Below are 57,671 nucleotides of genomic sequence, written 5' to 3'. Positions count from 1 at the left end.
GTTAATTAATTAATACCAATGTAGATACTCACCTCATCCACGCCATCATACAATTCAAAATCACTTATGAAATTACGTTTATTCTGGTGATTCGTTTCAAAATAATTCCAAATATGTTTCCACGTTTCAATAACAGCAAGCGGCATGGGGCCTTTGCCGTGGAAAACGAGATAGTTTCCTGTATGAATTTTTATCGAGCTGGGGTATGAGTGGAGATTACTTTCTTGGGTGCCGACAGTAATGGTATAGAGGCCATTAGCATCGGACTGATAATCTGAATACACTCCAAATAAGCTTGTATTTGCAGCCAGGTTACTGGAATAAAGCTGTTGCCAAAGGGCGGGAATTTTAGCAGTTTTTTCCATGAATTCATCACTGTTTTTTGTCCTGGCACTAAATCCGGTAACGGTAAAACTTTCCACATATTTGAAGCTAGGCGGCGCAAGTGACATTTTTATTACTCCTCAAGTTACCAAAGCAATTGGTTTAATAATAGTAGTGGGCAGGGTCATTCTTTATTTTCAAGAGAAATCACCCGCAAGCGGTTACCGTCTGGATCAAGTGCGACAAAAGTATAGCCATACGGCACTCTATCTGGTGAGAAAATAATATGGATTCTTTTCTCTTGCCATTTGGCAAACAATTCATCAACTTCTTTATCACTATGGCGGATAAAAGCTAATTCACCATTACCGCTGGTGTTATGGGGAGAGGGTTCAACGGCATGTTTTGCTTTTAGACCAAGGCTCATTCCATTTGATAATCTAAAAGCATTAAATGTAGGCGAAGCCTCTTCTGGATTGGTACTCAATAGATCACGATAGAAATGGCTGCTTATGGCAAGATTCTCAACATAAAGAATAATGGCATTGGGTTCAAGGGACATATTTTTCTCCTTTAATAAAAGTTATTGGAGAGAGTTTACTCAAGAGGGATGTCAATTTTTGTCAGCAGTAAATGCTAATTTATTGTTCAGGAATATTGTGGATTTTACGCCATTTTTTAAGTAAAGCTTGACGGCGTATAGGATAACGTATTTGTAGTTGTGTTAGATTGGCAATTCTATCTGTACGAAAATGACGATAGTCTTCTCGTAATTCACACCAAGCAACTATTACATGTACTTCCTCAAAAAAACCCAGTGCCATGGGCCAGATAATTCGTTGTGACTCCTCATTTTTCACATCCATGTAAGTCATGTGCAACTTATTTTCTTTGCGAATGGCATGACGAATTACTATTTCTTTTTTGTCATCTTTCGCCACTACGGTATGCGCCGGACCAATAAATAGACCAGAAAATTCAAGCTGGCGGCGTAAATCTTCAGGCAAAACTGCGGATATTTTAGCTAATACATTGGCCGCAGCATGCCTTAGTTGCTGATCTGCTCTTCGCGCTACCCAGCGGGATCCAAGTACTAATGCTTCAATCTCTTCTTCAGAAAACATCAAAGGGGGTAACAGAAATCCAGGCTGCAAGACATACCCTATGCCAGGCTCTCCCTCTATTGAGGCGCCTTGTGCTTGTAAAGTGGCAACATCCCGATATAGAGTCCGCAGGCTTATTCCGAGTTCATCCGCTAATTTTTTTCCATTTACGGGGTTGCGGTGTCGACGAAGAATTTGTATGAGGTCAAAAAGACGTTGCGTTCTAGACAAAATGTTTCCCACAATTAATGATGCCATATTTTGGCAGTATTAAGTTAAAAAACCCAGGGGTCATTTAGCGTAAATACTTTAATTTATCTATACTAGTAAAATATAAGATCAATTTGGGCAATAAATGATTTCATTTATTCTGGAGCTGTTACAAAAATCACCTTCCTACGAGACGATAACCGAAGTTGATAGTTTTGTAAGATATTCAAGTAATCTTGCGCAAGAAACTATTCCTTCCGCAGTCGAGCCTCCTACAGATACCTCTTTCCAGAAATTGAATACGTCTAAAACAGGTGAAAGTCTATTAGAGGATCTGAAAGACATCCAGTCAAAAACATATGTTCTCACCAATGATGCTTTATATCTCTATGACCCTAAAGCAGACAAAAATAAGCTGCAGTTGATGACCACAGAAGCTCAAGCATTACAAAATTTGCGTATGAAACAGGATAAAGAAAATCTTTCTCAAATGGAATTAAATGAGATACAAAGTCAAATTACTGCTGCTAAGAACAGACAGGCCGCTGCCCCTTCCTTTTTGCAGCCTATGCCCTCACATACCCCTCCCTCTACCTCTCAATCCATTACTCATAGAGTGCAGGCTCAAGCAGCAATTGAGCAAAAAGAGCAAGGAAAGATTAATCAAATTTTTAGTAATTACGATAGAAAATTTAAAACAGATGCCGATAACTATCCCCCGGGGTTTGGTAAATGTACTATAGATGAAAAAAGCGGGGGAATTAATATGAAGTTTCCCTCACAGGATAAGGCAGTAGACTTTTTCATGGAGCAGGCAAAAGAGTCCGATTTTACACTAAAGGTAGGAGATCAGGTTGTTGCTGTTGCAAAAGATGGCCAGCTTTACCATCCTCCTGGGCCAGATGGGTCTCTTGTCCAGTTTAAATCGAATGATTCCTTCCTTTCTTCCAATACGGCACCAAAGGACTCACCTCAAAGTGCCCAACAAGAAGGGCAAAGGAATTCTGAAACAGAGCATGAGGAAGCCCAATCAACCAGGCCTGGGATGTAACACTCCTGTGTTAAAAAAAATTATTTGAATAGGGTAGGGCAAATATTAGGTAGTTTGTTTTAGGAATTGATTATTCTGTTCTTTCAAAATTAGTTTTAATATGTTGGCTAATATATGTACTTAAACCCAGGCCTTGTTGGGCTAGACCTTTCATCAAATTGACTTCGCGTACACCGGGTATTTTATATGTATAAACATAAATGAGGGAGGAAGTTTTAAATTTTACTTTAATATAGTCAAGGCCTATATCATAAGCTTCTACTCCAGAGTTCCCACTTTTATTAAGGTATTTTTCCATTTCAAGTTGATACTGTTGAATTAAGAGTAATTCTTGTTATTAAATAATTAAACATTATTTATATTTATAGTACAGTATGTGGTTGTTTTTGCAATTATTGCTGCAATCGAGTGATAAACGTTTACCCATATACTTCTCTTTTCGCTTTAAGAAAAAACAAAAATAAATTAGAATTTTAGGTTCACAGGTATACATAAATGGATTTTATATGCTTAAGAACACGTATTGGTTTCTATTTTCTTTTTTCAGTTTTTCTGTTGTCTTTGCGGATCCTCCTTCCAGTTACCTTCCTGTAGTCATTAAGGAAGACTTCAAAACAACGGTTGAGCGAATGAGTAAGGACAAACCTGCGATTAATCAACGTCAGCAGGAGCTCCTAAGTAAGCGTTACGATTTAAGTAATAAGCCTTCGAAGGATGCCACCATGACCAATGGTAAACCTCTCCAGGAGGGCGTGCGAGTCAAATTACCAGAAGGGATGACGTGGGAAAAGCTAAATGCCATGACTCCCGAGGAAATTAAAGAAAAAGGGTTGTTTCCCCAAGGATTTCTACCGCTTCCACACCCAAACCAGGCGGAGGGTGGTATGGTATTTCCTCAATTTGAAATTGATGAACTAAATAAACAAGAACAACGTGATCTGACGCGTTTTGATCTGGATTTTGATCTTCCCGAGCATTTTTTACCCGAGTTTCCTGCCCCCATTTTTTTAACTACACGTCCTGACTTAGGCGATGTATCCAAGGGGCAATTAATTACGCTAGCCAACTATTTTGAAATTTTCAATGGAATTTTAAATCCAAAACAATTGGAAGGGCTGCGTTTATTGCTTACTCCCTTTCCACAACAACAATTTAACCAAACTGATGATCGTCGTACTAAAGCTGCCAGCAGAGGGGTTGCTTGTTTTGATTGCCACACCAATGGTCATACCAATGCAGCTACCCATTTGGTTGGGGATATCAGGCCACAAGAGTTTCGTCACCGTTTAGATACTCCCAGTTTACGCGGGGTTAATATTCAACGTTTATTTGGTTCCCAGCGCGCATTAAAAACAGTAGAAGATTTCACCGAGTTTGAGCAAAGAGCTGCTTATTTTGATGGTGACCCAGTTATTGCTACTAAAAAAGGCGTTAATATTCTGGAAAGAGGAAGTCAAGTCCATTTTATGGCTGAATTCCAGGAATTGCTCGATTTCCCGCCAGCCCCAAAGCTTGGTTTAGACGGCAAATTAATTCCGGCAAAAGCAACGGAGTCGGAGTTGCGCGGACAGGAAATCTTCTTTGGTAAAGGTCAATGTGCAACCTGCCATGCTCCTCCCTATTATACGGACAACACAATGCATAATTTGCAAACAGAGCGCTTTTTTAATCCCCAAACTATTAATGGAATTAGAGCTGTAGGGGATGGTCCAATCAAAACGTTTCCATTACGCGGAATAAAAGATTCTCCTCCTTATTTGCATGATGAGCGGCTTCTAACTCTGGAAGATACCGTAGAATTTTTTAACCTGATCTTACAAACCAATTTAACTACTCAGGAAAAACAAGATTTAACAGCATTTATGAAAACACTCTAGGAGTTGTAAGGGTCTAACTTGTTAGACCCTTACGTTTTTATCTACTTGTTTGCATATTTTTAATAAAAGGTTAAACGGGGTTACAGAAGATTTAAATAAATTAAGAAATATATGAAAAAGCATCATCACTACTATTCTCACTTTCCTGCGACCCTTCAAAATAATCTCTCAAATTCATTTCAAACAGCATTCTTTCCATACCATCTAAACTATCAGTAATCTCTTCCCAATCAATATCCTCCCCAGTGTCTTCAATAAATCGAAATAATTTTTCTGGAATATGTGGAGCGAGTTGAATAATCAGATCATATAAATCATCACATGTGGCATAAGAATAAATTTCTTCATCTTTATTAAATAGTGCACGAAGTTCTTCTAAACGATACCCTCTGTCATCTATGGCTAACGTGACATTTCCACCAGCCATCCCTTCTAATTCTTCTGAGGAAAATAACAATAGAGTTGGCCAAAGCGTTTCGTCCATTTCTAATAAATCGACCCATGTCTCATGGGCTAATAATGCCAGCTTTTGCAAAGAGATAGTTTTGAAATCATCTATGGTAATAGTGTCGCCATCAAAAAAAGGAACAAAGTGCATAGCTAGCAGTTTAAGAAACTCATAAGAGCGTTTGCGAACCCATGTTATATCTTGATCGGGACAAGCTTCTTCGATTTTTTGTAAGTATTCCTCAGTTTTTTCTGCAAAAACTTGAAGTTTTTCCTCCAAATCACGTTTTCTTTGCCGATATATTGCAAGCGTTTTGATGTCTTCTTCTTTGTTGGTTCTTCCTACTTGCTTTTGGAGAACGGCAATTTGATTTTCCGTTTCCAGTAGTTTCTCAGAAAAAAATGCTTGTTTGGCATTCTCTGTATTCACAGATAAATCGATATTTTGCCGGCCATCACCTTCTGGATTTTCAATCATTAAATGGCAATCCTCTTTACGGCGATGGGGATCACTTCCGGCTACTGGCCTAAAAAAGGCTCTTTGCGATGTTGCACTGTATTCAAAAGGCAATCCCAAGGGATACTTACCTTCGATACGGTAAAAATCTTTAACTACTTTACCGAGTAGCATAATTTTATCCATATCGGAAGCTTTGCTGAAATCGTTAAGAAGTTTTTGGCGAAATCCACAAGCATTTAATTTCCGTAGCCTATGAATGAGGGAGAGTGCGATACCGGGGAGAATGTCTGGGCCGTAGAATATTTCTTCAGTAAATTTAATTGTCTCTTCACTGGTTGCTATGGTAGTGCCAAACGCTTTTTGCGTATCCTTTGTTCCTGCCTGATAAGTTGTAATGGGCGCTACACGATAGGTATACCGAATACCATCTGCGCTTTTATGCTTATGCGCTTTATTATGTACATCAGCGGGGGTTGCTTTAAAGAGTAGCCGCTTGCCTTCATATAAAGTTTGTTGCCGATTATGACTAGAAAAAGGAACTAATTGATCATGCAAAGAAACCCAGCCAATTTCTCTTAATAACGATAAGTCCGTGATTATTCGCGTATTGCCATAGCGCGTTTGATCGCTATTGACCCCATCCACGAAGCAGCGAAAAAATATAAAGCCGCCGTTACCCAGTTCTTGTAAATTGCCCGGAGTAGAAAAAGGAGAGCTATACTCTGGGCGATGGCGTTGGATTTCGGTAAGAGAATCAAGTCTGCCAGTTCTTGCAATATCTGAAAAATGGTTAGTACCATGTTGCAGTTTATAAGGAAGATTTAATAGTGCTCCAAATAAATCAATTTCGTCTGGTAATAACCCAAAGCTATTTCTTGCAGTTGCAGGAAGTTTCCCTGTAGTTATCAGCCTTTCTAAATCCACAGATAAGGCCTTTTTTATCGCGCGAAGATTTCTTTGGGACAATTTTTTAATCGGATTTAATGAAGGAATTTTAATTTGTTGCAAGTCTTTTTCAATTTGGGCGGGTTTTCTCCCGGATTTTTTAATTCTTTGAATATCCCTTCGCATTGAACGGACTTCATTATGCATTTTTGCGGCTAAATCGGCGTGGATATCTTCGGTACTTTTATGTAAGTACTCTGGAAATTCAGCTTTTTTATATTTAAGGCCTAAGTTGATAGCTGAATAAGCGCTTTTTACTTTGTAAGCTTGCTGGAACAGTGTCAATTTACTAATGACAGAAGCAGCCTGCTTTTGTTCGCTTAAGGGGGAGGACTGCTTGGCGGATGTTTTTGATTTACAGATATCATCAGCCCTGTGAAATAACGATACCAGTTGCGGGAAGTATTTTTCTCTCAGGCTAAGCAATCCACCAGCCTCGAGTAAATCGGAAATGTTATTATGTGACTGGAGTGTCTCTTGTAATGTCGTAATTTTTAAAATTAGTGCTTGCGCATCTTCAATACGCTCTTCAACTTCCGTAAAGTTCGAAGTTTCAATAGCTGCGATTTGACGGTCTAGAGATCTGATTTTCCGTTCCAGGCTTTCTACACTCATTGCGTGTTTTCGTAGCGAATCATTCAATGCCAGCTGTGTATTGAACTCCTGGATTATATTATCTAATTCGGTGTCTTGATTTTCATTATTTGATTTTGGCATGGCAAAGAGGTGTCTGAAAATAAGATATTATACAACATCCCTTTACTATTATGGTGAATCCTTGCTTATATTAGTATTACTTCTTTAGTTGATGGTAATAAGACAAGGCTTTAGCGCGTGCTTCCTCGTGGTTAATAATAGGGGGAGAATAATTTATTCTGCAGGTTGATTTGGTATGAGGGTTTCTCCAAGGTGCATGAATTTCTTCATTATCTAAAGAAGCAAGTTCAGGCACCCAGCGGCGAATGTATGTTCCTTCGGGATCAAATTTTTGACTTTGAAGGAGAGGGTTAAAAATACGAAAATAAGGTGCAGCATCAACCCCACACCCTGCGACCCATTGCCAATTCACGCTATTATTTGCTAAATCGGCATCAACCAATGTATCTAAAAACCAATCCGCCCCCACTCGCCAGTCAATAAATAAACCTTTAGTCAGAAAAGAGGCTGTAATCATTCGCACGCGATTATGCATATAGCCAGTAGCCCATAGCTCTCTTAAACCAGCATCCACAATGGGATATCCGGTCCTACCTTTTTGCCAGAGTTTTAGTAAGGATTCATCATTGTGCCAAGGAAAAGCATCGAATTCATTTTTATAGCTTTTGTAAGATAAAGAGGGGACGTGATAAAGTAAGTAGTAAGAAAACTCTCGCCAGCCTAGCTCGGATAAAAAAAGCTCAACTCCTGTAGAGTAAAGAGGCTCATTTATGTAACGTTCAAGGGCGCGTAAAATAGTCCAAGGGCTTATTTCTCCAAAGTGTAAATGAGGAGAGAGACGCGAGGTGGCTTGTTTTTCGGGAATATCGCGATGAATCTTATAGTTAATTAGTTGATGGTTAATAAACTCATTTAAGCGTTGTTGCGCTCCTTCCTCGCCCGGAGTCCAAAAATTAGAAAATTGAGAAGCCCAACTTAGCGTAGGCAATAATTTCCAACTAGCAAGCTCTTCACTATCCGTCTCAATTCTCGCGGGTCTTTGCGTTAGTTCTTGTAACGATGGAAAGGACAGGGTTTTACGACAGGCTTTCCAAAAGGGAGTGAATATTTTAAAAAAACCTCCTTCTTTATTAGTTATTGTCCAAGGTTCATTGAATAAACTTGCATTAAAGCTTTGCACATTAATACCATTTTCTTGAAGTGTGACTTTGATTTTTTTATCGCGCTGGCTAGCTAATGGCTCATAACATTGATTCCAATACACGGTGTCTACAGGAAACAAGTTAATTAATTCCACAATAATCTCCAGGGGATTACCTTTCCGTAATATTAGATTTAACCCAAATTTTTTAATGAGAGATTCTTTTAAAGCGGAAAGGCTGTGGTGGAGCCACCAGGATTGAGCGCTTCCAAGCGTGCTATTTTTTCCATCCAAGATATATAACGGGAGTACTATTTTGTGTTTCGTGCAGGCTTCAAAAAATGCGGGGTTCTCGGTTAGTCGCAAATCTTTTCGAAACCAAACTAATGCAATACTCATAAATCCCTTTTAATTGAGTATGGATAAAAGAAAGTTGCTTCGTGTTTATTGTAATACAAATTCATAAGCCCGGAGTTAGGAATAGCCTGAAATTTTTGAATGATAGATAAATCTGTTTTGCCTTGCAGCTTTACTGTAAATATTATTTGTTTAGCTTTGCCAGAATTAATCCACTTTTGGACGAGCTGATAGGCTCTTTCTGGATAGCAAATCACATCAGACAAAACCCAATCATAAGCTTCTTCAATGCGCTCAGGTTCAATTGCAAAAGCACTTTGTTGTAAGAAATTAACATGAGGCAATTTTTGAATGCTCTCACTTAATGCGGCTTTATCAACGGCAGTTACATCAGCGCCTAAGGAGTGGGCAACATAAGTCCAGCCCCCAGGGGAGGCTCCCAAGTCTAAAACTTTCTCTCCCTTTTGTGGATGCTTATTAAGCATGGTAAATGCTTCCCATAGTTTTAAGTAAGCCCGATTAGGCGGGTTTACTTTATCTTCAATAAAAAAGCATTTTCCATCAGGCCATTTCTTTTTTCGATGCTGACTATATATAAGTGTGTTTTGATCCAGAAGCGAGAAGGCGCCAATCTGCGGAATTTCATCCACCATCGGAAAATGACGTATTAAATTAGGAAGTTTACGCAGTTGTTCGGCAATTAATTTTGAGCGACGAATATTTTCTATAGGGTGCAGATACCAAAACTTGCCTGCTTGGCGTAAGATTTTTACCGCTTCAGAAATGGATTGAAATGTTACAATCTTTGGATCTAGCCAAACATCCAGAGCAAAACAAGCATTTACGTTTTTTACGGGAGAAAAAATTAAATCTCTGATAACTTCAACGCGACCTAACTCTTCACTTAGGTTGACTAAGAGTTCAGGTTTGACGACATAAACTGCGGCAATATCTTTTTCCACTACATAACCTTAAAAATACAAAAATTAACCTCTGGGCGTATTATGCTTCTTTTATCATTTTTAAACAGCACAGCGGAGTCTGTAATCAAGGCAAATATTAGTTAAAGAAAACCGGATTGACCAGCAACCAGAATACAATTTCATATAGCAAGCGAATTTTGTTACTAGCCAACCAGTTTTTCCACAGTTTTCCTACATACGGGGTACTCTATCATCACAAAAAGAGCCACCTATATCACTATTATCTTGTATAAAAAAAGCATAGGAGGGTGGTATTTTTTGTTTTTTTGCAGGGGGTTCCTGCGCCTCATTGTCTGAGTCTAACTTAGCTGGCCTTGTATGGTTATACTTATCAACCAAATGTAATAAATTACGAAAGTTGGGTATGGGCCTCAGGTTATTTTCTCTCGCTTTATTTGATTGTACCAAAAAAGCTTCGACCATAATATTTGCGTGTGATGCGGGTATGTTTTTATCTTGAAGAATAGCGAGCATTTCTTCCTTTGTATAAGATGGAACTTGAATAGTTAACATGCGTCTTGCTAAAGCAGGGCTTGCAGCCCTGCGACCTGCCATGGTAATCGGATTTTGTGTGCCAATAAGCATAAACCCCGGGGTATTGGGGCGTTCACCTTGGGGAGTCTTTCCCATGAGTAGGGAATTGAGTAATCGCTCCATCATGGGTGCGCTATTGATTTCATCAACAACTACTACTGCTCCTTCATGAAAAGCCTTATAAAGTAAAGTTTCTTTCTCGGAGAAGGACATACTGACTGGCATATGATAAAAGTGTTTATTCCCCACCGTTGGATTGGTGAAACCATGCGCTTCAGTATATCCATTAGCTATTAGCGTTTGAAAAACCATTTCACTTTTACCAATACCTGGCTCACCTTCAAGAATTAAGCCCCCTAAACCTCCGTATAGTTGGTTCTCATTGGCCGAACCGCTGCATTCCATTCGCCACTCGCGAAGTGTTAACCAATCTTCTAATTGTTGTATGAGAGGTTGTCTTGAGGGAGTAATCAGAAAATCCATGGTGATATGGTGTGAAATCCTGGGTGGAGCAATAACTTCCGGCTTATATTTTTGATCAAAGGTAGAATGTAGGTGGGGAGGCACTAGCTGTTTCATGAATTCCCAGGAAAGTTGGCCTGCTACAGCATTCCCATTTGTGATTTTATTTTTATGGCAATAAGAGACGATAAGCAAACACAACATCCCCAACTCTCGAGGTGAAATAAGTATTTCTTCCTCAGACAAGGAACAAATAAATGAATACATTGCAAGCAGCCGTTCACTGATTAAATGGGCACTAAATTTGTCAATTTTCCCGGCAAACAGGGGTTGCAAAATATACTGATCTATTACTTCATTCGGTAAAGGATCAAACCAAACAGAAGGTATTGTGTTAAGGAGCGGAATTATTTTTCGCTCATCTCCATAGGAGTGTGGGTTGCCCGCGAATACAACTTTATGCTTTTCAGTTAATGGATATACTTTACCTTCGATGAGTATCGTCGGAGGAATATTAAAGAGATCATTGAATCGAGTAAATAAACTATTGCTTAAGTTGGCTTCATCAATAAAGAGAATTTTTAATTGATGAGGGTCTTCTAAATCGGTAGCCCAATTTAGGATAGATGATTCTCCCATGTAAAGTTTATTCGTACTTTCTTTTGCACATAAGATATCTTCTACGAAAGTCGTTTTTCCACCACCCGTATGTCCAGAGATGAATACACACGGAGAAACAGCCAGTTTAGAAAGTACTTCATCTAATTTGCTTTGAAGGATAGGATGGAGATTTTGTTGTCTGGTTGCGCTAGATGAACTAAATTCAGATAGCATACGAGCAGCATTATGCTCAAACCATTCTTCCTCAGTGACCATATGGGCATAACAACCCGGTAGACCTGTAAAAGGAGAATCGGCATCGCTTATTAAAATCAATTTATTTGACTCAGAAGCAGTGTTGTATTGTCTTTGAAAAAGAAGAGGCATTAATGCGTCAGCAAGTTCATTAGAAAAATGACCTTTTAAAATGACATTATTTCCGTTTTGTAATGCAAGTAAAAGCGCACATTTTTTTTGGGTAAATTCAAAAGAAAGTGTGCTCTCATTAAATTTACCATCGACACGTATTAATACATCTTCTGGTTTACATTCCGAAACATCGATAATAACCCAATTGTCCAATTTGCGGGCGCATTGTGCTGCGGTAATGCTTGGATCGGCGCTTACAATAATCGCAGTATCTGGTAGTGTGCTCACTATTGTCCAAGGGAGATAGGGTAAAGGGGGGCGCACAGTAAGTTTATTTTCTATTAACTCTGGAAGAGTAACCCCTGGTGAGCAGTAAACATGAAGAAAGATTTGGTGTTTTTGGCATTCCTCCAACAGCCTTGCCCAAACATCTTCGTTGAGATTACGTGTTAAATAAACCGAAATATATGCTTTCTCTTGGTGTCTCGCTTCTTCTATCCATCCTGGTATGTTTCTTATTGATTCTTCTTTAAATTCATAGTGACTTAGAAAATTGGCAAAATTTTCCGGGTTTAATATTTTTGCCTGGGCTGTGAGTTCCCCGCTATCCACCGCATAAGAAGAAAGCTTGTCCCAGTCATATCCTTCATAACGGAACACTTGAATGGCAGGAGGAATTTTTAGCAAGGTTCCTTCATGAAAAAAACCACCTTGAAATAACTGTTGCCAGAAATGAATAAATTCTTCATCACTCCAAGGACCATTTTGGATCACAATAGAATCGCCTGATGCCTGCGCTTTTCTTATGGAATTTTGGTATAGCCCCTCTTTAAATTTCAAAATATTTCCATCTAACTCCCAATATCCTAACAGCTGTTCTTTCCAATCGGGTCTACCATACAGATTTATAATAATACCTTTTTTCTTCTCTAAAGTTGGTGGAATTTCTCTGGGGCTAGATTCTAGTTGCTCACTTATGGGGCAAAGTTCATTACGGTCAAAACGCGAATAAAAATCATCTCCCTGATAACATTCAGGATTATCCAGATTAATAAGACCAATAACGAGTGTGCCCCCAGGTAATGGTATCCCGTCCGCATGGCGGATTTTATCGAGCAAACCATTAAATCTTATGAGGTCCTCGGCGTTAAAGTGGTCGTAATTAACGATAAGCACAGGAGCTTGCCCCACATCGCGGTGGTTTTCTAAAAATTGGTAAAGTGGTCCTCCTGGCCCTTTGCGAAGCTCCCCTTGATTATTATTATTGAGAAAAATATAAGAAGTTCTACAATTGAGATCATCTGGAGTATCCACATAAAAGAAAGGCCGTTTAAATTTTACGCAATAGTTAAATAGGGCAGCTTTCATATTTAATAAATGGGTAGTGGAATTAAATTCGATTAAGCGTTTTTTAGTTTCAGTGAAAGGATGAACACAAAGCGCACAATACTCTTCAACAGTAACGCCCTTTAAAGAGTGATTTTTTTCCCATGTTTGCAAGCTTTTAAGATAGTATTGACCTAACTCAGAATCTAAAGGGCTAAGGCTTGTTGTTGGCTTTTGCTGTCTTTCCCTACCAGCTAACTGTGTGGGATGGTACGATTCATTGAGTTCTACATTAACTCTATAACCGCCGAGATTACATTGAACCCATTCATTTTCTATCCAAACTTCAACGAAAGCATGGATTTGGTTAAAAACCATTCGGCTAACTAGGCGACGATGATCTAATTGTGCTTTAAAAGCAAATGCGCGATGACGACAGGCTCCTTTTCTCTGTAGGGTAATATATCGTAAATAATCATTACCGTTAGGTTCTTGCTTATCTATTTCTAATGTACCTTCACTAAATGATTGGAAATAGCTAATTTCTTTGCGCAAAGAGGTACAATCCGACCGGTTTTTAGGTACCTCCAGTAAAAAATCGATGGTGACTGAAGACCCAGTATCCTCGGATTCATCTTCTCTAACCTGACGTGCATAATAAAGGTTATCGCGTTGAGAATATTGAATTTCAATATTTGTATTTTGAGGGTGCACATGAAAATGCGTCATGGTTTCGCGCGGATCAAGAGAAGCGAGTGCTTTCCATTGTCCTTGTAAATGAAGTGTCTGTTTGCCGTACATGTAATCGAAACCTTCTCGTTTTTTCGCGCTCCCTATGGCGAAAACATCGCGGTCCATGCGCACAATGTTGCGGTGGCAGAGTTGCAAGGCAGAATCATTTCTCAAAGAAAAAGCATTCGAAATAGAACAAGGGTTTCTCTTAACCGTAATTGTATTAAAGGTGCGTAACCGGTAATCACTTATATTAGGAATAAGAGTATCAGTAGCTGTGGGATAAAATATGCGGGTGGCAGTGTATTTCTCTGGTTTGCTAATTGTGTCAGCATCTAAAACAGTGCATTGTTCTTCTTCTTGCGGAGATGCAACCGCTTGGTCTTCCCTCGTCTCTTTTTTTAGTTTAACAACGGTAGGTACCCGCTCCAATAAACTATTCAACTCTTCATCAATGGTTTCTTTTTCAGATAAAGTAAAATGAAGTGTTTGTAAGTTAGGGGATGCGCGAAGAAAAGTTTTAAGGTCGCTATATAGCAGCTTGCTTCCACTTAAGTTTAAAAAATCGAGTTGCGAAAGAGTAGGTAATTCTAAATCTGTTTCATCGGATGGTAATATATAACTTCTTGGTAAACTTAATCCTTTTAAATTAGGCGCTGCCTGAAATAAACTCTTTAATTGATTTCTTGAAATAAAACAAATTTTAGGAGGTCGAACGGTTAACTCAAAATTTTTTAAATTTAAAAGACTGTTGGGTTGCAACTCAAACTTTTCCGGTATATCGCAATCAAATAACATAAGTGCATCAAGATGGGGTGCAGCCCGCAGAAAACTTAGTAAATTTTCTTCCAATAAAGGAAGATCATGTAGCACTAGAGAATGAAGATAAGGAAGAGCATTGGCAGATAAATTAATATTCGATAAGTTGCAATTTTTTATTTTTAAAACTTCGAGGTTACTTGCTATTTCTAAAAAAGCCTGGAAGTTATTTTCAAAAGCGATTGAATTGCTAATTTTGAAGCTTTTTATTTTTTTCCAGGCAGCATGATTTAATTGAATGACCTCGGATAATTGATGAAAACCTCTTAAGTTTATTTTGCTTAAATTAGGGGCGGCACTCAATAAAGCAGTAAGAAATTCCAAAGACCCGGGGGTCCCCTTTATACTCACTACTTCTAATGCTTTTAAGCTATTAGGCTCAAGGTGGACATTCCCTTTAATTGCAACAAAATCGGTACTTAACTCTTGAATATTGGGGGTTGCTTTTAAAATTATTGCTAAATTTTTGGCAGAAATGCAGGAATCTATATCGAGGGATCTTAGCTTGGGGCAACTGTCTGGCAAAATTGTTAAATCAGATAGTAAATCAAACGTTTCACCCAAAAAGATTGATTGTAGGTTGGGCGCCTGACTTAAGAGCGTTTGCAAAAAAGAGGCAGCAACTTTAATACGAACCCATTTTATTTCTTGAAGGCTCCTAAGGTTTGCTGGGGCTAATTGAATAGGTTGTCCAATTTGTTCATTGTATTCAATACTTAGCTCTTCAATATTGCTAAGCGAGTCCATAAGCGACTGCAGCTTCTCCCAAGGGATATTCATATTTTCCAGGAGAAGACTTCGAATTTGACTGCCCATTGCAATAAGAGTGTTTACGAATAATCTAGGTTCCTCATCGAATTCATTGGAGTAAACCGTAATTTCCCTTAGGGTCGATAGCCTTTGCAAAACATTAGCAACTACATCCAAATTAGAACAATTTTCCAGGGAAATTTTTTCAAGACGCTGGCAACTCCCTAGGTAAGAGATTATTTTTTGTCCACCAGGGGTAGCAAAATCAATAAAATATAACCTCAGCGTTGTCAGTTGTATCAAGCTCATTGCGTATTGACTGGGAGACCATCCGTAAAATTCATCATATCCGGGAGTATTACTATCCAAGGCTAGCTCGCGATAAGCCTCTTCTGTGTTAAAATGCCGCATTATTGGATGCGTATCGTTTCGGCTGGATGTCCAATAATCTTTTAAAAAAGAGCCACTTTTTGCTCGGCCCTTAATATTATTGACTATTATTGACTCCCACGATTCCAAATAAAGATAGTCCGCATAGCTTATTCTTTTTTCATCTAGTTCGTATATTGTGCATACCCCCTTATTATAAAGCGCTAACCTTTTAATCATGTCATCATCTAATAGCAACACTTGATCATTAGCTATTTTTAGACTGTCACACGCTATTTGCGTTATTTTTTCTGGGTATGCGGCGGTAATCTGGGAAAGAATAAAACGTATTCCTAAAATTTCGAGATTATTTTGTTCCAGAGGAATGACAGTGTCCTTTTGCCAAATGTATATTCGAAAACCATGCTCTAACAAAAATTTAAGTAGGGCTTCTACCCGCATACGTTCTTCACGTGTCCAATTTCTTGCAGACCAATCTGCAAGTATGAGTGTTTTAGGGCGGTATTCTCGAGTTGCATGCATATCTTCCCAATAGGGGAGATTTTTAATTAATCGAGCAACATTTAGTTTACCATTGGGTCTTTTACTAAATCGTTTACTGCTATTGGATTGAAGATAATAGAAAAATAAAGGAAACTGGATGCGCATTAATTGTTTTATATAGGTAATAAATGAACAATTGTATCATGTATTAAATACTCACGTCATGCGGCTTCTTAATACAGTGTAATGAGAGCTAAATTAATTTTTATTCGGCTGGTTAAAAAGAAAAGGCTTGAATTTTTTCGGTAGCCTGGTTGCTAGTCAACCAGGTTTTCTATCCTCCCAAAATATAATGTTTATTCTTCCACTCTTTTATATGAACCGTGGCCAATAAATCGAGTGCCGGGGTATTTTAGTGAGATCCATATTGATTTTTAAAAATGAACATATTACTCACATGGGTATGGGATCTCAATTAAGCTATTGATTTTAAGTAGTAATCTCAGAAAATAGCAATACTTTCACAAGTCTGCTCTCTTTATTTAAGTATTTAATTCAAAAAAAACCATGGATTCATTATTTGGAACATATTGTGCTATAATTGAACCTCATGGGTATTAGCTAAATATGTCTATATACAGCTAGTTAATGAGGGGTGTACGGTGAAATTAAAAGTAGGTGAGCAATCTTACGAGGTAAATTCTCTACAAGATGTTGAGAATTTGATATGGAGAGAGCCTGAGCAAAAAACTAGTATTAAAAATGCTATCAGATCGCTTTCTACTTATGAAATGCGCGGCATTATAAATGATAGGGATGATGCAGAGCTTCTGTATAAGCTATTTCCAGATGATTCTTATATTGAAGATTGTTTAGTCTCCGGTGAGCTTTATGCCAAAATCACTGGCCCTTTCTATGATTTTCCTACAGATTTAGTAGCTATGTTTCCTCATCGCATCGATGATATTGCAAGGAATGTGGTTCGAGACGACGCGGCCAGAAAAAAATTTATATTTAACTTACAATGTCTAACAGTAAAATTTTCTCTTATGTTTGGAGATATTTACACACTACTTAAGCTATCAACAGTTTTTCCACCATCCGCTTTTTTTGAAGAGAATTATTTAGAACCAATTTCAATTGAAACAAAAAAAAACTACCCAGCCCTAGTAGCAATAGTTAAAAAGCTTGGGGATGGTAAAACTATAGCTATATCAGAATGGCAGAATGCCATTACTGAAGGGGTAAGAAACGGCAATGAAGCCAGACTGAAACTATTTAATATTCAATCTCAAGCCATTGATAAAATTTTGGATGAATTTGGGGATAAAATTAAAGGGTTTGGAAGCCATTCCTCCCAGGCAAAAAAAGACGCTGAAGAGTTATTAACGCTTTTAAAAAATTATAAAAATGAAGCATTTAAGGAGCCTACTAGAGAATCTCTGCAGCTTTTTGCTATGAACTCCCAAAAGGCAATTAAGCAAGCTATTCCTCACTTGCAACAAGACTTAGGCTGGGAAGATTATTTAACAAATCTAGCAAAACGATTAGTTAATGCTATCACTACGGCCGGTGCGTGCCTTGGAACATTAGGGGTTTCTAGACACCATGGCTTTTTTACTTTGAAATCACCGGGTGCGGTTACCGAAGCGCAGGAACTCGATAAACAAATAAACAAAAACTTAGACTGCGGTCCATCATAAGATAATCGCGGGACGGCGTTAGAAATGCGTTAGCCTTGTATTTAAACTGCTTACAACGGAATTGTTGTGAAATTACAGCCTAAAATTTTAGGCTCATGAACACTAAAATTTATATCATTTTTAGATTATAGCGATTTGTTTTTAGAGTAGGGGTTATCTTTTCCCAGGGAGTATCTTTTATTTGGGTTAATTGATCTAAAAGGAATGATGCAAAGGAATGGCAATGATTAGGTGTTTTAGGATTTTTTAAAAAATCATTAATAAATTTTATCGCGGTATCTAATTTCTCATGCGCCTCTAAATTTGTGAGAAATATTGTTGCTCTTGCTTGTCCTTGTTTGCCGTGTCTAAGCCTGGTAAATAGACCATTAGCCCCACGAACTTTTAAGTTACCTTTAAACCAATCTGTATATTGAAAAACTGCCATCTGAGCCGCAGATTTAATTGCTACTAATTGTTGCGAATTTGCATTCCGGGGTTTGTTTTTTCTTATATCCACCATCTCAACGTCTTGAATAGCTGAAGAGGTCGGCCGAGTCCTTGCTCTCGAGGAGGTAAAAATTGTTGAAGATAAACCCGAAAATCTTGCCTCCGAGCATTCAGACTTTACTTCCATTTGATTACATCTTGGGTGATATTTAGGTAATACTATACTTGAAAGCATAGACTCACCATTCCCACTCAGGTAATAACGTCTTTTATCTCCAGGAAGACTTTGGAGCAGATCATTACGTACTGTCGTTACTTTACCTGAGAATAAATTATTCGCTTCAAGATTAATTTTTCCGATATGAGCAGGAATGACAGACAAAACTTTAACTAGTTTATCCTTCGATAATTCACCTAAGTTGTTGTGGCTTAAGTCGATTGCCCTTACATTTTTGGGAATAGCGGTAAATATACTTGTAAGCTCACTTTTAGATAATTCCCCGAGCCTATCTAATTGGTTATTGCTTAAATCAAGTGCGGTTACAGTTGGAGGAATAGATTGAAGCCATCCTATCATTTCTGTAACTGTGACTTGTTGCAAGCGATTTTGATAGTCAATAACCGTTCCATCTTCATGGAGGAAAGGGGTAATTAAATGTTGTGTATTTTTCATTACAAGTATGAGACTAATATTGTTGACCATTATTCTACCAGAGTAGACATATTTATTTCAATTGAAAAAAGCAAAGGTTGATGCTGCATTTATGTTTTACCGCTATGCCTAAATGTTGAACTACAATACCTGTAAGGTTTTTACAATAAGGGGTAGTCAGTAAAGTTCGCTATAGGCCGGGGTGATTAGTTATGCCGTTCACTATAAAAATTCATGCCTGATTTTCGGCTGCAGATTTTTCTGTGATTGTTATATTATGAATTTTATACGGTTCTTAAACCATGATAACTAAAGAACAAACGAAAATTTATTATCAAGCTTTACTTGAGAGAGATACCAATTACGAGGGAATTTTTTTCGTCGGTGTAAAAACAACTGGTATATTTTGCCGCCCAACCTGTCCGGCAAGAAAACCGAAAGAGAAACATTGTGAGTTTTTTCATACAGCTCAAGAGGCTCTTTTGGCTTCTTTTAGGCCGTGCAAACGGTGTCGACCCCTGTCTCATCCTAATCAAGTTTCAGAATTAGTTCGTATCTTAGTGGAAGCTATAGAAGAAAATCCTTTTAAAAGATGGAAAACCAGTGACTTTAAGGCTTTATCTGTAGATGAATCAACCGCACGGCGACAATTTAAAAAACGTTTTGGTATGACGTTTGTTGCGTATGCAAGAGCAAGAAGGATAGGGATAGCAATGAATCAAATCCGAAGAGGGGAAGCAGTAATTGATGCACAGTTGAATACAGGTTATGAATCAGGTAGTGGTTTTCGTGATGCTTTTGCAAAAATTTTAGGAGCCGCTCCGGCTCATCGCCATAAACAATTAACTATTCTTAAAGCTGCCTGGATAGATTCACCATTGGGGCCAATGATTGCTATTGGTGATGAGAAAGGACTCTACCTTCTCGAGTTTGTTGATCGTCGGGGACTAGAACGTGAAGTGGAACGGTTACGAAAAAAAGTGCATGCTGCAATTATTCCAGGCACCACAGAACCAATCCTTAGCATTGAATCGGAATTACAAGCATATTTTGCAGGAACATTAACGCAATTTAAAACGCCGTACTACTTGTTAGGGAGTCCTTTTCAAAAGAAAGTTTGGGAAGCTCTCTGTCAAATCCCCTATGGGGAAACACGAAGTTATGCAGAGCAGGCAAAATCCATGGGAAGGCCATCCGCCTATCGAGCCGTTGCTACTGCCAATGGGGCAAATCAATTGGCAATTATCATTCCTTGCCATCGAATTATTACCAGTAGTGGCGAACTCGGCGGTTATGGTGGCGGAATAGCACGCAAGCAATGGCTTTTGAATTTAGAAAAAAAAGCTATACCTGAAAAATCCACTTAAGGCTTAAATTAGGAAATTTAAGAGGGAGATTGGCAGGCCGTAATTAACCGCGGATATTAAAACCACTATCCACATAAATAATTTGCCCTGTGATGTATTGGGCTTTGGGAGATACCAAAAATGCGGTTATATCCCCAATGGAATCAATAGTTACCAATTGATGAAGTGGTGCTTCATCGGCTGCTTTTTTCATTAATTGATCAAAATTCGCCAATCCTGATGCTGCGCGTGTATTAACAGGCCCTGGAGAGATGGCATTAACCCTGATTTTTTGACTACCTAATTCCATAGCCAAATAGCGCACAGTTGTTTCTAATGCCGCTTTAACCGGGCCCATTAAATTATAATTTTTTACGACTTTTTCGGCCCCATAATAGCTCATGGTGATTAGACTGCCTCCCTCTCGCATCAACGGCTCAGCAGCTTTGGCAAGCCGAATAAACGAATGGCAGGAAATATCCATAGCCATCATAAAGCCATCACGTGAGCAATCCACAACACGTCCTTGCAAATCACTTTGCGGTGCGAAAGCAATCGAATGAACAACAAAATCCAATTTCCCCCAGCGAGTTTGAATGCCCTGAAATAATGCATCCAATTGCGCATCATCTCTCACATCAAGCGGCATGAACAGGGGGCAAGAAATACTGTTAACTAATGGTTGCACATATTCTTTTGTTTTTTCATTCTGATAAGTAATAGCAAGTTCGCTGCCTGCTTCATGTAGACTTTTGGCACATCCCCAAGCAATAGAATTTTTATTAGCCACACCAACAATAAGTCCTTTTAAATGCGTCATTTGGGTTTCTCCCTATGGTGTTTTAGAACTGATACCGTGTGCATCGCCATAATATATTCCTCATTCGCAGGAATAACACGAACTTCAAAAGGCCGTAAAAAATCAAGGTGATGTAAAATCTTATCGCGTATGCGACTTGCGTTTTCACCAATTCCACCGGTAAATACAATGCCATCCACACCACCTAGTGATACCGCCATCATTCCAGCGAGTTGGGCCGCTCTTAGGCAAAAATAATCAAGTGCAAATCGCGCCTCAGGTTCCTTGCTGTCTTGTAAAAGACGAACATCTTGTGTCCAACCCGACAATCCAAGTAAGCCTGATTGATTATAGAGAATAGACTCTACCTCATCAGGTGATAAATTAAGTTCGCGAATCATGTAAATGACAACCCCAGGGTCTATCATTCCACAGCGTGACCCCATGGGTAAGCCATCAAGAGCAGTCATACCCATAGTCGTATCGACACTAATGCCATTGTGTATAGCACATAGACTGGCACCGTTGCCTAGATGCGCCGCGATAATACGTTTTTTTGCCAAGTGGGGTTCATGCTGGCGTAAAAAATGTATTATCCATTCATAAGAAAGGCCATGAAAACCATAACGACGAACCCCCTTATCGCGGATTTTTTGCGGCAAAGCGTACTCGGTGAATAAGGGGCCGTGATGCGCATGAAAAGCCGTGTCAAAGCAGGCTATTTGCATTAAATCGGGCTTGATTGCACTGAAAATATCAATTGCCTTCAGATTATGTGGTTGGTGTAGGGGCGCCAAAGGACATAATTCTTGCAGATATGCCCTTACTTCAGGAGTTATGATTACACTATCTGTGTATCTTGTGCCACCATGCACAATTCTATGCGTTAGCGTGTTAATCTGCCAATGTTGATTCTGTGCTTCAGTCCACCGCAGGATAAAATGCAAAGCTTTTTCATGATCATAATCAGTCGGAAGCTCCATTTCCTCTGCTTGGTTATCGCCAAATTCGGGCATTTCATTTATAGCTGTAAATAAAGGGCTACTACCTAAATCAGATACTTTGCCATACGCTAAGAGCGCTAAGGATGGGTTTGAAAATACTCGAAATTTTACACTGGATGAACCCGTGTTAATCACCAGGATACAGTCGTTTTTTTTACCCGTCATTTTATCTTACCCGCCTTTCTTGCTGCGGCCATTTTAATGGCTAATGCGCAAGAGAGGAGACGGGTTCGTAATGAATCCGCGCGACTCGTCAAAATAATCGGTACACGGGCACCCAAAACAATACCTCCTGCATCGGCGTGTCCAAGGAAAGTCAGCTGTTTTGCCAGAATGTTACCCGAGTCAATATCAGGAACCAGTAAAATATCGGCATCCCCTGCAACGGAAGAGACAATCCCTTTGTCGTTAGCGGCTTGTTTGTTAATCGCATTATCAAATGCTAAAGGTCCATCGAGAATCCCATCCGTGATTTGCAAACGATCCGCCATCTTACATAATGTTGCCGCATCTACTGTCGTTTGCATCTTTGGACTAACCAGCTCTGTAGCTGCAAGAATGGCGACCTTAGGCTTTTTATCTTCGCCAAACAAAATACGCCAAAGATTAATTGCATTTTGACAGATATCTGCCTTCTCAGTTGCATTAGGTGAAATATTGATAGCGGCATCTGTGATGATGAGTGGTTTATGATAAGAAGGTACATCCATGACATAGGCGTGACTAATACGGTATTTTGTACGTAAATTAGAGTTAGCGGGCACAACAGCTGCTAATAACTCATGCGTGCTTAAAGCCCCCTTCATGATAGCATCAACTGCGGCTGATGCGGCTAATTCCACAGCTTTAATTGCTGCAGCATCACTATGCTCGGTATCAATGAGTTCCCATGGGGAGATGTCAATTTCGGCTTCCTGGGCTGCTTTTTTAATCTTTGCCCGTGGCCCTATTAAAACAGGAATAATTAGTTTTGCTTTCACCGAATCGGCTACCGCTTTGAGTACATTGGCCATTACCGGATGCACAACGGCCGTACGAATAGCCTCCATATTTTGGCATGACTGAATGATGGCCTGAAAGCGATCATGGTTATGAATTTCAATATGGGGCAAATCGGCTCTGGCTACTTTTATTTTTTTAGTGGGAGCAAGTACTGTTGCAAATCCTTCAATAACAATTTCCCCACATTGATTCACTCCTTTGCAGTCAAAGGTTACGATTGGCTTATCAGTGTGTTTATCATGAACGATGATGGTAATGGTGATGGTGTCTCCAATACGTACCGGTTTTCTAAATTTAATATCTTGTTCAAGGTAAATAGTCCCAGGACCCGGCAAGATAGTCCCGAGCAGAGCTGAAATTAATGAACCGGACCACATGCCATGGCCAACAATGCCGCGAAAGATATCACTTTTGGCAAACTCCGGATCCATATGGGCAGGATTCACATCACCAGACATTGCCGCAAATAAAGAAATGTCTTCTTGTTTGAGTGTTTTATTCAAACTGGCCTGCTGGCCAAGCGTTAGCTCATCAAAGGTAATATTTTCCAGAAAATCCTTCTCCATCGTTCGTCCTTTTAAATTCAAATCATATCAAGATATAAATTTAATAATTATACAACAGGATTTGTGCTGACACTTTATTAATAACTATTTGAGATGGGTAATGAAAATTTTATAGCAATAAAGCAGTAGGGCGCATGGTTTCAAAGAGGGGGGAGCTGAACTTCTTTTGAATTTTTCCAAAGAGAGGAATGTAGACTAACTTTAATTCAAGTAATTTCTATAGGATTGCAGGGGATAACAACACCAAGTACACTGAATTTTTAATAAACCTTAATAACCTCATGAAAAAATCGGGTTCCTTTTATAACTTAGAAACTATAGGAGGTGTTTTATTATTTATTGCTGCAGTACTTGCAATAATTGTTGCTAACTCTCCTTATCGTATTGGATATGAGCATTTTTTAAACATTAGTGGCAACGTATCAGTTGGAAATCTCTCTATAAAAAAGCCGCTTCTCTTATGGATCAATGATGGATTAATGGCTGTATATTTCTTATTGATTGGCCTAGAAATAAAACGAGAAATTAATCGAGGAATTTTAAGCAACAAAACCAATCTTTTAGTTCCTGCTCTTACAGCATTAAGCGGATTGATATTTCCTGCGTTAATCTTTGTTTTTTTTAATGCTCACAATCTCATCTATCTTAAAGGATGGGCCATCCCTACTGCTACAGACATTGCCTTTACCTTAGGGATAATATCTCTTTTGGGTTCTCGTCTTCCTTTTTCACTCAAAATTTTACTGACTGCCATCGCCATTTTTGATGATATGGCTGCGATTGTCATTATTGCCTTGTTTTATACGAAGAAATTATCCCTGCTTTCCTTATCACTGGCCTTTTTATTTACCTTGATATTGATTGGCTTAAATTATTTTAAATGTCGCCGCATTTCAGTGTTCATGCTTTTTGGGATTGCTCTGTGGATTGCGGTATTAAAATCTGGGGTTCATGCTACTCTGGCAGGGATTGTGATTGCTATGACCATTCCTGACGAAGGTAAACAATCCATGTTGACTCGCTTGGAAGATGGTCTGCATCATTGGGTGGTCTTTTTAATTCTGCCTCTATTTGCATTTGCTAATGCCGGCGTCACCTTTATAGGAATTGATTTATCAATGTTTACCCACCCTATTGTACTGGGTGTCGGATTGGGATTATTTCTTGGGAAACAATTCGGTATTTTTATCTCTTTAGGTTATTTTGTTAAATTCAAGCAAATTCTTAAAGCTGATAAGGTTACTCTTACCCAAGTATACGGTATCTCACTCATTTGCGGCGTTGGCTTTACCATGAGTCTTTTTATTGGAACTTTAGCGTACCAAAATAATGATTTAAGTTTAATGCCATTGGTTAAAATTGGGGTGGTACTTGGATCTTTTATATCCGGATTAACTGGTTTTTTGATGTTAAAAAGCGCACGTTAGAGAATAGTATTTAATTATTGAAATCCTATATACGCATATTACCAGTTTAATGATTGTGAAACTAATTAACCTTCGAGAATAAGCTACGTTATTTTTTAAGTTTTTTTTGGGGCTAAATGTCTCCTATACCTCTAAATAAACTTGGCTATAACTTACTCGACTTCGCCATGGGTTGTTTTTGTTAAATGACCTATGTCTACTCGAACGAAAGTCGAGTCTCCAAGTACTGTCAATATATTATTCGCGTAAACTTCGCAATGCACCCGTGTTTTGCGTGCAACTTCACCTACAACGCGAGCTTTAAGCAGCAGAGGCACGCCTATTGGCGTGGGTTTGATATATTTAACTCCCAATGAACCAGTTACACAATCAATACATGGCGAGCTTCCGGGCTCTCGGTTTTCAGTACGATAGTGATACGCTATTGCTGTCCAGTTGGAGTGGCAGTCAATAAGGCAGGCAATGAGACCGCCATACACAAGTGATGGCCACCCGGTATAATGCTCGGCAGGGGTATAAGACATAATCACATGGACACTATCCATATCCCAGAAGCTTTTTATTCGCAGACCATTTTCGTTCTTCGTGCCACAACCGAAGCATATGCCTTCAGGAGAAATAAGATCTTGTAAAGCACGGTTTTTAATATTCATCACTTTCTTTCATGTAATCCTCTTCCTTAAAGGTGGGTAATTCCTGGCTCTGTAAGTGGATTGCAAAGGCGAGCTATATCACCTGCACAAGCTAATAAGGGGTGTTTTTTTAGTTGTTCAAGCATAATGAGCCAAGGCTAATAGTAGAGATTAATTTTATCATATTATCAGGGTGTTTATATTGTATTCAGGCAGAAAGCAGCGTGGCAAAATAAACTCTTACGCATGGGACAATAGCGGAAACATTAACTGGTTCTCATCAAATAAAGCAGTTTTGCCCAGCTCAATAAAAAGCATTTCATCCTTTTCCTTTTCGTTAACAGGTATTTTCTCATAAGATGAACAATCCTGCGGAACAAAACCAAGTTGCACAGTTTCTGTGGTTTCATCACTCAAGGTATAGATAATATCGTCTAAATTTTGTTCTTGTTTACTAAATACGTCTAATAAGTTGAGTTCTTGCTCTTTTATTTCGGCGAGGGCGATAACATCCAATTCAGGTAGGTAAAACACATTATCCTTATACACGGTAATACAATAAAACATCACAAGATCGGCATTTCCCTGCATGGAAATTTTACCAAAGGGACAAGTATTGTGCACATAGTCATACGCTTTTTCTCGATCTTCCATTGCATCCATATCCAGCTTGACAAAGTTACCTGGCTTTGTGGGTTCTATCCTTCGTTGGTATTGATACTCTTTCACCGACTTAAATCCCAGTTTTGGATAGAAGCCCCATACGGTCGAATTAGCAAAAAGATAAATCAGATGCGTCTTTTCTTTCCAATCTTCAAAAACTTTTTCCATGAGGCTTTTACTTAAACCTTGATTTCTATAGGCTTCGTCAGTCATCACCGTACCAATTTGAATCGCTTTTTGCCTATGGCCAAAGATATTAAATTCCATAATATTCACCGAAACATTAGCTACAGCTTGTTCCCCGTCAAATAATGTATAGGGGATATATTTATCTCGCCAATAGCCTGATTGGTACCATTCTTCAAAAGATAAATCGAAGATTTTCACGGCAAGGCGATTAAAAGCAGCACGTTTCTTATCTTCTTTTTGGTAAGCTTTAAGAAAAGTAAGTTTTTTCATAGATTTTAACTACCGCCCTCCCCAAATTTATTTAATAGGATTAAATTGGGAGCTATCAATATATATTCTTCAATCATAAGATAAAATTTCTTTTTAATATATTAGTTTGAGGAGAGGGAGTAGCCGATAAGATAAGGCATACGCTTTTTATGCAAAAGAATCGTAAGACCAGATAAAAACCAACATGTTGTATCATTAACTTTTCAGAAAGGTTAACCTGTTGATATACTTAAACATATTAGTTCTTCACTATAGGGATATTTATGAATGCAGCAATTGGTTTATTCTTTGCTAATCTTGGTTTAGTACTTTTTATATGTTCACTCCTATTTATCCTAATTCATCGCATAATTAATAAAAGGTTACTGTTTTCGGAAATTGCATATCGCTGGATATCATTAATGCCATTAGGATTGACCGCTATTTATGCTTTTATCATGCATGCTTTTTTTCCAGTATTTACCGCAGCCACCATTGGTTGGCAAGACAGTCCTTTTCAATTTGAAGTTGCAATGGCAAATCTGGCAATCGGCGTTATTGCCATTTTATCTTTTAAAGCGAGCTTCGATTTTCGATTAGCAACGGTGATTGCCAGTACTTGTTGGCTTTGGGGAGATGCTGTAGGGCATATCTATCAAATGATTGTTCACCAAAATTTTACTATTGGTAATGCTGGCTCATGGTTTTGGATGGATATTCTGGTCCCATTATTGCTCATTATCTCCTTATTTAGATTAAGAGTACAAATAAAATAGTATTGTAAATACTGTCTTTAAATACAATGATAATTTTCATTAAAAGGCAGCCTCGTAGCCTGGTTGCTAGTCAACCAGGTTTTCTTTATCTGGAGAATAATCTCATTCTCTAAATTCATTGGTAAGAATTACACTTGAATCATCCACGAATTTACCCCACTCATAAGCTAATATTCCTTTTTTAATATACTGAAGAAAGCTAGAGTGAGGCCAATCAATAGGGTTTTTGACTAGTGCATGTTTGACAGGGTTATAGTGAATATTTTCTCAAAAACAACGACAGTCCACATAAAATTGCAGATAAAAGATAAACAAGTTATATTCATAAAAAAATCACTATGTTATATGATTGGCCAATAGGCTAATAATTGAGATTAATTTCCGGGAGTTAACAATGCCAGGTAGTGCAGAAAAACCGTATATTTTTGCTTCAGCATCTGAATATGAACAAGAGCGGCTAAAACTATTAAATGAAGTGTATAACCCCAAATCACAAGAAATGTTACGCCCTTGGTTACGTCCAGGGATATCGATCCTGGAAATTGGTCCGGGAAATGGGGAGTTGGGTGCATGGATGGTACAAACTGCAGGGAAAGGAACTCAATATACCGCCATAGAAACTAGCCAAGAAGCTATAGCAAATGTCTCACGCTTAATTCCAGAGGCTGAATTAATTAATGCATCTGTCGCCAATATTGAAGACATAACGCAGTTATATGGCAGACGATTTGATTTAATTTATTTTCGCTGGGTACTTGCCTACACGTCTAAAGAGCAATTCAATACCACACTAGCTAAATTATATAGCCTCTTAAGTGATACCGGTCGATTGGTATGCGAGGAATGTAATGTTTACAAGGTATCCTGCATAGATAAACAACACCCAGACTCAAAAACTCACGATCCAGCAATAGAAGCGTGGTTAGCATTATCCAGGGATGTTGACCGGGCGTTCCAAGCCAACTTTGAATTAGGAAAGCGATTGAAACAAATGCTTGTTGAAGTAACTCATAATACCGAAAAAGTAGTTGTCGAAAAATTTCAGCCAGCTCTAAAGGATCCACATACGAAAAGAATATTATTTTTCGGCATGAGTAGTGCGCGCCAAACCTTAATAGAGCAGAAAATCAGAGAACCACAAGAGTTTGATGCGCTCACTCAACAACTTGAGGCCTTAGCTGACAATGAGGAAATAGACATTCTCTATGTTAAAAATACGATTGCTACTGTTTGCAAATAAGCCTGGTTGCTAGTCAACCAGGTTTTCTTTATCTGAAAGAAGAATCTCATTCTCCAAATTCATGGGTAAGAATTACACTTGAATCATCCACGAATTTACCCCACTCATAAGCTAATATTCCTTTTTTAATATACTGATGAAGGCTAGATGGGGCCAATCAATAGGGTTTTTAACTAGTGCATGTTTGACAGGGTTATAGTGAATATAATTAATATGTTTCTCAAAATCCGCTTCATCCCGAATTAAATGTTCCCAAAATCGCCGTTGCCACAGCAGATATTCCCCGCGGTTATTTCTAGGAATTTTTATACCTTTCGTAACAAGTTGGCGTGTAAACTCAGTTTTTATTAAACGCCATCGCGTTGAAAAACTAGAATCGTTTTTAGGCAGCCCAAAGAAACCTGGTTGGCTAGCAACCAGGTTTGCTTAAGCATATGCGGATATCAGTTACTCAAATAATCGCTTGCGCCGTTGCTCTAGCAATTCGAGATATTTTTCCTGCATTGGTTGAGATAAAAAACTAAAACCAATCAGCTCTTGCCATTTTGGTATTACTTGATGGAACTCTTGTACGATCCTATCGGTGACGTTTTGGTTTAATCCTAATTTTTCAAGGGCGAAATATTTAAGAAAATCACTCTTTGTTAAATTATTTTTTTTTCCTTTTAGAGGTAAAGCCAGTTCTTCTTTGGTATTTTTTTGAGCGATGGTTGAGTTAAGTAAATCGTAGGCTGGTGATATGGAAATTTTTCTCTCCTTAGTAATCAGGGAAAAATTTTTTAGATGCATGTCTTCATTGCCGACCAGGAAGTTAAACAACGTCAACTTAAATAATTTCACGAATTCAATTTTTGGGAATGTACAAAACTGTGCTATGACTGCGATTACTTTTTCCATAGAACTTTTATATTTTGTATGTCGATCTTCACCTGATAGCTGTGCAAAATCTTCTAGAGCTAACTTTTTATTATGGCCTATTCTATCAAAGCGTTTAATGAAGTAGGTTAAACTGTTGTCTTTAGAATAAACCAAACCATGAACCGGAACTTCGAGGCCTATAGTTTTTGCAAGGGTCATAGTAAGAGCTTCATTTTCAGGCAATTCTGGATAAATATCACTTTGTGGTTTTAAAATATACTGGCCATATTGATCAACGATTTCAAAACATCCCGCTTTAATCTTTAGTTTGGCACTTAGTTTCTTTTGAACGCCCTGAACAGACATCTTTCCTACACGAGCAATTGCTTCCTGTCGCTGCTCATCAGCACTTAAATCTAATGGGCTAAGATTTTTTAATTGAGGAGAAAGCAAATGCAGTCCACGTTGTGAATAGTTTTCTTGAACACTTATCTTCTCATAAGTAATAGGACAGTGTTTCATATTACTTCCTCAATCGTCACTGCGCCTACGACATCTTGGCCAACTATTATCAATTGGCCAAAATAATCATGTTTATCGATTTTATATTTGCGTAATAATGCTTCAAGCATAATACCTTCAGGTAGCAATCCTTCAAAAAAAGGAGGGAATACGTCAAAATCATAGATCTTATTTGTTAACGGCATGGTGAGAGAAACAGGTGCCCCCTGATAATCAGTAAGGTAAGTAAATTGATATTTTTTACCTTCTAACTCCTCTAATATTCCAGCTCTTATGCCATTCACTGATACATATGCTTTTCTCATGTATTATTATCCATTGTTTGAGGAAATGGCGTTTCAAATTTTATTTTGATATTTAAAACCTCGAATACTTTTAGTAATGTATTTAGCCGCACCGATTCTTTCCCTTTTTCAATATCATAGATAACGGTCTTACCGACCCCCGCTAACCGGGCTAATTCTTGTTGTGATAAGCCGCTTTGTTTGCGGTAATAATGGATTAAATTGGCAATTTCGTGTTTGGGCATGGAACACCAACAATTAATTATATATTACTGTTATAGCAGTAAAAATGATAAAAATAAATTTATTATTGCATTTATTTGCATTAATTCACCATAAATTACTGTTATGGCGGTAGATTTGATTTATTTTCTTATTATACCCTCTTTTATTTATTGTTAATTGCGTAAAATTACTGTTATCGCGGTAAATTGGTGGGGATAATAAAAACCTCCATTATGAATTAAATGGTTTGATGAAATTTCGCTTGAGTTGAAAGAGTATCTACGCTTGCTATCCTTAGACCTTTTGCCGTTGATGAGTGCCCCGTAATTGGGAAAGCCCACAATTTGTAACCCATGTCTTTGCAGTAGACCCTGATTTTATTGCCCCACTAGGACTTGATCTGGTACTAATGATTATGATCCCGTCAAGGTCAAATTAAGCAATTGATTTTATTATAATTTTTGTCGAAAAAAACCACTACATTGTCGTACGAAGTATAACAGTGTCGTACTCAAATATGCAAAATTCCCCCACAATGGATTTTCTGGGCTCTTTGTGGGACGTACCGGGTTAATTTGTCTGACTTATAACGATATTCATCCTGAAATTGAAGTGGACTATGCGCTCATTAAAATTGCGTGGGGTAAAAGCTATGGTAGATTACAACAAAACTAAGGTTATACCGGCTACTTTATATTGCGGAGCAATGTTTTAAAAAGTTCCCTGGTGTTTGGGAGGTGATGGTTATACCAAGGAAATATTTTTAGATTTAATAGCTCAGTAAATTTCTTTTTTATAAAAAGCTTACTTGGATTAAAACACTAAAGAAAAACATAACAAACCTTTATGGCTAAAGGGAAATACTGGATTGATAATTTGCTTGCCCTATTATGGAAGCAAAGATTACAGTACCAAAGGATACATGAGTGATTATGACAACTATCTTTTTGAACTTCATACGGGTAATTTAGATACTAGGCTTCGATATTATAATGAAAAGCAAAATTGATTTTAGAGCCATAACTTTCGCTGATATTCCCCTCATGCTTCGATGGTTTAATACCCCACACGTGCAAGAGTTTTATTCACTTCGTCCATGGACAGAAGAGGAGGTGCTAGCAAAATTAACCCCTTATATTTCGGGAGATAAGCCAGTATCAGGATTTATCGTTTTGCTTGATGAAAATCCCATTGGTTACTTGCAGTCGTATAAAGTAAGTGATTATCCTTGGCCGAATCAAAATTTACCTGAAGAGATTGTGAAAACTGCTGTGGGGATGGATTTATTTATTGGAGATAAGGATTTTCTTGGAAAGGGGCTGGGGCAACGGATTATCCAGACGTTTATAGAAACCCACGTTTGTCCCCAATATCAATATTGCATTGTCGACCCTGATATAAGAAACGTGCCCGCTATTCGATGTTATGAAAGATTGGAATTTAAAGAACATCAAGTGATTGATACAAAAGACGCTCTTCAACGTCCAACTAAACTTATGCTTATGATCTTGATGTGCGGCTGATATTTTCCACTTTACACGATATACCAGAATTGAGCCATTACCTTTAAAAAGAAAAGGAAAAAATAATAAGTATTTTGGTTTCAATCAAGGTACTGATCCAGGCTGTAGAAATTATTTCGATTCTGAAATTAATGGGCAGACCTATGGGGCGGTAGTGTGTGATGACCAAGCTTATTTAATAATTGCAAATAAAAAAATAAGTACAGCAACAGCTAAAACTATTCAATGAATCCAAATGTTAAACCTGACATCCCAATTCATCGTTTTTCAGAGTGGTGGAGAATTAGTAAAGGTAATAATCGTATCTATGTATTCAAACCGCCCTAATTGATGGCAAGCTTTATGGCTCTGTTACATGTGTTGATAAACCTTATTTAATTATTGCTAATCATAAGATTAAATTGGAATTAGCTAATAATTATTCAACTAACCCGGCTATAAAACCAACAACTGCAATTGCTCAGGTTGCGGGAAGTTTACCCATAGATAGCGACCTAGTTTATCTTTGATAAAGACAGGACCATCAATCAGATTATAAGAACTAAGATTTAACGAATCCAAACAAACCGCATGATTGAACATAAAATATTACTTATTAAGCTGGTGTAAAGTAATCGCATTACCTTCAGAATCGATAATAATCGCCATTCTACAGACTGGTGACGAAAAAACATCCAATTTGAAGGTTACACCATTTTCTTTTAACCGTTGAGTTAACGAGTCCAAATTTTCCACTTCAAACGCAATACTACCTCCAGATACTGAGCTCGGTTTTACTCCTTCCGCAAGGGTTGTAATCGCAAAGCATCCCCCCTGTGGCAGGTCGTACTCCACCCAATTACCATTGGCAGAAGTTTTGCTTGGAATCAGGCCGAGATTATTTTTGTAAAACTCCATGGCGCGGTTTATATTTTTGACTGGGTACATGGTGAATGCGACTTTTTTTAACATGGTTTTCCTTCTATACGTTGCCAATTTTCGAAAGTAAATAAACTTGTTCACTGGCAGCTGTTAATCCTTTGGCTTGCAAGTGTGGAGGGATTGATATAGCTTCTCTATCGAGCAATTTTTTAATATGGAAATAGTCAGAATAAAGTTGATTCATTTCCTTTTCACCAACTGAAAACGGCGGGCCAGACATCTCTTGCTGGTTATAAGTTGCAGAAATAAGCAACATTCTTGTGTTTTGGTTAAGCAGCGAAATCATCTTTGCTGCATATTGCTTGCGTAACGCTTCGGGTAAAGCAATCAACGCAACACGATCAAAGACTGCATTAATTGTGCCGAGTACAGATGCGTCTAAATCAAAAAAATCACCAGCGAGTAGACTGATTGTTTCATTATAAAAAAGTGTAAATGCATCTAATTGTTTACGAAGATAAGGAATATGATACTCCTGAAAAAAAGCCTCGCAGGCATGTGAACTTAATTCAACACCAGTGACAACATAGCCTTGCTTTAGAAGCCAAAGCATATCAATACTCTTGCCACATAAAGGAACAAATATTTTATCACCGGGCTTTAGATTTAATGTGGGTAGAAATTGCTTTAATAATTCATTGGGTTCTTCTTGATTGAACGCAATGTCGTTTGTTTGCCATTTCTGATTCCAATAAATAGCTTGTTCGTTTCGTGTGCTCATGGGTAAATTACAATACTCTCTCGAAGGCTAGTTATTATATCAGATATTGTAGGGTATCATGATTTACCCCTTAAGATGATGATTAACTTACTATCAAATCGTAAGTAACCCACTTTGTCTTGGATGCTAATTTGTCATATACCTTCATCGCATGTTGATTGTTATCGGCGGTAATCCAGCGGACGACTGAAATATTTTTCTGTGACGCAAAGTCTTCAATGGATTTTATTAATTTTTGTGCGACCCCTTGGCCTCGATACGATGAATCAACAAATAAATCATCCATAAAAAGGCCTATAGAAGCTTTGATCGGTCTTAAGAACTCACGAAAATGAACCAAACCGACGGGATGCTCTTTTAAAAAAGCAATAAAACAATGAATTTTCTTTTCATCATCAAAAAACCAATCCCATAGTGTCAATAACTGTTCTTCTGAAAGCGTAGTATGATAAAAATCAAGGTATTGTTTATATAATTGAGACCAACCTTGAAAGTCGCCTTGTTCCGCGCTTCTTATCGTTAACATAATTTATGTACCCTCTATTTTTCTTGCCAAAATCACTTGGCTTCCTGGCTGATCAATTTTATCAGCAAGAATCTCAAATCCAGCTTGTTTAACTAAAGTAGAATTCATAGGCGCAGGACGTCCACTATGACAAAATCGCTCACCAAACATTTCTGATTCAATCGTGTATTCATCAATTATGGTATGAGGAGCATCAACAACTTGATTGGTATCTGCAAATGTGATGAGTAGAAGACCTTTGGACTTAAGAAATGCATGAAATTTTTTTAATATTTCAAGGTGTTTTGTTGCATGAATATGAAACAATGCAAACCAACAAATAATCGCATCAAACTGAAGATTTGTTGTGAAATCACAAATATCGGCTTGGAAAAGTTTTTCTTTTGGAATAATTCGCTCAGCATACTCGAGAAGTTTAGGTGAAATATCGACACCATAGACATTGAATTCTTTTTCAATGAGGTATGCTGCTATTGGTTTGCCAGAACCACATCCGACATCAAGAATTTTTGCGCCAGATTGTAAATGAGAAATCACTGCATCAATAGAAGGTTGTTCTATGTACCATTCTCGTTTCTCATACCAAGTGTCGGCAATATTGTCATAGCTTTGTTTGATTCTACGATTGAAATCATTCACTTTGAAATCTCCTACAAATGAGTATCAAAAAACTTTACAAAGCCGGTGACTGTGAGTTTTGGATTATCAATATTTTCTCTTACAAATTCGACCTGAAATCCGCATTTTAATCTTACCGCGATTTAATGGACACTGCTCTCTGAAAATTTACCCTGCACATTCAAACTCAAATGGAGCTTTATAGTCAAGTGCAGAATGAATCCTTTGCTGATTAAATAGCCCTCAATGTATTGAAATACACTAAGCTTAGCTTGTTCCCTGGTTTGATAGCAGTCGTTGTGAATTAACTCAACTTTAGGCGTATGAAAAAAGCTTTCAGCAATCGCATAATTCCAGCAATTCCCTTTTCTACTCATACTGCCAATCAGCCGATTCTGATTGAGTAATTGTTTATATTGGAGTGAACAATATTGGCTACCACGATCAGAATGAACGATAACCCCTTTAGGAAACCTACGTCTAAATAAAGCCATAGAAAGCGCATCACATACCAATTCTTTTTCATTCGCTTATCCATCGACCAACCAATACTGCTCGCGAATAGCGACTGCTTAATCATAAAATGAATAATGACGTAACAGCCGGTTATATCATGAAAGATGTGGAGCGATTGAGAAAACCAATGCAGCAGGTTGCTAATTTCTTCCTTGAGCATATGCAGGTTACAGCAGAGATAATTTTGAATTGATAACTAAAGAGATGGTTTTGCAAAAAAAACCATGTTAAATACAATTCAGCACAATGTCCTATATTTGATATTTAAGTGCTATGCGTTTTATTTTAATAACATTTTTTTTTAGCTCGATGTTTACAAGCGCTCATGGTGAAAAAGTTAGTAGTATTTCTTTATGGACTTATCCCGTTGAAGTGATATATATCATTAATCATCCAAAAACTGGTGAAATGGTAATAGGCTCAGATTATCAGGATGGTTGTAATTTATTAGGTGAACAGTATTTTTGGGGTATTGTTCCATCAAGAAGCGATAGACCTGCTTGCTATTCGATGACGTCTTACAACATGATCATTGGTGCTGACACTTGGCTTTGTTCAGATGGAACCAATGCGTACTATAGTGTGCCTCATAATTTTTGTCTTGATATAAAAACTTGTCCAGATAATAGTTGGACATTGTCAGAGGATGAAAAATACTGCATTCGTGAAGATTTTCCATGTGTACCTGATCCAGAAAACGTCTCAGAAGAACAAGCGTTAGCTGCTTTAGCGTATGGCGAGTCACATTGGACTAATAATTATAAAGAAATGGCAGGAATTGCCAGTGCTGCACACAGAAGAATGAAAGCAAAAGGTTTTAAGAGCATCAATGAGCTTATATTAAAAGATGAAAATTTTGCTTATGCCACAGATCCAAAATCAAAGAATGAGCGGTATTATAATCTAATGTGCGGAATAGATTCTCCGGGAGTACAATTGGCATATAAAGCGGCTCGAAATGCGCTAAATGACGGAATTGATTATTCCAATGGGGCATGTTTTTGGGATGGGGTGGATTTGAAGGTCAATGGAAAACGGGCTTATAGGTATGCAAGAGGATTTAAGTTTTCAGATGTGCATCATAACATTCTTTCAGTAGCAGAACCTCCTTCATTAAAGAGAAGAGGGTTTAATGGGAAATTCTACGAATACACCTATATGTCCACATCGGGAATTAATAAAACCATATTTTGGAAGTTGAGTAATGAATTTTTAGCTACGGGGGGAAAGCAATGTATTTAAAGCAACTAACTATATTCACTTTGTTTACGTTATGTAGTGTTGGCATATTTGCAATGCCGCCAGTAGAGATTTTGCAATCCTGCAAAAATATGGAACCAGCTAATCGGACAATTACAATGAAATTACTAGATGATGCTGGTTTATCTGAGCAAAAAGATATTGATTGTAAAAATCAGTATGAAAGCACTATTGACGGTCAACTTTATGGTTGGGCAACATGTAACAACAAACCATATCTCATCATAGCTAATAGGAAATTTAGTACCGAATCAGCTAAAAATTACTCAATGAATCCATCAATAAAACCCGATATCCCAATCATATCACATCCATTATGGTATAGAATTGATAAAGGGGATAAATCATATCTTTGTTTGCTTTCACCTTTGTCAGACACGGGCTCAGCGGCTAACTCCTGGCAATATTATTTGGTAGAAGATGCATTTGATGTGAGTAAAACAGATTACCCAATTTACTATTACTTTTTCGATAAAAATGCTTATAAGCGATGAGCCATTACAATTTTGTCGCGTTTTATGCTATAGCTTGTGACAAAATAGCAACGCTAGTCTGTAAGCCCAGCACGTTACTCGTCAAATTATACTTCGCGCGGTCATAATCTGCGGTTTTTTGTATTTGATTCTAACGCTCTATCATTAAATATTTTCCTCAGTCTATCCTAATCAAGAAATGATAAGGGTATTGCCCACAGATTGTCTCCAAAGGACAAACATTTATCCCCACTATAGAGAACTATACCGCTAATCCAATTTTTATCAGCTAAGGTGGCCAGTTTTCTTAAACCGCGGAAATCTTGATTAAAAACAGTCTGACTTGCTTTAACTTCAATACCAATAATCTTACGTGAATGATTCTCAAGGATAAAATCAACTTCTACCTGATCTTTGTCACGATAGTAATAAATATTCCATGACTCGTCCTCCATGGAACACATTTTTAATAATTCGCTATATACCCAAGTTTCTAGTAGAGACCCAAAAACAGATCTATCAGTTTGGATGCTTTCGGTGGTAATTCTGTTCAAACATGCCAAAAGACCACTATCAAGGAAATGGATTTTTGGTGTTTTAACGATCCTGCTTAAAGTATTGTGATAATGATTTAAAAGGTTTTTCTTTAAGAATTACTTCCGGTGGTGTCAAAAGTTTTATCGTTGAAACCAGAATCAGTGGCAAGGTTAAAAGAGTGACATTAGGCAAATACGGTAACTTGACTGTTGAGGAAGCCAGAAAGCAAGCTAAAAGTCTTTTAGGTAGCGTGGCCAGAGGTGATGATCTCATTGCAGAAAAGAAAACCAAGAAAGTTCATGCCTTGACCTTACAGCAAGTGTTGAATGACTACCTCAAAGCAAGAAAAGATTTAAAGCCACGGACCTTAAACGATTATCAATGTGTGCTACATGAAGTCGTTCCCGACTGGCTTGATAAACCGCTGGTGAATATTACCCGGGAAATGATTGCCAAACGGCATACTAAGCATGGACAGACAAATAGTAAAGCGCGTGCCAATAACGCTATGAGGGTATTAAGGGCGATTTTTAATTATGCTATGTATGAATATCAAGATGGGAATGGCCATCCAATAATCACTATTAACCCAGTCAAATATCTATCGCATACCCGGGCATGGTACCGAGTAGATAGAAAACAAACAGTTATTAAACCGCATCAATTAGCTGACTGGTATAAAGCGATCATTGTCTTAGTAGAGACCGACAATTACCGTAATGCTTTACTGTGGCAGGATTATTTTTTATTACTCTTATTCACCGGTATGCGAAAAATGGAAGCGGCCTCTCTTTACGCTGGGAAAATGTGGATCTGAAATCAAAAACCATCACCCTGCAAGACACCAAAAACCATGAGATTCACACCCTTCCCATGCCTGATTTTGTTTATGACTTAATGGAACGCAGAAGCCGGAATAAAACCAGTGAATTTGTATTCCCGGCTGAAAGTAAAACCGGCTATATCTATGAACCTAAAAAAGCAGTGAATAGGGTAGTAGAGTTATCCAGAGTTCCATTTACCTTGCACGACTTGAGAAGAACTTTTGCTACTATTGCCGATAGTTTGGATTTACCGGCTTATGCTTTAAAACGATTGCTGAATCATAAAATGAACAGTGATGTTACTGCAGGGGTATATCATGAAGGATGTTGAACGCTTGCGAAAACCGATGCAACAGATTGCCAATTTTATTAAAGAACACCTGATGATAAGTGAACACGTATAATGGGCTATTTTACAAATATCTCAAAATGAGATATAATTTGATTTAACAAGGGTGTTTATTTGCTATGCATATTATAACTAGAAGAAGAATTACCGAAGCAAAAGCACTTTATCCACAATGCGCATCAGCTCTAGCTGGGTGGTTGAAAGTTGTTGAGGAGAATGAGTTTAAGAGTTTTGGTGAGTTAAAGGCTGTATTTAATAGTATTGATAGAGTGGGTGGCTTATTTGTCTTTGATATTGGGGGTAATAAACTCCGTTTGATAGCCAGCATCCATTTTAATCGGAAAAAATTGTATATACGTCATATCTTAACCCATCAAGAATATGACAAAAATAAGTGGAAGGAGTGAGTATGACTGCTTTAGCATACAACGATTATTTAGAAGAGACAATCCAACACTGGAAACATATCTCCCCCATTATTCATGATCCTCAAAATGATGATGAATATGAGAAACTTGCCAGCATGCTCGATCAATTATTAGATGTTGTTGGTGACAATGAATCTCATGATTTAATGGGGTTGGTTGATGTAATCAGCCATATGATCACTATGTATGATGAAAATCATGATGAACAACTACAAAAAGGAAGTGGCATTGATGCTTTAAAATTTCTCATGGAGCAGCATGGTTTAGATCAAAGTGATCTTAAAGATGAAATTGGAAGCCAAGGTGTTGTTTCTGAAATTCTAAACGGGAAACGTCAACTTAATCTCTCCCATATTAAGAAATTGGCAAAGCGATTTCATGTTACTCCAGCTACTTTTATAGATTAGTTTTAAGCTATATCGTTTCAGACAAAAGGTTCATGTTAAGAAAATTCAAAATTTTTAACATGACTTACTTCTCATGTTAAAGAAATTGGATTTTCTTAACATGACTAAAATTAAGACTATAGGTCTCAAATGCACAGACATCCGTGACATGAATGAATCAAAGAGTTGGCTAGAAGCTGATGTTGAGTTTATTGAAGAACTAATCTTACCGCGATTTAATGGAGACTGTTCTCTGAAAATTTACCCTGCACATTCAAACTCAAATGGAGCTTTATAGTCAAGTGCAGAATGTATTCTCTGCTGATTAAAGTACCCTTCAATATATTGAAATACACTAAGCTTAGCTTGTTCCCTGGTTTGATAACTATAGTTGTGAATCAATTCTACTTTTAGCGTATGAAAAAAGCTTTCAGCGATAGCATTATCCCAACAGTTAGCTCTCTACTCATGTTCCCAATGAGTTGATATTGCTTGAGCATTTGTTGATATTGCAATGAGCAATATTGGCTGCCACGATCAGAATGAACAATAACTCCTATCGGAAATTTACGTCTAAATAAAGCCATCGACAGTGCGTCGCATACCAAATTCTTTTTCATTCGCTTATTCATGGACCAACCAATTACTGCGCGTGAATATAAATCAATTACTACAGCAAGGTACAACCAACCCTCTAGGGTGCGGATATAGGTAATATCACATGCCCATTTTTGGTTAATAGCCGTAGCTGAAAAATCGCGTCCTAAATGATTCTTATAGATAGGCAAACTATGCTCTGAATCAGTAGTGACTTTAAATTTCTTTTTAGCAAGCGCTGTTAAACCCATTGCCTGCATTCTTCTTGCAACTCGAGTGTGGCTACAGGGTTCATTTTGGTCTTGTAATACGCGCGTTATCCTAGGCACTCCATACCGCTTTTTATGCTGGTTTATATCCAGGTGATTATTAGCCAGCTGCCTCTTACTTATTGGTCTATTAATAAAGGAGTAATACCCACTGCGACTAACATTGAGTAATGCGCACATTATCGTTACAGAAAAATAATTGCTAAATTCTTTTATAAAACCGTACTTCACTCGAGTTCCCTTGCGAAGTACGTCGCCGCCTTTTTTAATATCAATTTCTCCTGCTCAAGGCGTGCTAAGCGTTTTTTTAACTCTTTATTTTCTTCCAGTACCTTAGCAACATTTACCGGTTGAAAAAGTCCAGAATCATTTTCATATCCACCTGTAGCTTTAACTTTGTTTACCCACTCGTGTAAAGTGGGGCGTGGTATTCCTAATTCATCTGCTGCTTTATTGATGTTTCCATAGCTAATCGCTAATTTAGCCGATTCTTCTTTGAATTCTTTACTGTATTTCCTTAATTGTCTTACCATGCTCACACCTCTTCGTTAAGTCATATATTTTAACAAATTAGTGTCCGTTTTTTCGCGGTAAGATTAGTTCGGCGTATATTAAATTTAGCGGCTAGTGAATGGATGGATGAATTCGGTTTAACCTGGTTAAACTCAGCGCCAAAGATAAAACTTTTACCTGAGCCAGATTTAAGAAAACCTTATCCATTAAGTTGGGATGAACAGCACAAGCTGTTTCAGCAGTTACCTAACCATCTGAAAAATATGGCTTTGTTTGCCGTGAATACAGGGTGTCGGGATCGCGAAATCTGTGAACTGCGCTGGGATTGGGAAATACAAATTCCAGAATTGCCACATATCATCGTTTTTATTGTACCAGGAGAACTGGTCAAAAACGGAGAAGAACGGCTGATTGTTTGTAACGAAACAGTTCGGGAAGTGATAGAAGGGGAGAGAGGTAAACATCCTACTCATGTCTTTAGTTTCAAAGGTCGACCATTAAGTCGTATGTTATCGACTGGTTGGCGACAGGCTAGAGAAAAGGCGAAATTGCCGGCTCTACACCAAATAAGGGGGCACTTTAATCAACTTAGTATAAACTAAGTCCTTGATTTAACGATCAAAAGGAGATTAAAGTGCCGAAGAACAATCTTATCCTAAATTTACCTGGGTTTTCCATAGTAAAAGTGAGCGGATATCAACCATTATTATTAGATGTAAGATATAACCGATTAGCGCGTTGTAGCCACTGTCAAAGTAAGAGGGTACGTAAGAAATCCTCATTTATACGAAGAGTTCATCATGAATTAATAGGCCATAGGCGAAGTATATTAAGGTTTAAAGCCTATAAGTATATTGTTATGCGTGTTGTCGTTATAGTAATCAACAATTCCCTGGTATCAATAAACATCAACGTGCTACTTGGCGGGCGCAGGCAGCGGTGTTTCATGAACATAGCCGAGGAGTATCCCAAAAAGACTTATCGGAGCGTTATAAGAAAGGGAAAGCCACTATCGAGCGATGGTATCAGCGCCATTATGAAGAGCAACATAGAGAGCTCCTTAATAAGCCCTGTCCTGTAGTGCTTGGCATTGATGAGCATTTCTTTAGTAAGAAAGAAGGTTTTGCTACTACGTTATGTGACCTGAGAAAGCATAAGGTCTTTGATGTAGTTCGAGGCCGAAGTGAAGGGGATTTAAAGGACTACCTACAGCAGCTGCCTGGAAAGGAACGAGTTAAAGTCATCTGTATGGACTTAAGTAGTACCTATCGGTCTATTGTAAAAAAATACTTTCCTAATGCAATGATAGTTGCCGATAGATTCCATGTGATTCGTTTAATTCAACATCAATGTATGATGACTTACCGAGAACTCTCCAGTGAAATAAAAAGCAATAGAGGTATCTTAGCCTTATTGAGAACCAGACCTGATAACCTGAGTGAAGAAAAGAGGGCTAAAAGAGACGCCTTTTTAATTCAAAATCCGGCTATTGAAGCCATCTATCAATTTCAGCAAGAGCTTCATTCTCTGTTAATGAAAAGAGCTTTAACTCAACGTGCATGCCGTAAAGTAATCCCTACATTCTTGAATATGCTAGCTGAATTAAAACAGAGCACCTTTAAAGCGTTAGCATCATTAGGAAAAACGCTTAGTGCTTGGAAAGATGAAGTCGCCAGAATGTGGCGGTTTAGTAAATCTAATGGAATAACTGAAGGCTTTCATCGCAAAATGAAACTCATTCAGCGAAGGGCTTATGGTTTTAGAAATTTTGAAAATTATAGAGTGCGTGTTAAGGTGCTCTGCGGGTGATTATAGCTGCCCCCTTAAATGGGAAAGAGCCAAATTGCCTGAAGTAAGAGTGCATGATTTAAAGCATACCTTTGGTAGACGCCTGAGAGCTGCAGGGGTAAGTTTTGAAGATAGGCAAGATTTACTTGGGCTTCGTTCAGGTAGGATTACAACTCACTATTCCTCAGCTGAGCTGCAAAGTTTATATCAAGCTGCGAATAAGATTTGTGAGAATCGTAAAAGTGGAGTGATATTAACGTTATTGAGAAACCCAAAGAGTAGACCTGCCAGTCAAAATACTCTAAGGGAAAGTCACGTAAGTTTGTAAGTGCGTGATCTAGGTCACGCAAAAGTCACGCAAGGACTTTTGTGTTAAAACATGTAATCAACGTAAGTTATTGATTTTAAAGGTCTAAGTTGGTGGGCCCACTAGGACTTGAACCTAGGACCAACGGATTATGAGTTATATGTGATTAACAAATGACTATCAATGCCAACAAATAACAATAAATCAATCAAGAGGTTAGCTTATAACTGTTGTTCTTGTCTATTGTAGATTATTGCTATTTTTTATCTGTGAGTGCCCCACCAGTGTCCCATGGGTTCAATCTGATATTTTAAGAAGAACTATCAAGCTCAGAAATTAGTTCTTTTTTCATTTCCAGAGTACAACCATTATTAAAATATATTTGCCAACTGCCCGTGTTATTTCTTTCTTGAATCTTATCAACTAGCCACTTTTCAGTATTATCTTCGATAATTTCTGAACTAAAGATTTTTTTGCTTTGCTTGTTATAGTATATGTGGCGATCGAAATGATATTGAAAGTCATTTGAATTTAAAATTTCCGTTTTAGCTTTCATAACCTCTCCATTGTTACGCATTTTCCCTGATTACGATTATAGACAATAAAAAGTACGCAAATAGCTTAAAGGACTTATATTTACACAATAGTTGATCAATTTTAGTGCATTGGCTCTCAAAGGTTATAAATTTTGTTATAGATAGGGAGATAAGTAATTTCAATATTAACAAAGTACTTAAGTATACCGTCGTCTACTCTACTTCTTACAGAGAAAAAAATATGCTCTTTTTTTTGTACCCAGCCAATAGCTACAATCTCATTCTCATCTTCAGGAGCTTTTTTAAGTACCATACCCTTACCATATTTATCTCTAAGCTTTTCCAAAATCGCATTAATTTCTTCTTTACTATCTGTAGAATAGGATAGGTCATATCCATATAGGCTATTATCTAAAAAGTAATAACCTACAATAAAACTTTTGCTATATTCTGGTAAAAACAATGAATTTTGCGATACCACCACAACTTTCTCGGCATTATGAGTTGAACTTGGAGCTGGTTGTATTACTCCTCTATCACCATCCATATCCATCGGTATAAGGCCTTTTCCCCACTGGGAGTTACCTTCACCATTAGCATTCTTCACTTCCTGTTCAGACATCCCCCATCTCGAATTTAAGAGAGCTTTTGAAGAATCAGTCGACATGTAGGCATAGCAAAAAACTATTAAAGTTACAGTTATAATTACACTGAGGGTTATAATTAATTTGTTCTTTGTCCAGTTCACTCCTTCTGATATCCACCAGAGGCAACTTATTATAATCACTGGAAAAACGCCCAATATTAAAAATATAATGACCCCTGTCATTACACTTTCAACATTTGCGAAAAATAGGGAAACGAGTATAGAAACTAATAGCCATAAAATTCCGAAAGATATACCTACCCTTTGTCTCAGAGGTAAACCTCGCATAATTCATCCCTTTTATATAAATTTTATCCCTATCTCTTTTATAAAATATAGTAGATACGCTCGTGTAATGAGACGAATTCTCACTACTGTCCTCTGATAACTGCTGTCATTACTAGGTTTTTTATGATCAAATAAATGAAGGGTGACACTACACACGCGCGCATCATGGGGTCTGGATTTGTAGAAATAGGGAGACGTAAAATATGGCTACAGTGTATTTCGATAAGAACTTTAATGTTCGTATTTCATTATTTGCTAATTCTCCAAAGCTTCGAAAATCTGAAAGGGGAACATGCGATGCTAAGACTAGAAAAAACACCTTATGTCAGGCTCCACCTGTTTGGGATCACTTTAGCGATACAGCAGTAAATGGACGTTGTAAACTGCATGGCGGCTTGTCAACAGGGCCTAAAACTGAGGCTGGTCGACAAGCAATTAGGGAAAGTAATCGAAGACGTAAGAATTGAATGTTTCCCTAACATCAATTTTCAATTAAATTTATATGTGGGCCATTAGCTTTTCCATCCAAAGAAAGTAACTCATCAAGACTGTGTTCATTTATAAATAGCCAATTTGTTCCTGCAGATGTAATTGCATAAGCAGGATCAATAGAATCATGCGAACGCTCAATTAATTGTTTTACTATCAAATGCTCTATATTTAGGTTGAGTTTAAAATCTATAAAATTTAGAAAGTCATTATCACCTATAGATCTTATGTTGTCTGAAATGGTGCTTTTTAGTACACCTCTGCCAGATTCAGATTGGTTGGTCATTATGCTGAGCAAAATATAGATTTCAGCCTTAGATAGAAGAATTTCGTTTGAAGTTCTCATGATACAACTCCGCTTAATGTTATTTTATTCAACTCTCCTTTTTGTTCTTCTTGATTCCATATAACCCATAACTCGCTGGGACTGGAATTATATCGGGTAACACAGATTAATGCCACTTATTGGGTGTGGAACTTATAGGGTGTGATCGTTTTAACTCATTAAATGAAAGAAAAACATCAAAACCTCATAAAAATAGGGGACAGAATCAGAGAATTAAGAAAAGCTAAAGGCTTCTCGCAAGAGAGCATCGCTGACGCTTCCGCTATGGGGCGTACTTATATGGGAAGAGTTGAGCGAGGCGAGCAAAATATTTCTATTCAAAATTTAATTCAAATCGCATTTGCATTAAACGTAAGTGTAGGGGATCTTATTCCTCCATTACATGAGTTACAAAACCCGGCCCACAGCGGTTCAGTTAGTACAGATTGAATATTAAGCCACTGGAAACTAAATCTGTTATTCCAATATTATTACTCTGATACAGACTAATGATCATATAAGCTAAAATCGTGATCAAGCCAGTATATAATAAAAAGCCGACCTTCTTTTCGACCAACCATTGCTGCTTTTCCATCAAATCTCAATGCAATTAAATTTGTGTCTGGAGTTATATCTTTGGGAAGAGGTGCTTTAATAGCTGTTTGTGCAATTTTTTCTTGGCCCAAGCCATGACGATGAGCCTGAGTTATTTCATTCCAAGTCATTTGACTACGTTTTCTTAATGCATCTGCAAATGCTGCTTTTTGGTCTTTCGTGCAATTCGATATACAGTAATTTTTTTGTATATGCTCCAAGGAAAAAATTGGCTTTAATTTATTAAATGAAGAACCTTCACTCTTCACAGAGATTTTTTTTCCTTGCTGTATAGAAGGAGACTTAATCTTTCTATTTTTTGCCATATTAATTGAGTTGTGAGTTGAAATGATTCTTTAAATCTTCATGAGAAATAATATTATTGCTATCAGTGTCGATATTGTCTCGCCACGGAGCTTCTTCATGAGTTAAATTTCGTAATTTCCATGCGGAAAATTGACCATATACTTCGTAAATTTCATTAAGTAAGTCTAGCTGTTCTTCGCTAAAAACAGACGCGTCAAAGTCAGGATTAGGATCTACAGCACCATTTTTATGCTGCTTTTTAGCATGATAGAGAGCAGGGCAAACAGGGCCATGGGTCCATGCCTCTATGGGTTCTTCAAATAAGGGTTCATCAAACATTGCTAAATGAAACCCCTGAGCATAATAAACCAACTTTTGCAGTTTGAGGTTAGATATAATTTCGCTGTCATCTTCTTCTTTAGATGCTTTATTTAAAAAATAATCAGCAACTTGAAATACGGTGTTCATTTATTCTCCCCATAGATACCACCAATTATAGCATGATATATAGAGCATAAAGAAATTAGGCGTTATCCATTAATTCTACTTAATTACGCGCTTGCTTTTTCTTGGTATGTGGTTGTAATGCTTAATAACTCACCTATTTTATCCATAGCTTTAGATATCTCAATAGGGAAATGTATGGGTTTTTTAAGATTACAAGATTTCATATATTCTTTATGCCCCTCTAACATATACGCATGAATTAAATTAAGATTTCGAGATGCTTCTAATAAATCTTTATAAGGAGGCAGATAAAGTATCTTGTGAAGATAGCTATAAAAAGGAATTGAGCTATATGCAGCAAGGAGCTTTGAGGAGCATATTTTAATTTCATTTGAAATTTTATTATCAGCTGCAGCATTTGTTAACTTACTGTGAAAATAAAGAAGCGTATAGCTGATAAGTCCGATGTTTTTCTTTAATTCAATTACTGGTTCTAAGATAAGTCGTAAAATAAATTGACTTAAAATGAATATAATAACTGCTGAAAATATAGTCAACACGAAGCTCATTATTTTCCTTTCTAATCGATTATCAAAAATTATAGTACTTTAATAGAATTTGTGATTATTTTTGAATATTCAACAATTCTACTGGGCTTGCAATCGGGGTGAGATAAGTATTGTAGTGAAGCCGGGTCGAACCAAAAACCAATCGTTCCTTCCCAATCGCCATTACGTTGCTTATTGCAAAGCCATTTACAATCTGAAGCCTTAACAATGTTTTGTTCATCATAATCTAATTTTGAACCTGTTAAGTGTTTCTGAATTAACTCCTCTTTTTTCTTATTCCTCCAAATACTAAAACAGTTATCAGCCAAATCAGTGATCGCCCCTGTTCCTTTAATATCTAGTTTTCCCGGAGCTTTTGATTCGTCCTCTGTTTTCCTCGGATGTACAACTAGATGAATTTGACAATTATGTTGATTTTTAAAATCACAGAGCTGCTCAATAATAGCTTTCTGTAATTTATAATCGTCCTCAACAATATCTAATTTCATCAGTGAATCAATAACAAAAACATCTATGCCATAGCGTTGGCGAGCATATTGAAAAACCTCTAATAATCGCTTCGATTTTGCTGTACCAACTAGATCAAATAGCCAGAGTTTGTCTCCAAACCATTCATGAATAGCATGTATATATTCAATGGAGGGTTCAGCTAGAGCACTGGCTTGTCGGGTTAGGCGCATTAATAGACGTTTGGGTTTCATTTCTAAACTGGCAATGCAAACACGAGCTCCTTGTTTCATCATATGAAGGATAACTTGGCCTAAAAATTGGCTTTTCCCATGCCCATTAATTCCTGTCCAAACGGAAAGTTCATCAGGACGGAACAGAATTTTACCATTTGTTTTTTCCCAAGGAGCATCATATCCAATATGAACCCCAGGGGATGGGTAAAACTCGTCAATTACTTGATGAACAAACTCACGAGCGGATTTTAGCTCTTCTGGATCAAGAGTTTTCGCTTCATCAAAACACTGATGAATAACTTCTCTAGAAATATTCGATTGCAAACATTCATTTGCATCTTTATACGGTAATGTAACAATGTGGCAACGATGACGCCCCAATCTATTAATCAATTCAACCGTAGCTTTGTGGCCTTCATCATCATTATCTAAACAGAGATATATCTGATCAAAAATAGCTAGCCTATCAAATTCATATTCAATCCAACGTTGTTTATCACCACCGCCTCCTCCAAATGGCACCGAGAGAGCCGGTAAGCCATATTGATATAGGGACATTGCATCAATTTCCCCTTCACAAATAATTACCTTGCGAGCATTCGTTGGTATCTGGTTCCAACCAAATAAACAAGGCTCACAATCTGGTTCAACAGAAATTTTCTTTTTATTGTTCACTCTGAGTAATTTAAGATATTTTACTAATATAAGTTCTCCACTACGCCAATAAGGAAAAATAACATCTCCATTCCGTTCGCCAATTTTATAAGTTCGAAGGGTTTCAGCTGTAAGTTTTCTTTCGTTAACCAAATAGCTCATAACAGAGGATGATAAAGTTAATTCACCAATATTATTTAATTTAGGTTTAGCAAAGCCAGAATTCTTATGACCTTCAAACTTTTGTGGGGATGGTATACCTAGATAACGAGATACTTCTTTAATCGCGTTAGATAGCGTTAAATTACGCGTCAATGCCCATAGATCAAGTAAATCACCCTTACTACCTTCTGCAAAATCTGACCAAATACCAGTTTTTTCCCCTTTAAGGCGTACTCTGAGTGATTCTCCAGATTCCCCATGAATGCTACCAACAAGCCATTCAGCCCCAGACTTTTTACCGTTCGGCAGTAAATAGCTAGCAATTTCCTCTGCCCGTTGTGCAAGTTGCTGTGAAATTTCTTTAGCCATTGCCATGTCAAATTACCCCCGCCATTAGGTCATCTGTGCGTTGAATCCCAGAGCACGTGCTATATTCATTGGCATTATTAATAAAACGCTCAATATGATCTGCGTCACGCAAAATTAAGCTAATATCGTTATAGGTTTGATTACGATCATTTTTTCCCATGTTGTAAGGAGTTTTAGCACAGCCATCAATTGCTTGTTTAAGCTCAGCAGGGGTATAACCTAATTTTAAAGCTGACTTGATTATATTTTGACGCTTCTTATCCAGTCTTGCTTTTGGGCGATCCATCGTATCTTGCCAATGTTGAAAAATTTCTTTCACAAAAATAGACGAGCTTACTTGAGAAGCAGCAATGTGTGAGGTTTCAACCCCACACATATTTATATCCTTTTTACTCCTTTCTCTTCCATTCCATTCCGTAGTCGAAGGCTCATGGAGGAGTTGCGGAGGACTATCTAATAATTCGGGTAGTCCTCTTATAGTATTCGAAGAATCATCGGAGAATTTATTAAGTTCAGATTCAGGAAGAGGGTAGCGTGATGTCGGTTTATCAATTCGTTGATGTTTTTTCCAGCCCGTGACCATCCAATATATTGTATTATCTCTCTCGTATTCGCATAATAAATTATTTTGAATAAGTTCATTGATGAGTTTTTCTATTTCTGCAGGAGAGAAATCATCTGCTGGAAAAACTTCTGCTTTGAGACGCACATAGGATGCAGTATGTATGCCATTATCATCACAAAAATTCCACATACCGATAAAAAGTAATCTAGCATTAAGTGAGCAAGATAAAATTTGCTCACTTGTCCAGAATTCAGGTTTAATTGTTCTAATGCGAGACATATTAATTGTCTCCCTGACTAATGGCGCCAAGATAAACATACAGTGCAATTTTATGAATAATGCCATTTTTATCTGGTTCGTTGATCCATTCTGTGGTGATATTGTGCTCTGCTCTTAAATCCTTTATACGAGAAGCTGGGCTTACGATACCCATGTTATGGAAGGCAAATGTAGATCTTTTTGGATGTTCTTTAAAAGCCTTAAGCATTCTTGCTTGTTGATTAGATTTTGAATTATTATATTTATGATGATTTTTAGGAGGATTGCCCAGTTTTACTGGGCTGTTCTTTTTAGTCATGATTACACTCCTTTTCCTTGGTTTGCTACCCATTCAAAAAATGCTGCCTCGTTAATCAGCACCCGTTTTCCAACTTTCACAACGACCTTATCAAATCCGTTTGTTTTTTTATGGAATATTAAGTTACGCAGAGCTGACTTTGACGGCCACTCATAATGGATATCCCAATTAGGGACAGGGATGTAGCGGGGGTGTTCTCGTGAAAAATATTGTTCTTTTGTCATTGTATTGGTTCCTTATAGTTCAGGATGATCTGGCTTAATTGCCATTAGTTAATACGATGACATACTCTGTTTTGTTAAAAAATTGGGTTAACTGGGTCAAAAATAAAATAAAAAATAACCCAATTTAAATTCTTGAACTAACTGGGTCTTGAGGAAATGGGGTTAAAAAAATTTAATAAATTAATTTGTTGGTAATCCGATCATGGTGCGTATTTGTTTTATTTCTAGGCATGTATTCTTATGAACTCCGGGTTTAAACTTTATATTCAACATGTCGAAATACTTTTCTAGTCTAGCGGGTGATTGTTTAAAATGCTCAGGAGCTAAATGCTTTAAAATTTGAATCATTTCTAATTTTGTACCTGGCATTTCATTTTTGTTAATTTTAACGTCTATATCGCCTGCCCTTTTTATTAAATCATCAATGACTTTTAGCATGTTAATTTTTTTCTTAGCAACTCCCCGCTCCTCAGGATTGTTATCTTTAATTTGAGGTTTTTTATTAATTGTATCTTTATTAGTGAGAGGTTCGGTTTTAATCAAATTAAGAAACACTATATTTAATTGATTAGATTTTTCTGGTTTTGACTGTTGTTTAATAGGGAACTCAAAGGAAGTTAATGGGGTTATTTTTTCAAAACAACTTATTACTTGGTCTCTTTTATACAGCTGTTGCTCAAATTTTTGCAACAATATGGCTTTGTTAGCTATTGCATTTGTTAATTCAAAATTTTTTTTGCAGCGATTTTTAATATTACATATTGATAGTCTGGAATCTATTGCTGAGTTAGCGAATTTTTCCATTTTGTTTGCTGACTTCAGTACTTCTGCGATGAGCATAATAATATCCTTATATAGTATTGTTAAAAATTTTGTCATTCATATTAGCTACTACTTTACTGGTATGGGCATCAGATAGATGGGCATAGCGTTTTACCATTTGGAGGGTTTTATGTCCTAAGATTTCAGCAATTTCTGCTAGACTTGCATTATTCATTGCTAAATAAGATGCGCAACTATGACGTAAATCATGCCATCGGAAATCATTAATTCCAGCACGTTTTACTGCGTTTTCAAAAGGGGTGCGTAAATCAATTGGCTTAGTTAATTGATGATTTGGAAATACAAAGTCACAATTAAGGATACGTACTTTTGATAGTTTTTTAATTAACTCTAAAGCATGCCCAGTTAATGGCAATATACGCCTTTCACCATTTTTTGTTTCGTGTAAGATTATAACCTGTCGATCGAAATCAATATCTTTCCAACGCAGTCCCATCAGTTCCATTTTTCTAGCGCCAGTCGAAAGAGCAAGTACGACTGTAATGTAAAGATATTGGCTTTCACTCTTTTTACATTCATTTAATAAACGATTGCGTTCATCATCAGATAGAAAGCGAACACGGCCGCGAGCTTCTTTGGGCTTTGTAACCCGACGCATCGGGGAGTCATCAATCCATCCCCACTCTTTTACCGCCATAGTAAATGCATGAGATAGGGCTGCCATGTAGCGAACTACGGTAGAAGGGGAGCGTAATTTATTACGTGTAGTAATACCAGATGATAGCTTGTCTCTTTTCTCCGCTATAAGAGCAGGAGATATGTCTGCAAGACTATATAGTCCTAATTCTTCTTGCCACCATCTAAGATGAAGAACAGTGTTTTTACTATTTTTGGGTTTAGACGGAATAACTTCTTTTATATATCGCTCTACCACTTCACTAAGGGTTCTCCGCTTGGCTTCTGTAGTTTTAAAGTGCCGTCCTTCACGAATAGCTGTTTCGGTTTGTTGAGCCCATCGGCGGGCATCAGTTTTTCTATCAAATGTCGCTTGTTGGGTGGGAAATCCTTTAAGTCTAACTTTGACTCTATAAGTACATTTACCTTCCTTAGTCATTCTCTGTTCTATGGTGGCCATAAATCCATTCCTGTGAATTAATGCCAACACCATAACTCAAGTCCAAACAAGTATCAATATGAGGCAATTAAACTCGAATTGAGTTTTTTTGGAATATCAAGACTCAATAAATAACAAATAAACCTAGATGCTATCGGGGCTATACAATTGAATTTTTCAAAATTTTTATTCCTACTCCTGCTTAAACATATTTAAAAAAATTAAGTTAAGTCATAAGTAATAAATGGCAACATAGGATAACTAATCCTATGTGTAATTGTGATAAGATAATGAAAAATAAGAATATATATTCATATACAAGAAGTCATGGGGCACTAGTGGGGCAGTAATTTTAAAAACTCAATAATCGTGATTTAAAATTTAATGCATTATTCTATAGGACTAGCGGTATTTCACCTATAAAACGATAAATGTATCGAAGAAATGAGTTTCTATAATAGTGTTATTCAGTTATTACTAATTTAGTACTTTTTGAGAAAGTTTGAGGGACATATGCCATTGTTAGGAAACTGCATAATATTTTTAGAAACTGGTTTTTTAAAAAGATACAAACCTACAGATGAAGGGTATAACACTCTATTTAATTACGCTAAGAATGGGGGCGTTATTTTATGTACATCTAGTTTATGTCTAGAAGAATGGCGGACAATAAAAATAATGGATTTAGTAAATAACCTAAATACATTAAGACACAAAATATCTTCACATCGAGGTACAAATTATTTCTCTCAATTATTACTGAATTCAATTATATTTGAGGAGTTTGATGATATTGCTTATCTTTCCGAAAGAAGTAAAAACGTTGTCCAAGAGTTTCTAGAAAAGAACAATATAAAAGATTACCCACCATTAGAAAAACACATTGACTTGACTTGGGATGCTTATTTTCACGGGAGACCACCCTTCAAGGATAGAAAAAATCGTCAAGATATTCCTGATGCATGGATATATGAGGCGGCTAAGAACGTTTTAGAGACACCAGAACATGAAGGGTATGAATTTCGATATGCTTTGTCAAATGATAATACTATGTCAAAGGCTCTTCAAAGCTTGGGCTATCATCCTATAACGCTTGAGGAACTGCTTGATATATTGCATAAAGAAGAAGCTGGGATATCTCAACCAGAAATAGAACTAGTTACTCAAGAATTAGAATTAAATGTGCAGGCGGATAATGATAACGTTGAAAATAACCCGCTTGATAGACTTCTTGCAAAAGCAATTTATAAACAAGATAGTGAAATTTATTTGCGGCTATTGGGTTATTTAGTAGCATTTGATACTCCAACACATGACGTACTCTTTCAGATGGTAAGTTCGAAGGGGTACAACCTTAAACGAGTAGAGGCATGTGCAGTAATGCTTTCAGGAGAACCCAATCCCTATATTAAAGATCTCGGAACGCATTACATCGTCGGAGATAAAGAAGTTTGTCATGCTGCTAGTGAAAGAGTAATGGATGAAATCATTGGAATGTTGGAGCAAGCGTAATCATGGATCTTAAACAAAAAAAGAAAATTATTAGTTTTCTTATTACTAAGGCAAATAAAGACCCGCGTGCTCTTATTGCAATTGAAAGCGAGCTTAAAAAAGCTGATGGAGAGTTAAAGTCGAGCATTGAGTTCGATGTTATATCAGAACAAATTGCAATCCTAAAGATTATAGCCCGGCTCTTTCCTAAAGAGGTTGTATCAATATATCTTGAATTACTTCCTCGCTTAAATTCCATTGAGTTAAATTATACAGAAATCCCTAATATTTCATTAGATTATTTAAAAAGCATATACACTAAGGAAAAATTAATCATTCAAATATTTAATGCCTTAGAAACTGTGCGTTATCATGACATTGAAAAAATTCTAAATATTCTTTTTGAATATACTATTCATGAAGATGAAGAGGTTAGGAAACAAGCAACTAGAGGGCTTGAAGCTATTGCTCAATATAATTTAGAAGTCTTTTCTGGTGATGGAAAAGAGTTTCATGGTTTAGGATGGTGGCCACAAGTAAAAACTGTTGAAAAAATTCAATCTTTTTCTAAAGAGGAAACGAAAATATATTTAAATACTATTTTTTCGTGTATTCAAAAAATTCTATCTCCTTCAATTGAAGGAGCTTCGTGGGGATACGATACTGTCACACTTAAAACAGCATCTGTACCTCCAGAAGAAGGACTAATCAGATTACGGCAGAGTGCTTTAATACTTTTAAAAGAAATTTACTTTGAACTAGCTCATCCTGAGACCAAAAAAAAATTATTGGATGTGATGCTAACAGCTACAAGGTTTTCTAGTGCCTCCCAGCGAACCAAACAAATAGAACAAATGATAATAGATAATACAACGTTTGTTCTTCAATTTATGAGTGATTGTATTGTTGAATCAGAAGACCTCCAAGTACTACAGACTATAGAGCATAATGCCTACTGGCTTTATTATCATTTAGGGAGCTTGAGTCCCGATATAAAAAAAACCGCATTAGTAGTCAAAAAGAAACTGGATGATAATGAAGAATTTCAAATTTTTCGTGTACTCATTGGGTTTGAAAGTATTTTTCATGACTGGGAAGGAGAACGGAAAAAAGAGCATTTTGAACAGGAAAGAAAAATAAGGGAAGAAAAGATTATTGAGCTTGTTCGAGATATTGATGACCAAAATTATGTAGTCTGGAAAGGCCGAATTTTTCAATATGCTGCTATTCGCTCAAATGATATGGCGACCTTTCCTTATTTTGGGAAGTTCTTAGAGTGTTTGGGAAAAGAATCGTCTGAAATCGCGATACAACTGCTATCAGAGTTTCCCGAAGAGCTTGAATGGTTTATTGTTCCAATTCTACGAGGAGTTGAGCAAAGCCCTAAAAAGAATGTGCTTTCTAGTCTTATTTCCTCTTGGATTAGAGATGGTGTTTTTTTTCTTGCTATTGCAAGGTTCTTGCAATTTACCACCAACTTTAAACTATCGACTTTAAAAAAATTATTTGATAAAGCTAAGCTATCAGAAAATACTCATCTTTTAAGTCAAATAATTGCTACTTCAGCTGCACAACATAAAAACAGTGATAATAAACTCATTAGTAAGGTTATGATACCTACCATTGAGAAATGCACAGAACTACGCTACCCAAATTGGATATTTGATCTGTGGTTCAGTAAAGAGTATGTCAGTGTATTCGATAAAATGGATGCAGGTAACTATGATATTGTTTTAACAAATCTACTTTGGCTAAAAAAAATTGGTCATGAAGCTGAAGAGATCTTATTACCCATTGCTGAACAGGTACCTCGAAGGATAGTGCAATTTTTCTGTGATCGCATCATTCTCCCTCAGGAAAAGTCTGACGATAGATTTGAGGCTCTTCCATTTCAATTTAGCTCGCTTTCTGAGCCTCTGTCTAAGGTTCCAGAGCAGATAATTGAATTGATTCTATCTTATAAGAAATTTGACGATAGATTGTTTACTTATAATGCTGCGAGGCTGTTAAATTTAATTTTTCCAAAACTTGAAGAACAACCTGTTTTTGAAAAATCGCTGATTCAGCTTGTGAATTCGGGTGATGATCTTACGCTCTTTTTTATTGCCGATATATTACGTGGTTATGATGGTAATAAATCCATATATCCAATATGCAAAGAGTTGATCAAGGTTGCGAATAACAACGAGGATTTACTTAATGCTGTAGCCATTGCTTTGCAATCAACGGGAGTTGTTGAGGGTGCAGAAGGTTTTATATACATCTATGAAGAAAGAATGAAAGAAATCGAAATGTGGTTAGAGGAACAAAATCGTGATGTGATTCTTTTCGCTAAAAATTACCTAGCATCACTTAAGAGGCAAATTGAGGCAGAAAAACAACGTACATCAGAGGATGAAGCGCTGAGAAGACATCAATATGGTTTGGACGATGAGCAAAAATAATATTGAATAGTTGTGAGTTGTTGCTATTTGTTATTTCTAAGTGCCCCATGAGTGTCCCTCAGAGGTCTTCAAATTTTTAGAACTACTCGTAACTACTTGATTTTATTGGTGGGCCCACTAGGACTTGAACCTAGGACCAACGGATTATGAGTCCGCTGCTCTAACCAACTGAGCTATGGGCCCGCCAGGGGTGTCATTTTAATGGGTTATGGGGTTGATTGCTAGAGGTTTTTGGTTATTTTTGTCGTATAGCTTATTTTTTGTTGTTTTTTTACGGAGCTCTTGGCATTGTCCAACCTTGGGGAATACCTTTTCGGAGTCAGCATTAAAGCGAAGAACTAGCAAGTTTAATAGAATTGTTGGGCCTTGCGGCCCAGCCTACATTATGCGGAAATTTTAATCGTCGCCTTCCAAGAAGCTTCTTAATTTTTCCGAGCGCGAGGGGTGGCGTAGCTTTCTTAGAGCTTTTGCTTCGATTTGGCGAATGCGTTCGCGGGTTACGTCGAATTGCTTGCCTACTTCCTCTAACGTGTGGTCGGTGTTCATTTCGATACCGAAGCGCATGCGAAGGACTTTGGCTTCTCTTGGCGTTAGCGTTTCTAGAATTTCAAGGGTAGCTTCCCTTAATCCTTCCGCTGTAGCCCGGTCAATTGGTGATTCTATGTTGCTGTCTTCTATGAAATCACCTAAATGAGAGTCGTCATCGTCGCCTACGGGAGTTTCCATAGAGATGGGCTCTTTGGCAATTTTTAAGACTTTGCGAATCTTGTCTTCGCTGAGTTCCATTTTTTCTGCTAATTCTTCAGGGGTCGCTTCGCGGCCTGTTTCTTGCAGAATTTGTCGGGAAATACGATTGAGCTTATTGATTGTCTCAATCATGTGTACAGGAATACGAATGGTTCTGGCTTGGTCAGCAATGGAGCGGGTAATTGCTTGGCGAATCCACCAGGTGGCATATGTTGAAAACTTATAACCACGACGGTATTCAAATTTATCAACCGCTTTCATGAGACCAATGTTTCCTTCCTGAATAAGATCCAGGAACTGTAAACCACGGTTGGTATATTTTTTGGCAATAGAAATTACTAAGCGAAGATTCGCTTCTACCATCTCTTTTTTAGCACGACGTGCTTTGGCTTCGCCAATCGACATTTTGCGGTTAATGTCTTTAATCTCAGAAATAGAAAGCCCAAACTCTTCTTCAAAAGCAACTAATCGTTTTTGCAAACGTTTAATTTCTTCTGCATATTCGTTAATACGGGT

At 37.4% G+C, this 57,671-nt stretch carries 56 protein-coding genes, 1 tRNA gene and 5 pseudogenes (1 of these 62 running past the window's edge); 21 read left to right on the top strand and 41 right to left on the bottom strand.

Translation table 11 applies throughout. The features are described from left to right. Positions 1–5 precede the first annotated feature (5 nt). The 3 genes from EL206_RS02485 to EL206_RS02475 all read right to left on the bottom strand — a co-directional run bounded on the left by EL206_RS02485 (position 6) and on the right by EL206_RS02475 (position 1,658). Positions 6–452: a GyrI-like domain-containing protein gene (locus tag EL206_RS02485; RefSeq protein WP_058461969.1), complete on the bottom strand. Its 447-nt coding sequence runs from the start codon at positions 450–452 to the stop codon at positions 6–8. A 56-nt stretch (positions 453–508) separates the two neighbouring features. Next, positions 509–886, bottom strand: coding sequence for a VOC family protein (locus tag EL206_RS02480; protein WP_058461968.1), 378 nt, complete (start codon positions 884–886; stop codon positions 509–511). Positions 887–965: 79 nt separating this feature from the next. Continuing rightward, positions 966–1,658, bottom strand: coding sequence for a helix-turn-helix transcriptional regulator (locus tag EL206_RS02475; protein ID WP_058462382.1), 693 nt, complete (start codon positions 1,656–1,658; stop codon positions 966–968). A gap of 124 nt (positions 1,659–1,782) precedes the next feature. Here EL206_RS02475 and EL206_RS02470 point away from each other — a divergent pair, with 124 nt between their 5' ends. Continuing rightward, positions 1,783–2,688: a hypothetical protein gene (locus tag EL206_RS02470; RefSeq protein ID WP_058461967.1), complete on the top strand. Its 906-nt coding sequence runs from the start codon at positions 1,783–1,785 to the stop codon at positions 2,686–2,688. 70 nt (positions 2,689–2,758) lie between these two features. Here the strand turns inward: EL206_RS02470 and EL206_RS02465 are convergent, their stop codons facing one another. Then, on the bottom strand, positions 2,759–2,986 hold the full coding sequence (locus tag EL206_RS02465; protein ID WP_058461966.1) for a hypothetical protein: 228 nt from the start codon (positions 2,984–2,986) through the stop codon (positions 2,759–2,761). Positions 2,987–3,194: 208 nt separating this feature from the next. Between EL206_RS02465 and EL206_RS02460 the strand changes: the two genes are divergently transcribed. After that, on the top strand, positions 3,195–4,565 hold the full coding sequence (locus EL206_RS02460) for a hypothetical protein (RefSeq protein WP_058461965.1): 1,371 nt from the start codon (positions 3,195–3,197) through the stop codon (positions 4,563–4,565). A 100-nt stretch (positions 4,566–4,665) separates the two neighbouring features. Here the strand turns inward: EL206_RS02460 and EL206_RS02455 are convergent, their stop codons facing one another. The 4 genes from EL206_RS02455 to EL206_RS02440 form a co-directional block, all read right to left on the bottom strand. Then, a complete protein-coding gene (locus tag EL206_RS02455) occupies positions 4,666–7,134 on the bottom strand; it encodes a hypothetical protein (RefSeq protein ID WP_058461964.1) in 2,469 nt (822 codons plus the stop codon). A 76-nt stretch (positions 7,135–7,210) separates the two neighbouring features. Continuing rightward, positions 7,211–8,614 carry a cryptochrome/photolyase family protein gene (locus tag EL206_RS02450; RefSeq protein ID WP_058461963.1) on the bottom strand — a complete coding sequence of 468 codons (1,404 nt, stop codon included), beginning with the start codon at positions 8,612–8,614 and terminating at the stop codon, positions 7,211–7,213. Further along, positions 8,611–9,534: an SAM-dependent methyltransferase gene (locus EL206_RS02445; RefSeq protein ID WP_058461962.1), complete on the bottom strand. Its 924-nt coding sequence runs from the start codon at positions 9,532–9,534 to the stop codon at positions 8,611–8,613. The genes EL206_RS02450 and EL206_RS02445 overlap by 4 nt, the downstream gene beginning before the upstream one ends. Before the next feature lie 192 nt (positions 9,535–9,726). After that, the gene (locus EL206_RS02440; protein ID WP_058461961.1) at positions 9,727–16,185 is read right to left on the bottom strand and encodes an AAA family ATPase; all 6,459 of its coding nucleotides are present in this window, start codon (positions 16,183–16,185) and stop codon (positions 9,727–9,729) included. A gap of 497 nt (positions 16,186–16,682) precedes the next feature. Between EL206_RS02440 and EL206_RS02435 the strand changes: the two genes are divergently transcribed. Continuing rightward, positions 16,683–17,723 carry a hypothetical protein gene (locus EL206_RS02435; RefSeq protein WP_058461960.1) on the top strand — a complete coding sequence of 347 codons (1,041 nt, stop codon included), beginning with the start codon at positions 16,683–16,685 and terminating at the stop codon, positions 17,721–17,723. A 109-nt stretch (positions 17,724–17,832) separates the two neighbouring features. Here EL206_RS02435 and EL206_RS02430 read toward each other — a convergent pair whose 3' ends face one another. Beyond that, positions 17,833–18,825, bottom strand: coding sequence for a hypothetical protein (locus tag EL206_RS02430; protein ID WP_131739643.1), 993 nt, complete (start codon positions 18,823–18,825; stop codon positions 17,833–17,835). Between the two features lie 281 nt (positions 18,826–19,106). Here EL206_RS02430 and EL206_RS02425 point away from each other — a divergent pair, with 281 nt between their 5' ends. Further along, positions 19,107–20,171: a bifunctional transcriptional activator/DNA repair enzyme AdaA gene (locus EL206_RS02425; protein ID WP_058461958.1), complete on the top strand. Its 1,065-nt coding sequence runs from the start codon at positions 19,107–19,109 to the stop codon at positions 20,169–20,171. A 43-nt stretch (positions 20,172–20,214) separates the two neighbouring features. On the opposite strand, the gene fabI is transcribed toward EL206_RS02425, so the two are convergent. The 3 genes from fabI to EL206_RS02410 are packed head-to-tail and all read right to left on the bottom strand — an operon-like array spanning position 20,215 to position 23,521. Beyond that, positions 20,215–20,970 carry an enoyl-ACP reductase FabI gene (fabI, locus tag EL206_RS02420; RefSeq protein WP_058461957.1) on the bottom strand — a complete coding sequence of 252 codons (756 nt, stop codon included), beginning with the start codon at positions 20,968–20,970 and terminating at the stop codon, positions 20,215–20,217. Continuing rightward, on the bottom strand, positions 20,967–22,118 hold the full coding sequence (locus tag EL206_RS02415) for an acetate/propionate family kinase (protein WP_058461956.1): 1,152 nt from the start codon (positions 22,116–22,118) through the stop codon (positions 20,967–20,969). Before EL206_RS02415 ends, fabI begins: the two co-directional genes overlap by 4 nt. After that, complete coding sequence (locus EL206_RS02410; protein WP_058461955.1) at positions 22,115–23,521, bottom strand: bifunctional enoyl-CoA hydratase/phosphate acetyltransferase; 1,407 nt, start codon at positions 23,519–23,521, stop codon at positions 22,115–22,117. The genes EL206_RS02415 and EL206_RS02410 overlap by 4 nt, the downstream gene beginning before the upstream one ends. Positions 23,522–23,802: 281 nt before the next feature. Between EL206_RS02410 and nhaA the strand changes: the two genes are divergently transcribed. Continuing rightward, entirely contained in the window at positions 23,803–24,948 is a 1,146-nt protein-coding gene (nhaA, locus tag EL206_RS02405) for a Na+/H+ antiporter NhaA (RefSeq protein ID WP_058461954.1), read from the top strand. Between the two features lie 152 nt (positions 24,949–25,100). On the opposite strand, the gene EL206_RS02400 is transcribed toward nhaA, so the two are convergent. Together EL206_RS02400 and EL206_RS02395 are read right to left on the bottom strand one after the other, a co-directional pair. Continuing rightward, entirely contained in the window at positions 25,101–25,601 is a 501-nt protein-coding gene (locus tag EL206_RS02400; RefSeq protein WP_058461953.1) for a PaaI family thioesterase, read from the bottom strand. Between the two features lie 219 nt (positions 25,602–25,820). Then, positions 25,821–26,702, bottom strand: a complete 882-nt coding sequence (locus tag EL206_RS02395; RefSeq protein ID WP_058461952.1) for a GNAT family N-acetyltransferase — start codon at positions 26,700–26,702, stop codon at positions 25,821–25,823. 263 nt (positions 26,703–26,965) lie between these two features. Between EL206_RS02395 and EL206_RS02390 the strand changes: the two genes are divergently transcribed. Together EL206_RS02390 and EL206_RS02385 are read left to right on the top strand one after the other, a co-directional pair. Then, entirely contained in the window at positions 26,966–27,457 is a 492-nt protein-coding gene (locus EL206_RS02390) for a DUF6790 family protein (RefSeq protein WP_058461951.1), read from the top strand. A 394-nt stretch (positions 27,458–27,851) separates the two neighbouring features. Then, positions 27,852–28,697: a class I SAM-dependent methyltransferase gene (locus EL206_RS02385; RefSeq protein WP_058461950.1), complete on the top strand. Its 846-nt coding sequence runs from the start codon at positions 27,852–27,854 to the stop codon at positions 28,695–28,697. A gap of 111 nt (positions 28,698–28,808) precedes the next feature. On the opposite strand, the gene EL206_RS10205 is transcribed toward EL206_RS02385, so the two are convergent. From EL206_RS10205 to EL206_RS02370, 4 genes are all read right to left on the bottom strand, one after another. Beyond that, a complete protein-coding gene (locus tag EL206_RS10205) occupies positions 28,809–29,045 on the bottom strand; it encodes an REP-associated tyrosine transposase (protein ID WP_407637802.1) in 237 nt (78 codons plus the stop codon). A gap of 99 nt (positions 29,046–29,144) precedes the next feature. After that, the gene (locus EL206_RS02380; RefSeq protein ID WP_058461949.1) at positions 29,145–30,077 is read right to left on the bottom strand and encodes a lpg2370 family Dot/Icm T4SS effector; all 933 of its coding nucleotides are present in this window, start codon (positions 30,075–30,077) and stop codon (positions 29,145–29,147) included. Then, positions 30,074–30,382, bottom strand: a complete 309-nt coding sequence (locus EL206_RS02375) for a HipA N-terminal domain-containing protein (RefSeq protein WP_058461948.1) — start codon at positions 30,380–30,382, stop codon at positions 30,074–30,076. Before EL206_RS02375 ends, EL206_RS02380 begins: the two co-directional genes overlap by 4 nt. Then, positions 30,379–30,606, bottom strand: a complete 228-nt coding sequence (locus EL206_RS02370) for a helix-turn-helix transcriptional regulator (protein WP_058461947.1) — start codon at positions 30,604–30,606, stop codon at positions 30,379–30,381. Before EL206_RS02370 ends, EL206_RS02375 begins: the two co-directional genes overlap by 4 nt. A 972-nt stretch (positions 30,607–31,578) precedes the next feature. On the opposite strand from EL206_RS02370, the gene EL206_RS02365 reads away from it, so the two are divergent. Further along, positions 31,579–32,109 carry a GNAT family N-acetyltransferase gene (locus tag EL206_RS02365; protein ID WP_058461946.1) on the top strand — a complete coding sequence of 177 codons (531 nt, stop codon included), beginning with the start codon at positions 31,579–31,581 and terminating at the stop codon, positions 32,107–32,109. A gap of 588 nt (positions 32,110–32,697) precedes the next feature. Here the strand turns inward: EL206_RS02365 and EL206_RS02355 are convergent. The 5 genes from EL206_RS02355 to EL206_RS02335 all read right to left on the bottom strand — a co-directional run bounded on the left by EL206_RS02355 (position 32,698) and on the right by EL206_RS02335 (position 35,389). Next, positions 32,698–33,060, bottom strand: coding sequence for a VOC family protein (locus tag EL206_RS02355; protein WP_058461945.1), 363 nt, complete (start codon positions 33,058–33,060; stop codon positions 32,698–32,700). A gap of 10 nt (positions 33,061–33,070) precedes the next feature. Beyond that, on the bottom strand, positions 33,071–33,751 hold the full coding sequence (tmpT, locus tag EL206_RS02350; RefSeq protein ID WP_058461944.1) for a thiopurine S-methyltransferase: 681 nt from the start codon (positions 33,749–33,751) through the stop codon (positions 33,071–33,073). An 82-nt stretch (positions 33,752–33,833) separates the two neighbouring features. Beyond that, a complete protein-coding gene (locus EL206_RS02345) occupies positions 33,834–34,277 on the bottom strand; it encodes a GNAT family N-acetyltransferase (protein ID WP_058461943.1) in 444 nt (147 codons plus the stop codon). A 3-nt stretch (positions 34,278–34,280) separates the two neighbouring features. Further along, on the bottom strand, positions 34,281–34,916 hold the full coding sequence (locus EL206_RS02340) for a class I SAM-dependent methyltransferase (RefSeq protein WP_058461942.1): 636 nt from the start codon (positions 34,914–34,916) through the stop codon (positions 34,281–34,283). A 122-nt stretch (positions 34,917–35,038) separates the two neighbouring features. Next, complete coding sequence (locus tag EL206_RS02335; RefSeq protein WP_058461941.1) at positions 35,039–35,389, bottom strand: DDE-type integrase/transposase/recombinase; 351 nt, start codon at positions 35,387–35,389, stop codon at positions 35,039–35,041. Between the two features lie 71 nt (positions 35,390–35,460). Here EL206_RS02335 and EL206_RS10050 point away from each other — a divergent pair. The 3 genes and pseudogenes from EL206_RS10050 to EL206_RS02325 all read left to right on the top strand — a co-directional run. Then, positions 35,461–35,604, top strand: a pseudogene (locus tag EL206_RS10050) (integrase); the annotation flags it as partial. 80 nt (positions 35,605–35,684) lie between these two features. Beyond that, a complete protein-coding gene (locus EL206_RS02330; RefSeq protein ID WP_058461940.1) occupies positions 35,685–36,653 on the top strand; it encodes a hypothetical protein in 969 nt (322 codons plus the stop codon). Between the two features lie 53 nt (positions 36,654–36,706). Further along, positions 36,707–37,165, top strand: a complete 459-nt coding sequence (locus EL206_RS02325; protein ID WP_232048490.1) for a hypothetical protein — start codon at positions 36,707–36,709, stop codon at positions 37,163–37,165. Positions 37,166–37,332: 167 nt separating this feature from the next. On the opposite strand, the gene EL206_RS02320 is transcribed toward EL206_RS02325, so the two are convergent. Further along, on the bottom strand, positions 37,333–37,731 hold the full coding sequence (locus tag EL206_RS02320; RefSeq protein ID WP_232048504.1) for a DUF4143 domain-containing protein: 399 nt from the start codon (positions 37,729–37,731) through the stop codon (positions 37,333–37,335). A 29-nt stretch (positions 37,732–37,760) separates the two neighbouring features. Here EL206_RS02320 and EL206_RS09935 point away from each other — a divergent pair. The 3 genes and pseudogenes from EL206_RS09935 to EL206_RS02300 form a co-directional block, all read left to right on the top strand. Continuing rightward, positions 37,761–38,909, top strand: a pseudogene (locus EL206_RS09935) (tyrosine-type recombinase/integrase); the annotation flags it as partial. Between the two features lie 64 nt (positions 38,910–38,973). Further along, on the top strand, positions 38,974–39,261 hold the full coding sequence (locus EL206_RS02305; RefSeq protein WP_058461937.1) for a type II toxin-antitoxin system HigB family toxin: 288 nt from the start codon (positions 38,974–38,976) through the stop codon (positions 39,259–39,261). Positions 39,262–39,263: 2 nt separating this feature from the next. Then, positions 39,264–39,689, top strand: a complete 426-nt coding sequence (locus tag EL206_RS02300) for a helix-turn-helix domain-containing protein (protein WP_058461936.1) — start codon at positions 39,264–39,266, stop codon at positions 39,687–39,689. 240 nt (positions 39,690–39,929) lie between these two features. Here the strand turns inward: EL206_RS02300 and EL206_RS10200 are convergent, their stop codons facing one another. From EL206_RS10200 to EL206_RS02285, 3 genes are read right to left on the bottom strand one after another with little or no spacing between them, the layout of a single operon-like run. Further along, positions 39,930–40,070, bottom strand: coding sequence for an IS3 family transposase (locus EL206_RS10200; RefSeq protein WP_188331939.1), 141 nt, complete (start codon positions 40,068–40,070; stop codon positions 39,930–39,932). An 8-nt stretch (positions 40,071–40,078) separates the two neighbouring features. After that, entirely contained in the window at positions 40,079–40,765 is a 687-nt protein-coding gene (locus EL206_RS02290) for an IS3 family transposase (protein WP_188331938.1), read from the bottom strand. Continuing rightward, positions 40,762–41,067 (bottom strand): transposase, encoded by a 306-nt coding sequence (locus EL206_RS02285; protein WP_058462781.1) that lies wholly within the window; start codon positions 41,065–41,067, stop codon positions 40,762–40,764. The genes EL206_RS02290 and EL206_RS02285 overlap by 4 nt, the downstream gene beginning before the upstream one ends. Before the next feature lie 63 nt (positions 41,068–41,130). Here EL206_RS02285 and EL206_RS02280 point away from each other — a divergent pair. From EL206_RS02280 to EL206_RS10045, 3 pseudogenes are all read left to right on the top strand, one after another. Continuing rightward, positions 41,131–41,634: pseudogene (locus tag EL206_RS02280) on the top strand (tyrosine-type recombinase/integrase); the annotation flags it as partial. Between the two features lie 47 nt (positions 41,635–41,681). Further along, positions 41,682–42,856, top strand: a pseudogene (locus tag EL206_RS02275) (ISL3 family transposase). Positions 42,857–42,878: 22 nt separating this feature from the next. Continuing rightward, positions 42,879–43,163, top strand: a pseudogene (locus tag EL206_RS10045) (site-specific integrase); the annotation flags it as partial. A gap of 289 nt (positions 43,164–43,452) precedes the next feature. On the opposite strand, the gene EL206_RS02265 reads toward EL206_RS10045, so the two are convergent. Together EL206_RS02265 and EL206_RS02260 are read right to left on the bottom strand one after the other, a co-directional pair. Next, positions 43,453–43,698, bottom strand: a complete 246-nt coding sequence (locus EL206_RS02265; RefSeq protein ID WP_058461117.1) for a hypothetical protein — start codon at positions 43,696–43,698, stop codon at positions 43,453–43,455. Positions 43,699–43,814: 116 nt separating this feature from the next. Continuing rightward, positions 43,815–44,612 (bottom strand): hypothetical protein, encoded by a 798-nt coding sequence (locus tag EL206_RS02260; RefSeq protein ID WP_058461118.1) that lies wholly within the window; start codon positions 44,610–44,612, stop codon positions 43,815–43,817. Positions 44,613–44,815: 203 nt separating this feature from the next. On the opposite strand from EL206_RS02260, the gene EL206_RS10150 reads away from it, so the two are divergent. After that, entirely contained in the window at positions 44,816–45,079 is a 264-nt protein-coding gene (locus EL206_RS10150) for an HGGxSTG domain-containing protein (RefSeq protein WP_058461119.1), read from the top strand. Between the two features lie 14 nt (positions 45,080–45,093). On the opposite strand, the gene EL206_RS02250 is transcribed toward EL206_RS10150, so the two are convergent. After that, positions 45,094–45,447 carry a hypothetical protein gene (locus EL206_RS02250; protein WP_058461120.1) on the bottom strand — a complete coding sequence of 118 codons (354 nt, stop codon included), beginning with the start codon at positions 45,445–45,447 and terminating at the stop codon, positions 45,094–45,096. Between the two features lie 162 nt (positions 45,448–45,609). Between EL206_RS02250 and EL206_RS02245 the strand changes: the two genes are divergently transcribed. Further along, positions 45,610–45,876: a helix-turn-helix domain-containing protein gene (locus EL206_RS02245; protein WP_058461121.1), complete on the top strand. Its 267-nt coding sequence runs from the start codon at positions 45,610–45,612 to the stop codon at positions 45,874–45,876. 56 nt (positions 45,877–45,932) lie between these two features. On the opposite strand, the gene EL206_RS02240 is transcribed toward EL206_RS02245, so the two are convergent. The 9 genes from EL206_RS02240 to EL206_RS02200 all read right to left on the bottom strand — a co-directional run bounded on the left by EL206_RS02240 (position 45,933) and on the right by EL206_RS02200 (position 52,494). Then, positions 45,933–46,346, bottom strand: a complete 414-nt coding sequence (locus EL206_RS02240) for a hypothetical protein (protein WP_065310913.1) — start codon at positions 46,344–46,346, stop codon at positions 45,933–45,935. A 1-nt stretch (position 46,347) separates the two neighbouring features. Then, positions 46,348–46,794: a Panacea domain-containing protein gene (locus tag EL206_RS02235; RefSeq protein WP_058461122.1), complete on the bottom strand. Its 447-nt coding sequence runs from the start codon at positions 46,792–46,794 to the stop codon at positions 46,348–46,350. An 83-nt stretch (positions 46,795–46,877) separates the two neighbouring features. Beyond that, positions 46,878–47,342, bottom strand: a complete 465-nt coding sequence (locus tag EL206_RS02230) for a hypothetical protein (protein WP_058461123.1) — start codon at positions 47,340–47,342, stop codon at positions 46,878–46,880. A 29-nt stretch (positions 47,343–47,371) separates the two neighbouring features. Further along, on the bottom strand, positions 47,372–49,216 hold the full coding sequence (locus EL206_RS02225) for a toprim domain-containing protein (RefSeq protein ID WP_058461124.1): 1,845 nt from the start codon (positions 49,214–49,216) through the stop codon (positions 47,372–47,374). A gap of 1 nt (position 49,217) precedes the next feature. Continuing rightward, positions 49,218–50,054, bottom strand: coding sequence for a hypothetical protein (locus EL206_RS02220; protein ID WP_058461125.1), 837 nt, complete (start codon positions 50,052–50,054; stop codon positions 49,218–49,220). A gap of 1 nt (position 50,055) precedes the next feature. Then, a complete protein-coding gene (locus EL206_RS02215; RefSeq protein WP_058461126.1) occupies positions 50,056–50,352 on the bottom strand; it encodes a helix-turn-helix domain-containing protein in 297 nt (98 codons plus the stop codon). Between the two features lie 2 nt (positions 50,353–50,354). Further along, positions 50,355–50,576, bottom strand: coding sequence for a hypothetical protein (locus EL206_RS02210; protein ID WP_058461127.1), 222 nt, complete (start codon positions 50,574–50,576; stop codon positions 50,355–50,357). A gap of 180 nt (positions 50,577–50,756) precedes the next feature. After that, on the bottom strand, positions 50,757–51,416 hold the full coding sequence (locus EL206_RS02205; protein WP_131739668.1) for a hypothetical protein: 660 nt from the start codon (positions 51,414–51,416) through the stop codon (positions 50,757–50,759). A 10-nt stretch (positions 51,417–51,426) separates the two neighbouring features. Continuing rightward, positions 51,427–52,494, bottom strand: a complete 1,068-nt coding sequence (locus EL206_RS02200; protein ID WP_058461129.1) for a tyrosine-type recombinase/integrase — start codon at positions 52,492–52,494, stop codon at positions 51,427–51,429. 492 nt (positions 52,495–52,986) lie between these two features. Here EL206_RS02200 and EL206_RS02195 point away from each other — a divergent pair, with 492 nt between their 5' ends. Both EL206_RS02195 and EL206_RS02190 read left to right on the top strand, forming a co-directional pair. After that, complete coding sequence (locus EL206_RS02195) at positions 52,987–53,985, top strand: PIN domain-containing protein (protein WP_058461130.1); 999 nt, start codon at positions 52,987–52,989, stop codon at positions 53,983–53,985. A 2-nt stretch (positions 53,986–53,987) separates the two neighbouring features. Further along, on the top strand, positions 53,988–56,408 hold the full coding sequence (locus EL206_RS02190; RefSeq protein ID WP_058461131.1) for a hypothetical protein: 2,421 nt from the start codon (positions 53,988–53,990) through the stop codon (positions 56,406–56,408). 106 nt (positions 56,409–56,514) lie between these two features. Here EL206_RS02190 and EL206_RS02185 read toward each other — a convergent pair. Together EL206_RS02185 and rpoD are read right to left on the bottom strand one after the other, a co-directional pair. After that, positions 56,515–56,591, bottom strand: a tRNA-Ile gene (locus EL206_RS02185). A 213-nt stretch (positions 56,592–56,804) separates the two neighbouring features. Continuing rightward, positions 56,805–57,671 carry the end of an RNA polymerase sigma factor RpoD gene (gene rpoD / locus EL206_RS02180; protein WP_058462319.1) on the bottom strand. The gene runs 1,005 nt beyond the window's last position, so the window shows 867 of its 1,872 coding nt (coding positions 1,006–1,872); its start codon lies beyond the right edge, outside the window; its stop codon occupies positions 56,805–56,807.

It is taken from the genome of Legionella adelaidensis (assembly GCF_900637865.1).
Taxonomy (GTDB): Bacteria; Pseudomonadota; Gammaproteobacteria; order Legionellales; family Legionellaceae; genus Legionella_A; species Legionella_A adelaidensis.
The sequence above is the reverse complement of the archived record's forward strand: the minus strand, read 5'-3'. Positions and strand labels throughout refer to the sequence as shown.

Coding starts and splice junctions, on each gene's coding strand:
- EL206_RS02220 (WP_058461125.1), bottom strand. CDS start 50,054: ATGTCTCGCATTAGAACAATTAAACCTGAATTCTGGACAAGTGAGCAA.
- EL206_RS02250 (WP_058461120.1), bottom strand. CDS start 45,447: ATGAGAACTTCAAACGAAATTCTTCTATCTAAGGCTGAAATCTATATT.
- EL206_RS02485 (WP_058461969.1), bottom strand. CDS start 452: ATGTCACTTGCGCCGCCTAGCTTCAAATATGTGGAAAGTTTTACCGTT.
- EL206_RS02390 (WP_058461951.1), top strand. CDS start 26,966: ATGAATGCAGCAATTGGTTTATTCTTTGCTAATCTTGGTTTAGTACTT.
- EL206_RS02215 (WP_058461126.1), bottom strand. CDS start 50,352: ATGACTAAAAAGAACAGCCCAGTAAAACTGGGCAATCCTCCTAAAAAT.
- EL206_RS02335 (WP_058461941.1), bottom strand. CDS start 35,389: ATGGCTTTATTTAGACGTAGGTTTCCTAAAGGGGTTATCGTTCATTCT.
- EL206_RS02460 (WP_058461965.1), top strand. CDS start 3,195: ATGCTTAAGAACACGTATTGGTTTCTATTTTCTTTTTTCAGTTTTTCT.
- EL206_RS02230 (WP_058461123.1), bottom strand. CDS start 47,342: ATGAGCTTCGTGTTGACTATATTTTCAGCAGTTATTATATTCATTTTA.
- EL206_RS02245 (WP_058461121.1), top strand. CDS start 45,610: ATGAAAGAAAAACATCAAAACCTCATAAAAATAGGGGACAGAATCAGA.
- EL206_RS02260 (WP_058461118.1), bottom strand. CDS start 44,612: ATGCGAGGTTTACCTCTGAGACAAAGGGTAGGTATATCTTTCGGAATT.
- EL206_RS02240 (WP_065310913.1), bottom strand. CDS start 46,346: ATGGCAAAAAATAGAAAGATTAAGTCTCCTTCTATACAGCAAGGAAAA.
- EL206_RS02355 (WP_058461945.1), bottom strand. CDS start 33,060: ATGTTAAAAAAAGTCGCATTCACCATGTACCCAGTCAAAAATATAAAC.
- EL206_RS02450 (WP_058461963.1), bottom strand. CDS start 8,614: ATGAGTATTGCATTAGTTTGGTTTCGAAAAGATTTGCGACTAACCGAG.
- EL206_RS02325 (WP_232048490.1), top strand. CDS start 36,707: ATGCCGCCAGTAGAGATTTTGCAATCCTGCAAAAATATGGAACCAGCT.
- EL206_RS02455 (WP_058461964.1), bottom strand. CDS start 7,134: ATGCCAAAATCAAATAATGAAAATCAAGACACCGAATTAGATAATATA.
- EL206_RS02235 (WP_058461122.1), bottom strand. CDS start 46,794: ATGAACACCGTATTTCAAGTTGCTGATTATTTTTTAAATAAAGCATCT.
- fabI (WP_058461957.1), bottom strand. CDS start 20,970: ATGACGCATTTAAAAGGACTTATTGTTGGTGTGGCTAATAAAAATTCT.
- EL206_RS02370 (WP_058461947.1), bottom strand. CDS start 30,606: ATGCCCAAACACGAAATTGCCAATTTAATCCATTATTACCGCAAACAA.
- EL206_RS02195 (WP_058461130.1), top strand. CDS start 52,987: ATGCCATTGTTAGGAAACTGCATAATATTTTTAGAAACTGGTTTTTTA.
- EL206_RS02430 (WP_131739643.1), bottom strand. CDS start 18,825: ATGAAAAATACACAACATTTAATTACCCCTTTCCTCCATGAAGATGGA.
- EL206_RS02395 (WP_058461952.1), bottom strand. CDS start 26,702: ATGAAAAAACTTACTTTTCTTAAAGCTTACCAAAAAGAAGATAAGAAA.
- EL206_RS02375 (WP_058461948.1), bottom strand. CDS start 30,382: ATGAGAAAAGCATATGTATCAGTGAATGGCATAAGAGCTGGAATATTA.
- EL206_RS02470 (WP_058461967.1), top strand. CDS start 1,783: ATGATTTCATTTATTCTGGAGCTGTTACAAAAATCACCTTCCTACGAG.
- EL206_RS02385 (WP_058461950.1), top strand. CDS start 27,852: ATGCCAGGTAGTGCAGAAAAACCGTATATTTTTGCTTCAGCATCTGAA.
- EL206_RS10150 (WP_058461119.1), top strand. CDS start 44,816: ATGGCTACAGTGTATTTCGATAAGAACTTTAATGTTCGTATTTCATTA.
- nhaA (WP_058461954.1), top strand. CDS start 23,803: ATGAAAAAATCGGGTTCCTTTTATAACTTAGAAACTATAGGAGGTGTT.
- EL206_RS02440 (WP_058461961.1), bottom strand. CDS start 16,185: ATGCGCATCCAGTTTCCTTTATTTTTCTATTATCTTCAATCCAATAGC.
- EL206_RS02400 (WP_058461953.1), bottom strand. CDS start 25,601: ATGAATATTAAAAACCGTGCTTTACAAGATCTTATTTCTCCTGAAGGC.
- tmpT (WP_058461944.1), bottom strand. CDS start 33,751: ATGAGCACACGAAACGAACAAGCTATTTATTGGAATCAGAAATGGCAA.
- EL206_RS02330 (WP_058461940.1), top strand. CDS start 35,685: ATGCGTTTTATTTTAATAACATTTTTTTTTAGCTCGATGTTTACAAGC.
- EL206_RS02465 (WP_058461966.1), bottom strand. CDS start 2,986: ATGGAAAAATACCTTAATAAAAGTGGGAACTCTGGAGTAGAAGCTTAT.
- EL206_RS02480 (WP_058461968.1), bottom strand. CDS start 886: ATGTCCCTTGAACCCAATGCCATTATTCTTTATGTTGAGAATCTTGCC.
- EL206_RS02265 (WP_058461117.1), bottom strand. CDS start 43,698: ATGAAAGCTAAAACGGAAATTTTAAATTCAAATGACTTTCAATATCAT.
- EL206_RS02200 (WP_058461129.1), bottom strand. CDS start 52,494: ATGGCCACCATAGAACAGAGAATGACTAAGGAAGGTAAATGTACTTAT.
- EL206_RS02425 (WP_058461958.1), top strand. CDS start 19,107: ATGATAACTAAAGAACAAACGAAAATTTATTATCAAGCTTTACTTGAG.
- EL206_RS02410 (WP_058461955.1), bottom strand. CDS start 23,521: ATGGAGAAGGATTTTCTGGAAAATATTACCTTTGATGAGCTAACGCTT.
- EL206_RS02365 (WP_058461946.1), top strand. CDS start 31,579: ATGAAAAGCAAAATTGATTTTAGAGCCATAACTTTCGCTGATATTCCC.
- EL206_RS02380 (WP_058461949.1), bottom strand. CDS start 30,077: ATGAAACACTGTCCTATTACTTATGAGAAGATAAGTGTTCAAGAAAAC.
- EL206_RS02305 (WP_058461937.1), top strand. CDS start 38,974: ATGCATATTATAACTAGAAGAAGAATTACCGAAGCAAAAGCACTTTAT.
- EL206_RS02300 (WP_058461936.1), top strand. CDS start 39,264: ATGACTGCTTTAGCATACAACGATTATTTAGAAGAGACAATCCAACAC.
- EL206_RS02225 (WP_058461124.1), bottom strand. CDS start 49,216: ATGGCAATGGCTAAAGAAATTTCACAGCAACTTGCACAACGGGCAGAG.
- EL206_RS02345 (WP_058461943.1), bottom strand. CDS start 34,277: ATGTTAACGATAAGAAGCGCGGAACAAGGCGACTTTCAAGGTTGGTCT.
- EL206_RS02285 (WP_058462781.1), bottom strand. CDS start 41,067: ATGGTAAGACAATTAAGGAAATACAGTAAAGAATTCAAAGAAGAATCG.
- EL206_RS02205 (WP_131739668.1), bottom strand. CDS start 51,416: ATGCTCATCGCAGAAGTACTGAAGTCAGCAAACAAAATGGAAAAATTC.
- EL206_RS02415 (WP_058461956.1), bottom strand. CDS start 22,118: ATGACGGGTAAAAAAAACGACTGTATCCTGGTGATTAACACGGGTTCA.
- EL206_RS02210 (WP_058461127.1), bottom strand. CDS start 50,576: ATGACAAAAGAACAATATTTTTCACGAGAACACCCCCGCTACATCCCT.
- EL206_RS02190 (WP_058461131.1), top strand. CDS start 53,988: ATGGATCTTAAACAAAAAAAGAAAATTATTAGTTTTCTTATTACTAAG.